Below are 56,937 nucleotides of genomic sequence, written 5' to 3'. Positions count from 1 at the left end.
ATACAGGCGCCGGGAATAAGGTAGAGCAGCTGATAGCCGGTGATCATGCAGAAGCGCTGCTTGAGGTGCTTTCACAGCGCCGGATGCATTCCGGTGAGAGTCTGCTGGAGCAGCGGCGCCAGCTGGCGGCCTGGAGGAATGGCATATGACGCTTACCAGCATTATTATTCCGACTTATAACGGGCGGCATCTGCTGCAGGCCTGTGTCGAATCGATCAGGCAGTACACGGATACTCCCTATGAAATTATTGTTGTCGACAATGCTTCGACCGACGGCACGGATGCCTACTGCCGCAATCAGCAGCTGATGTTTATTTCTCTTCCGGAGAACCGCGGCTTTCCGCTTGCCTGCAATATGGGGCTGCAGCTGGCCTCAGGCGATGAGCTCCTGCTGCTGAACAACGACGTGATCGTCTCGCATAACTGGCTCTCCAATCTGAAAGCCGCCCTGTATAGTTCATCGGATATCGGTATCGTTGGCCCTGTGACGAATTATGCCAGCGGGCGGCAGCAGGTAAGGACTGCTTATACAGATATGCCCGGTTTTCATAGTGAGGCGCTCGCGGCGAATATCCGGAATCCTCTGAAATGGATGGAAACGGTGCGGCTTGTAGGACTGTGCTTCTTGTTCAAACGAACAGTGCTTGATACGGTAGGCCTGCTCGATGAGCGGTATTCACCGGGCCATTATGAGGATGATGACTATTGCTATCGTGCCCGGCTGAAGGGTTTCAAGCTGCTGATTGCCGGCGATTGTCTGGTGCATCATGAAGGAAGCGCCAGCTTCAAGCAAGTTTATCCCACTGAGCTTCAGGAGCTGGTGGAGCGTAACCGTAAGCTTTTTATGAGTAAATGGCATTTGGATCCGGCACATTTCATCTAAAATGCTGACTCGAAGGCTAAAGACACAGATAAAAGGGAGGAAAGTAAGTGAAAGGAGTCATACTGGCGGGCGGAAAAGGAACCAGGCTATATCCGCTGACCCGGCTTATGAACAAACATTTGCTTCCGGTCGGCAAATATCCTATGGTGTGTTACGGTATAGACCGGTTGCGCCGGGGCGGGATCACCGATATTCTCCTGGTTATCAGCAAGCAGTCTGCGGGGCAGTATACGGATTTTTTGGGCAGCGGTGCAGAATTCGGCGTATCTCTGACCTATAAAATCCAGGAAGAGGCAGGAGGGATTGCGGAAGCGCTGGAACTGGCAGAAGGGTTCATTCTCCCTGGAGAACGGTTTGTTGTCCTGCTGGGTGACAATCTGTTCATGGATGATCTGGGCGCCTATATGGAGAAATATCAGGAGCAGCCACAGGGGACGGCAAAAGTATTGCTCAAGCCGGTGGAAGATGCACGGAGATACGGGGTTCCCGTATTCGACAGTGAGGATGCTTCCTTGATCGCCTACATCGAAGAAAAGCCGGAGCAGCCGAAGACCGGGTTCTGTGTAACCGGTATTTATATGTATGATGAAGCCGTGTTTGATATCATCCGCCGCATTGCCCCTTCGCGAAGAGGAGAGCTGGAAATTACCGATGTGAACAACATTTATGCCGGAGAGCGCAAGCTTACCTATGATGTGCTTAAGGAATGGTGGAGCGATGCCGGCACCTTCCAGTCGCTGCAGGAGGCCGGAGAGAAGCTGAAGAACACGCTGCCGTAAGGCGGCGTGTTTTTTGGCTGTAGCCCCATTCCACGTCTAGTGACCCTTATCCAAAGTTTAGGTGCACTGCATATGATAGGAGTCGGAAAATAAGCGGCTCGTGGAAGATGAAGGGCGTCTGCATTTTGATCTTTTTTTTGAATTGTGGACTGGAGAATGATTTGCACGGCATGGCTTCCGGATTGGCCGGAAGTCATTTTTGCGTTTGTGGCCGGGCAATCCGCCACCAGAGAAGCTCTTCCGTTTCACGGTATTGCTCGGCGCCTAGATGTTTAAGCACTTTGTGGGATGCAAAATTATCCGGCTCCGTATCGGCGATGACCCAGCAGGCTTCAGGATGGCTGAAGATCCATTCGTTCACACACCCCACCGCTTCTGTCGCATATCCTTGGCCCCAGTGATCCTCGTCTATGATGTAGCCGATGATTACCTCGCCCCGTTCATTGGGCTGTCCTTTCAGGATAAGGAATCCAATCACCTGCTGCTCCGCGCGATGGATCACCGCCCAGCAAGTAAACCACAAATAATTGTCTTCATTCTGCAGCACTTTGGAATAGCGGACCTTCATCGCATATAGCATTTCTTCATCAAGTATAGAAGCTGCAAGCTTTAGCCCGAGCGACTGCTCCAGTGCGGCCGCAGTATAGCGACCTACGCTTGCGGACAGCTCTAAGGCGGTTAAAGGCTGCAAATCCAAACGTTTGCCGGATAGTTTCATATCTCTCACAATTCCCCCAATCCAGGTAACTCTTACCGCCGGATGTCCGGCTGGAAAAAAGTTCAATTTCAGCATCCAGCATATTCCTGACTGCTATAACCTGTCAATATCTGCGCTGTATGATCCGGTCTGCAAGCATAGCGGTTCCCGGCACCGTCAGGGCTTCTGCCGCATATGCTGTAGCAGGGCGTTTGAGCAAAGGAGACATGAAGGTGCAGAATAAATTAACCAAGGTGCTGCAGCACATGGCCCATACGCACGAACAAATGGCGCGGATTCTTGACGCCGAACGCCACGTAGCCGTCCGTATGTCACAAATAGTCCATGATCTGCCGGATGCGGAGCCTGATTTCGGCGGATTCAGCGGACTGGTCGAAAGCCACGGTCAGGTCAACAAGAATATCATTGCCTATTTAAATGCTATTGCCGATCTGGAAGAAGCAATGGCTGAAGGGGTAGGCCGGGTAATCAAAGAATTAAGCGGTCAGGAAGAAGAGTAGCGCTTAAGCAGGCAGGAGGCGGAAAATGAGCAGAGAAAAGGCTTTTCTGCAAATGCTGGAGTCAACCGCTACGATCCAGTGGAACATCGCGATGATTCTCGAGGCCAAAGCGGTGGAAGCGGAAAAGGTAAAGCAGTGGACACAGCATCATATCCATGCTAGATCGTTCGACAGCCATGAAGAGCAGCTGAAGGAATCCCTCTCCATCCATGAGGTGATTGTGGAAATGGTAGAGGGGCTGACCAAGCTGGAAAACGGGCTGTACAGCAACTTAAAAGCGGTACTGGGCAGTGGTGAAGAGGAAAGCGGCGAAGGCTTCGGCGGAATGTCCGGTGACGGCTTCGATTTCGGGGACGACAGCAAATGAGCGGCGGGCTTCTCTCCGAACACGCCGTCAAGCTGGAGATGATCCGCTCCATCGCCCGCAGCCAGGCCGCACTCGCTGCGATTCTGGAGAGTATCGCCGAAATTACGGGGCAATCGGAGCTGACGGCCCGCAAGCTGAGTGACAATATCAGAATCCTAAGCCAATATCAAAGCGCCATGTGCCGGATGATGTCCGGTATTTCGCTGCATCAGCCCAAACGGGGAATTCCTGCTGCGCCATGGCTAAGCACGGCATGCGCAAACGGAACCTCCAAAGTACATGGAGTACAGGAGGAGTAGAAGGATGAAGAGAAAGAAAGCGATCAAGCGTTCAGGCAAGGCAGCCCGCAGACGAGTCCTGCTGTTGACCAGGAAGACCAAAATCCGCAGAGGTGCCGGCCGTAAAACCCGTAAGCTCCGTTATGGCAAGACTACGAAGAGAGGGCTTCTGCTGCGCAAGAAAAGAAGACTCCGCCGCCGGCTTGCCCGGAGGGTGCAGGTGGTGGTGCAGCCGCCGGTACAGGTCGTGCCGGTCATCGAGGCTCCACCGGTACCGCAGGTAGTTCCGCTCCCCCCGGACCTGGGCGTCCCTCCGGAAACGCCGCCGGGAGACGCCTTTCAGCAGGGCTACACCGAAGCATACAACGTGGGATTCGACGCCGGTTTCGCCAAGGGCTTCGAGGACGGGCATAAGCTGGAGCTGGGCTGATCAGCACGAGGGTCAACAGGTAAGGGGTATATAAAGCAGGTCTATAGAGGGGGCGTTTCAGGTGATATGTCCTGGCTTCCTTTGTAGGCCGCTTATCCCCGCTCTTTCCTTTGTGCCTGCTAAACAAACCGGGGGCTTGCGATGCTAAGATAGCAGGCCCTCTATTGAATCTGCTCCCAGATATGATAGACTTCTCTAAAGAATCTTTGACGGGTTCAAATCTTAGGGCAGGAAAGCAGGGATACCATGAACAGTAACGAGATTCGCAAGGCACTGGCAGAGGAAACCGGGGAGATTATGGAGCTGATTGCCAAATGCGTACAAGCCATGCAGGCTGGCGGAAGCGACCAATGGGATGACAGCTATCCTAACCGGGAAGTCATCGGACAGGACATTGAACGGGGGACATTATACGCCTACATAGATAATGAAGCTATTGCCGGCATTATCGTATTGGACGAGCATCCGAGTGAGCTCTATCAGAGCATTCATTGGTCACAGGAGCAGGGGCGGCATCTGATCATGCACCGGCTGGCGGTTCATCCCGAGGTGCAGGGCAAGGGCATTGCACGCAAGCTGATCGCTTTTTCCGAAGAGCATGCACGCAGGGAAGGCTACAGCAGCATCCGGCTGGATACCTATTCGAAGAATACCCGGGCGCTGGCCTTATATCCGAGTCTCGGCTATGAACGCAGGGGCGAACTGTTTTTTCCTCACCGGGCAGTGAGTTTTCCGGTGTTTGAGAAGGTGCTTAATGTGTAAAAGATATAGTGTTGTTCAAAATGTTAATCACCAGATGAAAGTTTTAGACGAAAAACAGGGCTGGTTCTTACTAGGAAACCATTCGCGTGTCGCTGAGTTTGTTAGCGAAAGCGTGTATGACTTCTTTGTAGAACCGGCCTAGTTTTTTTGTGGCATTTTTTTGGATTTATCCTTCCGTGTACAGCTCAAATAATTAAATTCTCTGATTTCAAAGTGGATAATAATCCCATAATTACTTTTATGAGAGATAATAGATCCATTATATGACAAATTTAATAGAAGGATGATGTTTAGTTGTGTAAATTAGGTTAAGAAATTACTTAATAAGGATATTTATAGTATTGAAAGGCATTAATGTTAAAAAAATATTTTTATATCAGTGATTTGCTTACAAAAAATGAATAAAGGAGTGGCTAATGAGATATATAATTCTTCCTTTGAACCATAATCAATATTCATATTGTTATTGCATTAACTGTAATAAATGTGGAGACAGATGTAGCTCAAGGTGTGATTCCTTTAGTTAAAGAGAATGGATTTATTCAGAAAGGAGGTGATCGGTTTTGAGGTATGTAGTCAAACCCACAAAAAAAGATACTCTGGGATACTGTCTTTGTTCACAATGTGATCATTGTGATCAGTGTAGCAGTAAGTGTGGCAGCTACAAGAATAATTGCCTTGGATATACGGTATTCGTCTAGGAGGATGTGCAGAGTGGATTATATAGTGAAGCCTTTAGTGAAAAATTTCACTTCTTACTGTTACTGTACAAATTGTAACAAATGTACACCTAACTGCAACGAATGTAGAACGAATTATCCATGTCAAGGTAATTGTCCAAACATGTGTGGAGCAGTAACATAATCATTTCAATTAAGGAGGTAAACACTATGAAGTTTGTGGTAAAGCCTGGTCAGAGATGGGTAGAGGGATATTGCTTAGGATGCAAAAACCAATGCCAAAACGATTGCATAAAACAATGTTTGGATAAAAAGGTATAAATAGGTATTTATAATGTGGGAGGTACTATGAAATATATCATAGATCCAAAAGTTGGTTATGAACTGACTTATTGCTTTGCCTGTTCTAAACAATGTAACAACAAATGTAATGATCAAGTAGGATGTAGCACATTATGCATTAGTAAATAATGAAAAGGTGGAATGAGATATGAAATATTTAATCACTCCAAGTAAGATAAATGTTGGTGCTTATTGTTATGGCTGTGCAAAGCAATGCAACAATAGATGTGATGACCAAGTAGGATGCACCACATTATGTATTAGCAAATAGTATATCTAATCACCTTATAAATAATACGAAGTCATTATGATGCGACTCAGTAACTCTGTCACATCATAATGACATTTAATTATGAAAAGACAGACAATAGAGGAGAGACTTAAGTATGAAAGTATCGAAGTATAATAGAATTTTGACAATGCAAGATGAAACTAAAATTGCTTTTAATGCTATGACATGCGGTTTGGCAGCTGTTGATGATAGCTTTTTTGATATTCTTAACCATATTTCTGAAATTGATTATGAAAATCTTACAGGGGAAAAAAAAGAATTGGTAGATATGATGCTTGAAGGCAATTACATCATTAATGATGATTTTGACGAATTAAAGTCAATCAAATTCAGACACTTTAATGGTAAATATAACGGTGGTTCTTTAGGTGAGTCTGTAAAATATATTGTGTAAACTCTCAAACCCATTAAAATGGAAGTAAGAGAAAGGTTGGGGAGAACACATGGGACTTTGGACAAAACAACAGTTACGGGAATTTATTAAGGAAAACAACTTGGTAAGCGCACAGGATGCGCAGAATGCTCTAAAAGAGCTATTTGCGGAGACGATTCAGGAGATGCTGGAAGCCGAAATGGACACTCATTTAGGCTACGGAAAGCATGAAGTGAAGGCGAAGCTCACGCCAAACAGCCGTAACGGAAAGAGCCGTAAAACGGTTGTCAGTGAGTACGGGGAACAGGAAATCGCTATCCCTCGTGACCGTCTGGGTGAGTTTGAGCCACTTGTCGTCAAGAAGCATCAGTCGAACGTAACCGGCATCGAAGAGCAAATCATCGCTCTGTACGCCAAAGGGATTAGTACCCGAGAAATTCAGGATCACCTGGGGCAGATGTATGGCATTGAGGTGTCGCCTACGCTCATTTCCAATGTCACAAATAAGATTGTTCCTCTCATTAAAGAATGGCAGAATCGGCCTCTGCAAGGCGTTTACGCTGTTGTCTATCTGGATGCGATCCACTTCAAAGTCAAGCAAGACGGGGCCATTATCAACAAGGCTGCCTACATGGTCATTGGCATTGATCTGGACGGAAACAAAGACGTGCTGGGCATGTGGATTGGTGAGAACGAGTCCTCCAAGTTCTGGCTCAGCGTGCTGAATGAACTCAAGAATCGTGGAGTGGGGGACATTCTCATTATCTGTGTGGATAACCTGTCCGGGTTCTCTCAAGCGATTGCGGCCTGCTATCCCCAAACTGAAATCCAGAAGTGTATTATTCACCAAATCCGCAGCTCTACACGGTACGTGTCTTACAAGGATATTAAGAAGGTGACCGCCGACTTAAAGCCTATATACAAGGCAGCTACCGAGGAAGGTGCCTTGCTTGAACTCGACCGTTTTGAGGAAGTCTGGGGGGCGAAATATCCCCTCATTATCCGTTCGTGGCGGACGAATTGGGACGAACTTGCTACTTTTTTCAAGTACCCGCCTGAGATACGTAAACTGATTTACACCACCAATATGATTGAGAGTTACCACCGTCAGCTTCGTAAAGTAACCAAAGGAAAGAGCATCTTTCCTACCGATGAAGCTCTGCTAAAAATGCTCTATCTGGCCACCGTCGATGTCACTCGAAAATGGACTGGACGTGTCCAAAACTGGGGCCAAATGCTGCTCCAGCTTTCGGTATTTTTCCCAGACCGGGTCGGTCAACACTTGCGTTAGATTCGCGACTTCCCCCTCGGGGGAATCTGTGCTTAAAAGAGTTTACACAAAATTATTGACAGACCCCTTTAGGTTTAACAATTGCTCCAACACTAAGCTGTAACTTTGCTTGCCCCTACTGTTATGAAGATCCGAAACAAGGGGTAATGGATCAATCAACTATGGATGCGGTTATAAATCTCGTGAATGATGCTGCGAAAAAAGGAAATGATATTCATATTACCTGGTACGGTGGCGAACCTTTGACAGCTAAGAAAGTGATTTACTCTTTATCGGAACGCATTATTTCAATTTGTGAGAAATACAGTGTATCATACAATTCTTATATTGTTACCAATGGATATCTTATCAATGATGAGGTTATCGAGCACTTCAAAAAATATAAAATAGACGGAGCCCAAATTACAATGGATGGCCCGCCAGAGATCCATAATTCTAGAAGAAGACTTAAAGGAAGTGACAAAGACACCTTTTTTGTCATTCTTAATAATATAAAAAAATTATTAGAAAACGATATAAATGTTTCTATTAGAATTAATGTCGATAAAACTAATGTCGCTAATGTAGAAGAGCTACTTGATATTTTAGTCGCTCATAATTTGCAGGGGTTATCTATTAATTTAGGACAAGTAACTGCCTATACAGAAGCTTGTATGTCGATTGCAGAATCCTGTCTAAATACAGAAGAATATGCCAAAGAGAATGTTGTTCAGCAGGCGATATTATTTGCAAAAGGATTTAATGTGGGGAACTATCCATACTATCCAGGTGTTAAGGCTAATTATTGTTGTGCTGATGCAGTTGATTCGTATGTTCTTGATCCTAATGGATTTATGTATAAATGTTGGAACGATGTGGGGAATAAGGAGCGCGCAGTGGGGAATGTGAACACAATTCATGAGCCAACAAATGAGAAAATGTTTATGAGAAATGCTGATTATTTACTGTGGTCACCGTTCAACTTTGATAAATGTACCAATTGTGACGTTTTACCGATTTGTATGGGAGGGTGTCCGTATAACGGAGAAATGCTAGGTAATGAACCAGATTGTGAAAAATGGAGATACAATCTTGACGATGTTTTAAAATTAACGTACCTCCAAAGAAGGAATGATTTACATAGTGTGTCCGAATATGTTGTGGCGAAATAATTTAAACATTTTAACGGATAATTTAATCTTCATAAATCAATTACAGAACTTTGATGTTTTAAACGAGAGTATATTATACATTCGTTTCTTATTCGGATTTAGGAGTAAGGTTTGGATAAAATGGTTTGATTCTGTAGAGGAGCTCCAGCGATATGTTGGAGTTCCCATACCATCATGGGTTATAGGTACTATTTATGGTAAAGATATACTTATTGTTAACTACGAAAGATGGAAACATAAAAACATTGGTACTTTAGAAGAACTAATTATTCATGAATTCTCTCATATAGTTCTTCATAGTAAGTTGAGGTCTAGTTGTCCTTTATGGTTAGATGAAGGGTTGGCAGTGTATCTATCTGGCCAGATCAATAACTTTGCTTTAGATGCATTCAATCATGTTAAAACTGATGTATACAATTTAAATTACGATGATGAGGTATTCTATATTAGTAGCGCAAAAGCAGTCAAAAAATTAGTGGACTCTTTCGGAGTAAACTCAATTATCGATAGAATGCTAATTTTAGAGTCATTTGAAAACGATGCTATTTTTGGGCGACAACAGGTGAAGGCGCTGCTAGAGAGATAATGTTTTCAGGGAGGACTATAATGAAAATATTTTTCAAGAGAATTATATGGTTAACTAAGCCATACGTTTTTTCCCAAATAGCGGGATTCTGTCTGACTCTAATATATACATTGGCTGTTTTTTCTTCTCCCTTAGTTTCTCAATACTTGGTCGACGAAGTTATACCTACTGAATCTATGCATAAATTATACTTTGGGATTTTTTTATTTACATTAGTTTGTGTAATGCAACCTGTTTTTGGATATTTTAAAGACATTATTTTTTTACATATCTCTGAATCTATTACCTTAGGGATAAGAAACACTATGTTTGAAAAAGTCATTTATGCACCTATTTCTTTCTTCGAACAGGCGAAAAAAGGAGAAATTATTTCTAGAATTCTATCGGATGGGCGTGCGGCAAGTGATTTTATTACCAATTTTTTTGTTTTAATAATAAAAAATCTATTACTGATTATTTTAGTAATTGGAGGTATGTTTTACATATCTCCTGTAATAACTTTAATTATACTTCTAATGGTAGTATGTTTTCTTTTTTTGAATTGGAAAATAGGCAGACGCTTTATTGCTCTTTCCCAACGTTCTCAAATAAACTCGGATGCCATTTGCACTACTGTGAACCAAATGGCAGATTCCGTTGTTACAATCAAAGCTTTTTCAGCGGAAAAAGCTACTATTAACAAATATAATGAAGTGATAAAAAAAACATTTAAGGATAATAAGAGTATCGGATATTTAAGTACATTATTAAACAACCTGTCCACAGTTGTCGTTGTCTTATCATTGGGAATTATATATGGGATGGGAAGTATAGGTGTTATGAGGGGTGAATTGACATTAGGAGAGGTGGTTGCATTAGGCCTATATTTCCAATTATTGGTACAGCCTTTATATGAATTAGTTGGAAGCCAGACCAGTTTGCGCAAAACGATACCTGTATTTGATCGTATTTATGAGTACTTCGATATGGAGGCAGAAACATTAGTAAATTTAGCTTTTCCGGAAGTTTTTGATGGAATGACAATTAAGGATATAAGTTTTTCCTATAGCGATGGAACAAAGGCACTATCTGGTGTAAATATGCAATTTCCGAGCAAAGGCTTAATCGCATTTATTGGACAATCAGGCTCAGGTAAAAGTACGTTGGTAAAAATAATACTTGGTTTCTATAGGCCAGAGCAGGGGGAAATCTTTTTAAACAACTCCGACATGTTGGGAATAGGCGTGGAGACTCTTCGCCAAAATATTAGTTATGTCTCTCAGGATATTAACTTATTCAATATGAGCATAATAGAAAATCTACATTGTGGCAACGAACTAGCTACAACGGATGAAATTACAGATGTTTGTAAAAAACTTGGACTTCATGAAAAAATCATTTCTTTAGCGGATTCTTATGACACTTTAATAACTGAAAGAGTGAATTTATCAGGTGGAGAAATGCAACGATTAGCTATTGCTAGAGCGCTACTAAAGAGACCGAAAATTTTTATTTTGGATGAACCAACTTCGTTTTTAGATATAGATAATGAAATCCGCATCAAAGATATTATTGAAGAGATATCAAGGGAATGCTTGGTGATCGTAATTGCTCATCGGTTAACAACTATTGCTGATGCGAATAAAATTTATAGCTTTCACAATGGTCAAGTACAAGAAGTTGTAGAAACGGAAAAAGATAAATTATTCACAGAGAAGATACTTAATAATGGAATGTTAATGGAGTATGTATAATTAACTCTATTGAGAAGAAGGTGAAGTTATGGATCCAATTAAAAATATTGTTAGAAGAGCTGAGTTTAAGGATGTTTCAGATATCGCCTTAATGTGGATTAAATTATCCGCTGATCAGCTTCAAAAAGATAAGTTTTATACCGGAGAAATACCTGACAGTGTCAATGAATCAATAGAACACTATACTGAGTTATTAGAAAATGAGAATTGTGGAATATTTATACTTGAGAATGAAAATTCTGTTTATGGTTATATCGAGGTATGGAGAAGTGCAAAGGATTTCCATTTCTTTATAGATGACCATGCTTATATCCTCCATTATTACATTGAAGAAAGCTTTCGGAATTCACCACAATCCCTATATTATTTCCATCAACTGTATAATTGCGTCGAGAAATGGGCAAGCGAAAAAAAATTGTTGTACATCGTGGCAGATGTCTTTGAGCATAACAACAAAGTAGCCAAATTATTAGGACATTTATGCAAAATGGAGTTATATCGTCATAAACTAGTTAAAAAGTTAGACGAGGGGGCTAATTATTGAAGCGTACTCTAAATTTAGTTCTTATAATGTGCACAGTTTTATGGATTGGGGGATGTGGTGTGTTTGTGAATAAACAAGAGAAACTTTTTAATAATGAGAATCGTCTATTGGAATCGGGGGACAGCTTTACGTTTGAGAACAAGGTGGGTGAAATTAGCAGTAAGGAGGCGGATTTTAAATTTAGCGGATTCTCAGGTGTTTTTACGGTTTGGAAAATAAACAGCCAAAATAATGAAACAATAACAATTAAGATAGAAGGTTCTATTAACCGGGGCAAATTTAAATTGATTCAAACAACAGAAGATCATCAATTAAGCACGATTTGGATTGGAGACAAGGAAGGAAATATTACACTGGAAATCCCTAAAGGGAAAAGTGCGCTGAAATGGGTCGGCAAAAAAGCAGCTGGGAAGATAAAACTTCAGTTTGACCCACCGCAAGGATTAGTAGCAGATCCTCAAACGGACTTATTTGAAGGCGGATTTTTTGAAGATGAATAAAGCAAATTTCATGTAGTGTAATATAACATTAATATTGGTTTTCATTAGAGTAAGTGCTTTGTTTTTCATTAATATAAATATTTAATGTTAATTATATTGACATTGATTTTGTCTTTCGTTTATCATGAGGTTATTCAAGGCAATTGAATAATCCTTTTTTTCGTATATCCTTAATAATTGGTTTAAGGGTCTCTACCGGGAACCGTAAATTTCTGGCTACGAAAATATGCTGAGGCATATTTTTGTAGCCTTTTTGTGTTATCTGCATAAAGCAAACTGTGAATTGAACGAGGGGGAATCGGGTTATGGCGAACATTCTGATCAAAAATGCGGAGATTATTACGATGAATAAACAGGAAGAAATCTTTCATGGTGATATCCGGATTAAAGACAGCCTGATTGTTGAAATCGGCAGCGGCCTTACGGCACAGGGGGATGAACGGGTAATCGACGCGACGAACCGTACAGTCATTCCCGGCTTTGTACAGACGCACATCCATCTCTGCCAGACGCTGTTCCGCGGCAAAGGGGATGACTTAGAGCTGATGGACTGGCTGCGTAAACGGATCTGGCCGCTGGAGGCGGCGCATGATGAGGATTCGCTGTACTATTCCGCCATGCTGGGGATTGGAGAGCTGATCTCCAGCGGCACGACGACGATTGTTGATATGGAGACGGTCAACCATACGGATTTTGCGTTTCAGGCGATAGCCAAAAGCGGCATCCGCGCCCTCTCCGGCAAGGTGATGATGGATCAGAAGGGCGGCGATGTTCCTGAAGCGCTGCAGGAGGATACGGCGGCATCCCTCCAGGAGAGTGTGGATCTGCTGGAGAAATGGAACGGCTATGACAACGGGCGTATTCAGTACGCGTTCTCGCCGCGTTTTGTCATCTCCTGCACCGAGCCGCTGCTGAAGGAGGTCCGCGACCTGTCGGCGCGGTATAACGTCAAAGTACACACCCACGCCTCCGAGAACCAGGGTGAAATCGAAATCGTCCAGGCGATGACCGGCATGCGCAACGTTGTGTATCTGGATCACTTGGGGCTGGCGAATGAACGCCTGATTCTGGCGCACTGCGTGTGGCTGGATGCGGAGGAGAAGCGGATTTTGCGGGACCGCGGAGTGCATGTCAGCCACTGTCCGGGCTCCAATCTGAAGCTGGCTTCAGGTATTGCGGATACGCCGGGTATGCTGCATGACCACGTTCACCTCAGTCTGGGAGCTGACGGCGCACCGTGCAACAATAACCTGGATATGTTCAACGAAATGCGGCTGGCGGCGATCATCCAGAAACCGCATCATGGCCCGACGACCATGGATGCGCGCAGCGTGTTCCGTATGGCAACCATCGGCGGTGCCAAGGCAGTGGGTATGGAAGACAAGATCGGCAGCATCGAAGTCGGCAAAAAAGCCGACCTGGCCATCTTGAACCTCTACAACTTCCACACCTTCCCTTCCTATGATATCGACCCGATCTCCCGCATCGTCTATTCCGCCACCCGCGCGGATGTGGAAACGACGATTGTCGATGGTAAAATCCTGATGGATAAAGGACTGCTGAAGACCGTGGATAAAGACACCGTGCTGCAGGAGGCCAACCGCTCGATCAAACGCCTGCTGGTTCATTCGAAGATTAGCTGAAACATTACTGTTTATACGAATATATAAATATACGAATTAAGCCCACGACTAACTATTGTGTGGGCTTTTTTTCTGTGTTGACATAAAGATGGAATAACCTCACAATCGGAAAGATATGATTTTTGGGGTGGGAGTGTTCACTATAATAAGCTTTTACGAGAGTCTTCCGTTGCCGGTATATTTATTTGTATCTATTGGAATAGCGATCCCTTTTATTTTTCATATCGTAAAGAACCGGCACAAATATGATCTGTTTCTGTCTCTGGGTATGAGTTTAATTGCATCAATGTCTATTATGCTTGGTTTGGTTAAATTTTTTGAAAGATATTCTTTATATAGTCAGCAAAGAGAAAACATTGGAAATTGGGCTATGCTTGGTTTAATAGGGTTACCACTAATAATTATCAGTGCCTATAAGAATACAGCCGATGACCCGGAAAAGAGAAAATCAGTGGTGATTGCGGGCGGTGGACTGATTATTATCGCCTTGTTGGTGGGAGGAATAGGGATTTTAGCGTTTTTATATTGAATAGAGATCAAGGGTGCGAGTTATCGCAGCCCTTATTTTTTTGGAATTGACACGTCCTCATATAATGTATATATTTAATATATACACTAAATACAATTAACGTAAGGATGATGGTGCCGCAGGATGAACATATTGATATCAAGTACTTCCGGAGAGCCAATATATGCCCAGATTGTGGCCCAGATCCGCCAGCTGATCCTGCAGGGGGAGCTTGTATCGGGAACGCCCCTGCCATCCATCCGCCAGCTGGCCAAGGAGCTGCAGATCAGTGTGATCACGACGAAGCGGGCTTACGAGGAACTGGAGCGGGAAGGTCTTATCAACTCGATCGTGGGCAAGGGTTCCTTTGTGTCCGGGGCGGATCAGGAATTTATCAAAGAGCAGCGTCTGCGGATGCTGGAGCTGAAGCTGAAGGAGATCATTGACGAGAGCAGAATGCTGGGTCTCAATTATGCTGAGCTTACAGATATGCTGAAGCTGCTATACGAGGAGGAACAGGAATGAGTGATTGCATCAGGCTGGATCATCTGTATAAGAGCTACGGTCATTTTCAGCTGCAGGATATTTCACTGGGGGTGAAGGAAGGGTATATTACCGGACTGATCGGCCCGAACGGGGCAGGCAAAACGACGCTGATCAAGATGATCATGGGCATGGTTCATCCCGACCAGGGGGAGATTCAGCTGTTCGGGCTGGACCACAAGGAGCATCTGCCGGCGAATAAAGACCGGATCGGCTACGTGTCCGACGAGAATATATACTATGAGCAGCTTACGGTTAAGCAGATGAAAAAGGTGATCGCCCCCTTCTATAGCCGCTGGGATGAGGATACATACGGGAAATACCAGGAGCTGTTCAAGCTGCCCCCAGGCAAGAAGATCAAGGATCTGTCCAAGGGGATGAAAATAAAGTTCTCGCTGGCGGTAGCCTTGTCGCATGGTGCTGATCTGCTTATTATGGACGAACCTACGTCTGGACTTGATCCGGTGTTCCGCAGAGAGCTGCTGGATTTGCTTACGGAGCATATTCAGGATGAGCGGAAGTCGATTATTTTCTCAACGCATAACACAACGGATCTGGACCGGATTGCCGATTATATTGTGTTCATTAACGACGGACGAATCGTGTTCCATGAGATGAAGGAGGCGCTGGCGGAAAAATATCTGTTGGTCAAAGGCGGCAAAGAACTGCTCGACCGTGACGTCCGCCGCTTGTTTCTCGGTATCCGGGAGAGCGCGCACGGCTTCGAGGGGCTGACCGGGAACCGGGCAGAGGGGGAGCGTTATTTCAAGGAAACGGCCATTTGCGAGACGCCGAGCTTAGAGGAAATAATGTATTTTTCCGTAAAAGGAAGTGATATACGTGTATAATTCGCTGCATCTGATCCGTAAAGACATCATCCTAGTGCAAAAGTTTATGCTGCTCCTTATCCCTTATTATCTGGTTATGGGCTATACGAATTTCGAAGGCTACACCGTGTTCGCCCTGTTCCCTGCCATGATTCTGCTGATCAATTCCTGCACACTCGATGTGCAGCATAATAATCAGAAATTTCTGATCAGCCTTCCGGTTCCCAGACAGCAGCTGGTGCTGGCCAAATATTTGGCAATCCTGCCTTACGGCCTGCTCAGCTTCGTATGCACACTGCTGCTGTACCTGATCGTCAACCTGTCTGGGCGGACAACCGGCCCTGTAGCCTGGAGAGAGCTGGCTCTGTGCCTTGCCGCTTTTCCGCTGCTTGCATCCTTCTATCTTCCCCTCCACTACTGGCTGGGCCGGAAGGGGACGCAGGTGGTCAATTTTATCTTCATCATGCTGATCATGCTAAGTTTTAACGCGGCGTCTAAGCTGATAGAATGGATGCCTGGACTGTCGGGCTGGATCAGCACAGGCAAGACGGACAGCATTCTGCTTCCGGTTATTGCGGGAATTGGCTATGTTCTGGTTCTATTCAGCTCCTATCTGATTTCGCTGCGTGTGTTTACTGCCAAGGATATCTAGTAATCTTGAAATGATCTCCGGAGATACGGAGGTCATTTTTTTCTGTTATATTGGCTCTAACTGGCTCTAAATGTATTTAATACAACTGGAGAGGCCGGTTTGTGCGCTGAAACTGATGTAGCTGTACTCTGTACAATTAAATCGGCAGTAAGGAAGCGAAAGTGGGGTTTGACCTAATTCTAACTGTACAGAATACCATTAAAGCCACATATATGGGCGCTTTCTTTGTTTTAACTGCAGGGAATACACTTAAAGCCGAAAGTGTGAAGGTTGTTAAAAGGGTTGCTTTTCCTGCAATCAATCTGTGGCAGTTTTACCAAACCATAAAATAGAAAATAAAGGGAACCTTTTATCTGATAACGGGGTCGTATGAAGTGAGGTGAGTGCAATTGGAGCTGGAGTGGAAGCTAAAGCTGGAGCTGGATGAGCTGAAGGATGCTGAAACCATGGATGAAGATCAGCTGCGGCAGGTAATGAGTCTGTACGGAAATGATATCTGGAACTATATCTACTATCTGACCAAAAATGCCGGGCAGGCGGATGATCTCACGCAGGAAGTGTTCGTGAAATGTTTTTACCGGATTGGTACGTATAAGGGAACATCCAACCTGAAGGCCTGGCTGTTTACGATCGCGCGCAACACGGTTTTCTCTTACCGGAAATCACGTTTTTTCCGCACAGGCCTGTGGGGCGGAGGGGTTCAGAGTCTTTCGCCTGTGTACGCGGAGCGGCAAGGGGCAGATCATGGACAGCATGGCACCTTGGTGGAGCAGCTTGGCACTTCGCGTTCCGCAGAGATGGAATATCTAGGGAACCAACAGACGAGGGATATCTGGGACATCATCATGAAGCTGCCGGAGAAGCTGCGCGAGGTGCTGGTACTGGACCTGAAGGCAGAGCTGTCAGTTAATGAAATCGCCGGCCTGACCGGGCTGCCTCCGGGAACCGTCAAGTCAAGGCTGCACCGTGCGCGGCATAAAGTCCAGGACAAACTAAGGGGGATGAAGTGATGGAGGAGCATGAGCCGCAGTGGTATGAACAGGCACGCAAAGGGCCGTTCCAGGAGCCGAAATTTACAGATTCCTCTGCTGAAAAGGTGATCCGGCGTGTACAGCAGGGCAGGCCGGGCCAAGCCAGAGCCGGATACAGGTTCCGGGGCTTGCTGGCAGCGGCTGCCGTTGTCCTGGTGCTGGCAGGAGCAGGGGCGTTGTACTTGAACAGTATACCTGCAAAAGAAGGCAATTCGGCAGGCATCACCCTTCCTGTGGAGAGTGACCCTGTGCTTACCGATGAAGCGCTAAAAAAGATTGCGGAACAGCTGATGCGGGAGCAGCTTGGCAAGACGCTTCCTTTTGAAAAGCTGCTGCGGCAGGAAAATACGGGCCAGGCAAATCTCGTTTACAGAGAAAATGAACAGTCGGAATCCTTCGCATTCTTCCAGATCAGTATGGAGACGGGGGAAGTCACTCTGTTCAGCATGAGCGCTTCGTATGGGCCGGAAGAAATCGGCAGCAAGCTGATCGATGAGGCCCGGCAAAAATTGCGGGAACTTGGCTATACGCGGGACTTTCAGGCTACAGGCTTAACGCGTTACGCCGTATATGGGCGTACGGCAGATAAGACTGTTGAGATTCAGAATGTTGTACATGCGGAAGATGCGGACATTAACTTTACGAACGGAGTTTATATACGGGCGAACTTCGCTGTGGACCAGAACGAGGTCAGCCAGGAATTGAAGCAAGCCGGAGTACAGGCGATCAGGCTGCTCAGAAGCGGAGGGGAAGAGGCTTTGACTAAAATCCTCCGTTCCACCATAGAAGGCGCAGGCGATGAAATCACTCTGATTTATGGCCCGGCTGCAGGTTCTCCCAGATCTGTTACTTTGGATTATGCTACACATGCCGTCCTGGACGTGTCCGATTATTCGCTGAATGTGATTCCGTCAGTTGATCCTAAGAGACAAGCCGAATTTGATCAGCAGCTGCTGGAGATGGATAACGCCGAGCTGCAGAGCGCAGCCGCTGCCATTGCCGATAAGCTGTATGGTATCCGGCTGGAGGATTATATGCTGGACAAGAACGGGCCAAGGCCGGGTGTCATTACCTTTGAGAGCAGCTGGGGGGCACCAGCCATTGAGGCCTCCTATAATCTGGACGGTGTAATGTACAGCTTCAGAGTGAAGCGGGAGAGTAATACGCTGCTATATTAATGAAGCAATGAAGCAGGCAGGATAGAGACGTACACCCATACCGGGCGGCGTCTCTTTTTGATTAACAAAACAAGTATTGCTATACTAGAGAAATCTGATATTTTACAGAAAAGTGGAAGTTATTTTACAGAAAAATACGGAATAGAAGTAAGAGGGGATAAGATGAACGAGAATAAAGCCAAGCTGCTGCCGGTGCAGTTCTATATTGTAGCCGGACTCATCTGGCTGAAGCTGCTGCTGTTGAGAGGACTATTTTTTGACCGGATCGCCTGGGAGTGGATTGCTGCCGATCTGGCGCCGGTGTTGCTGATTATGGGCGTTCTGAGCATTATTCTTCCGCGGCGTATGAAGACGGCTGCCTATTGGATCTTCAACACCATTCTATCGCTGCTGCTGTTCTCAGCCAGTGTGTATTTCAATCATTTCGGCTCGGTTCCGACCTATCTGGCCTTCTATGAATTGAATCAGGTCTTTCAGGTCAAAGAGAGTGTGGAATCGACGATTCAATCTATTGATTACCTGTTCTTCGCCGATCTTGTGGTGATGATGCTGTATGCACTGATCCGCAGATGGCAGCGGGGCCCGGCCCACCCGGTCCGCAGCTACACCGCCGGCCGGGCGACAAGAGCCCAGCTGGTTGTCATTCTGGTGGCGATTCTCGGCGGCGGCTCGCTGTCAGCCTACTCCGTTCACGCGGCTCGCAGCATTACGAATGAGCTGGTACAGGCAGAGAGCGCCGGGTTCCTGAATTATGAGGTGGTTGCAGCGATTAAGGCACAGGAGGATAACGGCTTAATCGGCACGGGCGATATTAAGGAGACAATTGCCAAGGTAGAGCAGCTGGAGGCTGGCTACCCGTACAGTAATAAGCCTGCCGGTACATTGCCGGAGTATTTCGGTTCGCAAAAGGGCAAGAATGTAATCGTGATTCAAATGGAGGCCTTTCAGAACTTTCCGCTGCATCAATCGCTTGACGGGCAGGAGCTGACACCGGTGCTGAATAGCCTGGCCGGAGAAGGCTTTTATTTTCCCCATGTTTACCAGCAGATTGGCCCGGGTAATACTTCCGATGCCGAATTTATGAGCAATACGTCGATCTATCCGATCGGCACGCTGGCGATGTCCACCGGCTTTGGAGACCGGGAGCTGCCGAGCCTGCCGCGGCTGTTGCGGGATAAAGGCTATGAGGCCTACACGTTTCATGTGAATAAGGTTGGCTTCTGGAACCGCAATGAGCTGTATCCCGCCCTGGGTTTTAACGGCTATTATGATAAAGGTTCCTTCAAAAATGATCATTTCAACGCCTTCGGCGCCTCGGACGAGCAGCTATATATCACCGCTGTAGAGAAGCTCGCAGAGCTGAAGCAAAAAGGTACGCCATTCTATGCCCAGCTGGTGACGGCCTCCAGCCATCACCCGTTCAAGATTCCGGATGACTACAAAAGAATTACATTGCCGGATAATCTGAAGGGTACGATGCTTGGAGATTATCTGACGGCGATTAACTATACGGACTATGCTATCGGCACTCTGATTGACGGGCTTAAGCAGCAGGGACTATGGGATAATACGGTGCTTGTGTTGTACGGCGACCATTTCGGGTTACAGCCGCAGGATGTGCCGCCGGAGCAGGTGGAGGAAGCACTCGGTACGCCGTATGATTCCCGGATCAGCCGCTTCAATATCCCGCTGATCGTGCATGTACCGGGCATGACCCAGGGGCAGACGGTGGAACGCACCGGGGGCCAGCTGGACATTCTTCCGACTGTGGCTAATCTGCTGGGGGTCTCGCTCAAGGACGAAGGGTTTACAGCATTCGGGCATGATCTGCTGAATATCGGCCGCAATGTCGTGGGCATGCGTTATTATCTGCCTACAGGATCCTTTTTTAATGATGAGATTATGTTCGTTCCGGGCAAAGGATTCGCTGACGGTACTGCCGTTTCACTGGATACGCTCCAGCCGGTGGCAGATTTCAGCCCATATGAGGGCGACTACAACTATATTCTGCAGCTGATGGGCCTGTCTGATGAATACGTGAAGCTGCTGCCGCAGCGCTAGGAGGAGCTATGAAAAAAAGAATATTGAAACCCGAGTATCTGGTAGCTTTTGCCGGCTGCGGCCTAATTCTCTACCTGTTGTTCCTGCAGCCTTTTATCGGGGTAGCTGACAACGGGGATTTCAAGCGGATGATGGATACCGTCGGGCTGAATTACTATAATGCTGCAGAGAGTTATGCTGACCGTTTTTTCAGCTTCAGCCATGCAAGGTTTTCCTATGAAAATCTGTTTCAAGGCTTCTATCCTTCCTCACAGATTCTGCTGGTACTGGTCCCGAGACTCCTCTCCGGAGTATTTCATGGCAGTTATTTTGATATCCGCCTGCTGGGAGCGGTGTATGCGCTGCTGCTGCTTGCCGCGACCTGGCTGATTGTGAAGCTCGGAGCTAAGTACTCTGTGGTGACAGGATTGCTGCTGGGGGCCGGGATGTTATTTGTCTTTTATGATATCGGATATTTGGCTTATTTCAATTCGCTCTTCGGCGAACCGGTGTCCATGGTATCGATGCTGCTTACGTTTGCGCTTGGTCTGAGGCTGACGGTACAGGAAAGGCCCACCCGGAAAGGGCTCACGCTGTTCTTTATAGCTGTACTGTTCCTGATCTGCTCCAAAATCCAGAATGCTCCGGTCGGGCTTGTCTTCTCGTTGATTTTTTTGCGGCTTGGAGCACTTCCCGGGGAGGGGAACTTCCGGAGGCTGGCCCGCCGGTTCGCGGTGGCAGTGGCTCTGGTCTCGGTAGTGCTGTATATGGCAGCCCCCAAGGAACTCAAGCATATCAATCTGTATCAGACTGTGTTTTTCGGGATTCTGAATGAATCACCGGATGTACGCGGAGATCTGCGCGATCTGGGACTGCCGGAACACCTTGAGGTGCTGGCGGGAACGAATTATTTCCAGAAGGACACCGCCATCAAACAGGATGATCCGTCGCTTACGCCGGATTTCTATGACCGGGTCTCCCACAAGGATGTGCTCTTCTTCTATATTAAGCATCCCGGACGGCTGATAGAGCATATGAAATATGCAGCCAAGAACAGTATGGACATCCGCCCGCAGTATCTGGGAAACTATGAGAAGGCGGAGGGGAAACCGGCTGGAGCGCTGAGCCATACCTACAGTGTCTGGAGCCAGTTTAAAGACAAGCATATTCCTCACACCCTCGGCTTCCTCATTCTATTCTACCTGGTGTATTACGCGGGAGTGCTGTTCCATTATTTCCGTACAAAAGAGCTGGCGGGGCGGATCGCGGGAGAACTGCTGCTGCTGATCGGGCTGATCGGACTGTTCTCATTCCTGGTCCCGGTCCTTGGCGACGGCAGGGCGGATATCGGCAAGCATCTGTTTCTGTTCAATGTGAGTTTTGATCTGATGGCCGTGATCATGTTCGGCGGGCTTGTGCACATGGCCGTAAGTATGGGAAGACGCATCTTTGGAATATCTAGGAATTGACCCACGGTTCATTTTCGAATACAATGTGTTTGGAACTTTAGTAAAAGTTTAACAAATGGCTGTACAGCCTCATCTGAGTTAGGAGGCCGCTATGGGGAATGATGATCATAGGGACAGAATTGAGCAGGCAAGGCAGGAGCTGAACAGACTAGCCCTGGAATTTGGAATGCAGGATATAAGAGTACTCCGCCAATCCGTGAAGCTGGATGCACTGTTGAATGAATATACCGACTGCCTCACGGACAAAGACGATGTGCCTTATTAGGAAATAATAGAATAGAGAGCTGTATATCTTAGACATCTGGACGGTTATCCCGCCCGGATGTCTTTTTTGTGTGTTTGGTGGCGGGATGGTCACGGCAAGAAGGGTGGAAAAGGTGGAAAAGGTGGAAACAAAGGTATTTTTCCCTTTGATTTCTCGCTGGCGGGCGGGAGGGGTAGAAATAAAGGTATTTTTCCCTTTGATTTCTCGCTGGCGGGCGGGAAGGGTGGAAACAAAGGTATTTTTCCCTTTGAATTCCCGCTGGCGGGCGGGAGTGGTAGAAATAAAGGTATTTTTCCCTTTGATTTCCCGCTGGTGGGCGGGAAGGGTGGAAACAAAGGTATTTTTGGACCTCCGTCAAGAAAGTGGACACCAAAAGACAAAATTAAGCTGCTTTTCGCTTGAATTTCGCGGCGAACTGGACCGGAGATATGTAGCCCAGAGCGCCGTGGATTCGTTTGCGGTTATAGAAAAATTCAATGTACTGGTAGATTTCTTCATAGGCCTGTTTCTTTGTTTTAAATCGAGTACAGTACACAAACTCTTTTTTCAACAGGCTATGAAAAGATTCAATACAGGCATTGTCGTAACAGTTGCCTTTGCGGCTCATACTTGCCTTCATGCGGTATTTCTTCAACTGTTTTCGGTAGTCGGCAGAGGCATATTGTGATCCGCGGTCCGAATGGTGGATGAGGTCTTTCTTGGGGCGTTTAGCCTTGTAAGCATCGTCCAGGGCACCTAAAACAAGATCGGTGGTCATACGGTCGCCCAGCCTCCAACCTACGATTTCCCGGGTGCAGAGGTCAAGCACGCTGGCGAGATACATCCGCCCTTCCCGGCAGGGGATATAGGTGATGTCTGCGACCCAAGTCTGATTCGGTTTTTCGGTGAAAAATTGCTGGTTCAGTAAATTAGGTGCAACAGGCAAATCGTGGTTGGAGTCGGTCGTATTCACGCGGAATTTCTTTGCTACACAGGACCGGAAACCCAGCTCTCTCATGTACTTCCCTACGGTGCGCTCGCTGACTACATGGCCTTCACGCTGCAGGAGAATCGTGATTTTGGGACTGCCATAGCGGCCCTTTGTATCGTGAAAATAATAGGTAATCCGCTGGCACAGCAGCGCTTTCCGGGCTGCTTGTAGACTTGGCTTTGCGGTTCTCCACTTGTAATACCCGCTCCTTGATACCTCGAGGGTGCTGCACATCTTCTCCACAGAATACCGGGAGCGGTGATCTTCGATAAACTGAAATCTCAGTTCTTTGGATTGCTGAAGATGTGCACTGCTTTTTTTAAAATTTCCATTTCCTCGGCCAAGTCGGCCAGTTGCCGATCTCGTTCTTTCAGCTGGCGCTCGAGCTCTTTAACCTTTTCCGGACTGGACACAGGCTCACTCTGAAACTGCCGGTATTTTCCTAGCCATTGATGTAGGGTTTTTGCAGGGATATCGAGCTCCTGGGCCAGTTCCGCCACCGTCTTGGTCTGCTCTTGGATATACTTTACCGTCTGCTTTTTAAACTCGTCGTTATAGCTTTTTCGTGTTCCACTCATGTGGACACCTCCTCGTTAATCTCATTATCTCTGGGCTTTTAACGGGTGTCCACTTTTAAGACTAACAGCATTTTCCCTTTGATTTCCCGCTGGCTGGTGGAAAAGGCGGAAACAAAGGTATTTTTCCCTTTGATTTCGAGCTGGCGGGCGGAAAGGGCAGGAACAAAGGTATTTTTACAACTTTTCAGAGGGGCATTGTGACAGGGTACAAGTGTATCCCAGTGGAAGGGATCGGCAAAGGTTCGGGCAACCCGGGTGATCGACAGGGGGCATCTGCCAATTTATGTTCAGTCGTGGCAGATGTCCATGAGGCGGATGCTGACTCCGCATATAGTACTACTGTCTTGAGAATATGACGGGGCAGGGTGAAAGCCGTGAAAGCAAAAAAGAGAAGAACGCGTCCGCGGGATTATCGGGACGGCTATCAGGAAGGATACCGTCTCGGCTTATGTGAAGCTGTGAAACGCCTGAATTCTCCAGAGGTGGCAGCATGCCGGCCGTTCAAGCTGATGTATGTGCCCCAAGGCTTTGAGGCGATAGACACAGGGATCACAGAAGCACTCAGGCTGCTGGTAAGTGAGCTGGTGCTCAGCACACCTGAGACGATGCTGGAGGTTGCGGCGCGGGAAATGCCGGGAGCAGTCCTCGTCATGAACGGGCTGCATGTGTTTCCGGAGAACCACCTGGAACAAATTGATGAAATCAAAAAGCTCGGGATTCCTACAGCAATCTGGTTTGCAGATGACCCTTATTTTACCGAAGATACCTCCGTCATCTGCCTGCATTATGATCACGTGTTTACGCATGAGCTGGGATGTGTGGAGTTTTACCGCTCGCTCGGGGCGGGCTCCGTTCATTACCTTCCACTCTGCGTGAATCCCCAAATGTTCTATCCGCGCAGGACAGGACCGCAGCATAAGTTTGATATTGTGTTCATCGGCAACGCCTTCCGCAACCGTACTGCACTGTTCGACGAGCTGGCGCCCTATCTTAAGGGCAAGAAAGTGCTGATCGCCGGCGGCTTCTGGGAGCGGCTGAGCCAGTTCGAAGAGCTGTCTCCTTTCATTAAAAGCGGCTTTATCCCGCCGGAGGAAACGGCAAATTATTACAGCGGTGCTAAGCTGGTCATTAATATCCACCGGCCGTGGGAAGGCGGGCAGGATAACCGCAACACCTTTCAGCTGCCGTCACGCTCTATTAATCCCCGAACCTATGAAATCAGTGCCTGCGGAACCATGCAGCTGACAGATATCCGTGAGGATTTAGGAAGCTATTACCGCCCGGGCCATGACTTAGAGACCTTCGCCTCCACCGAAGAGCTGAAACGCAAAATCGACTATTACCTGAAGCATGAGAAAGAGCGCCGGAAGTTTGCCCTCCGGGGGCTGCAGACAACACTGCGTCATCATACATTCACCGCAAGGCTGCCTCAATTGTTGAATGTGATTACTTCACAACTGTGAAATCAGAATGGGATGAAGGAGCGATTACTCATGAACAATGAATTTATAATGCCCGCACCTCCGCTGCCGCGGACACCGGCGGAAGAAGAAAAGCTGCGCGGACGCCTGACCGGCTTCAAGATAGGCTACGATGAGGGATATTTACGGGGAAGGCTCGCCATTCTGGACGGCCGTCCGGAGGAGCCGATTCCGGTGCGGAACCTTCATGTGATGTATGTAGCTTCGGGCAAAGGCTATCCTTATTCTCCGCTGGATGAAGCCGTTCTTTATGCGCTGCAAAAACTGACGACTCAAGTCACAATTACCGATGTCCGCCAGAATCTGGTGGGGCTCGCAGACGCGCAGCGGCCGGATCTGGTACTGGTGCTGGACGGCCTTGAATTGCCGCTTGATCAGGTTGCCCAGCTGCGGGGCAGGGGCATTAAGACCGCGATCTGGCTGACGGATGATCCGTATTATACAGATTTCACGGTTAATATCGTAGCCCATTATGACTATGTGTTCACACTGGAGCGCAATTGCGTGGAAATTTACCGCGGCCTTGGCTGCACTGAGGTACATTACCTGCCTTTTGCCGCCCACCGGGAGCATTATCGCCCGACGACAGGGCGTTCACCGGTACAACGGGATGTCAGCTTCATCGGCTCTGCCTACTGGAACCGGATCAATTTCTTCCGTGACATTATGCCGGAGCTGATGAGCTACAACACGGTCATTAACGGCATTTGGTGGGACCGTCTGCCTGAGGCTCCGCTATACGGGGAGCGTATTGAAATCGGCAAGTGGATGACTCCCCAGGAGACTGCGGTCACCTATAGCGGCTCCAAGATTGTTATTAATCTTCACCGTGCCCATGTGGATGAAATGGACAATAACAATAAGCTGTATATTCCGGCTGCCTCACCCAATCCCCGCACCTTCGAAATCGCAGCCAGCGGTACGCTGCAGCTGAGCGATGCCAGAGATGATATGGGCACCTTCTACAAGGTCGGTGAAGAAATTGATACCTTCTCAAGCCCGCAGGAGATGATGGATAAAATCCGTTATTACCTGACCCATGAGGAGCAGCGGCGGGATATGGCGCTGCGCGCCTTTGAACGGACGTTGAAGGATCATACCTACACTAAACGCCTGAACCAGCTGTTAACCATAATCTACGGCTAACCGGCAGCGGAGGCAAAACGTGAAAATGTGCGCTTACCAGGGGACAGGTGTCGTGCCGGCATCTGTTCCCCCTCAATATACTGTGTACTGGACCTTGGCGTTCGCCCCCTTGCCAGACGCAGTCAGGGCCAGCTTCAACTGAAACAAGAGTCAAGTAAAACAAAGGGAATGCTTCCGAAGCGGGTTTTACTGCGAAGAATTATCCTGTAGCTGATGCTTCATAAAACAAAGGGAATGCTTCCGAAGCGAGTTTTACTGCGGAGAAGTGCTTCGTAGCCTGAGCTTCGTAAAACTTTGAAGGAGGTGAATGGTCGCTCGAGGCCCTTTGCCAGGGAGCGCCGAAACACCATGGCCGACAAAGCTACAATTGTCCTCTTTTCCCACGTTTCCAATACACGCAGTATAACGGGTGCAGAGAAGCTGCTGCTGTTCTTCGCCCGGGAGCTGTCTTCCTATTTCAACTGTATTCTCGTAGCCCCCCAGGATGGGAAGCTTACCCGTAAGGCGCGCAGCTCCGGGCTGAGTGTACAGGTGATCCCGATTCCTCTGGTCTACGGAATGTATACCCCTTATGCGGGACTTGAGGCGGATATCCGCAAGCTTCAGGAGAGCCGGGAATACCACGAGCTGACAGACTGGCTTGCCGCGCTCCGGCCGGCATTCATTATTTCAAGCACCTGTGTGCATGCTTTGCCGGCGATGGCGGCGAAGTCACTGGGCATTCCAGTCGTATGGAAGATCTCCGAGACGATCACCGACAACGATTACACCGGAATCAGCGTGGAGCTGATCCACAGGAACAGCGATGAGATACTGGCCATTTCCCATACGGCAGCGGCTTGTTTTCCCGAGGATATCCGTGAGGGCAAGGTGACACAGATTCCGCCGTCCTGGAATGACCAAGAAATGATGGTGGAAGCCTGGAGTACGCTCCGAAGCGAACGGCGGCGGGAACTGCGGGTAGCGCCCGGAGAACCGCTCATCGGCTATATTTCTTCTTTCATTAATAAAGAAAAAGGACTTGAGCATTTCGTCAAAATGGCGGTCCTGGTGAGCGCGCAGCATCCGGACGCTAAGTTTCTCGTCATCGGCACTCCGGGAGACAAAAGCTATTATGAACGCTGCGTCCGCAAGGTAAAGCTCGAGGGGCTGACCTCCCGGTTTAAATTCTACGGGTATGAAGAATCCCTTCCTTCCGCCTATTGTGCGATGGATCTGCTGGTTGTTCCCAGCCTGATCCGCGAAGGCTTCGGCATGACGGCGCTGGAAGGAATGGCCTTCGGCAAGCCGGTTGTCGCCTATGACTCCGGCGGACTGTATGAAGTGCTGCACGCCGCCGGCTGCGGCGGGCTGCTCGCCCCGGCGGCGGACATCGGCGCACTGGCCGAGCGCGTGAACAGCCTGCTGGCGGAGCCGCATCTGGCCGCCGCCATCGGCAGCCAGGCGCGCGAGCGCATCGACGCCGTCTACGGACCGGCGGCTTACCGCACGCGCCTGCAGGGGCTTGCGGAGCGCTGGCAGCTCCGCTACTACCCCGCGCCGCCTGAGTCCGGCGGCGCCGAACCCGCCCCGCCCGTGCCGCCGGCACCGGGGGGCGTCGAACCGGCGGCGGCTGCGCAGCCGCCGCGCGGTAAGGCACGCCGCGCTGCACGGCTGCGGCGCGCGAAGCTCCGGCGCGGCAAGCTGAGCCGCGCCAAGGCCCGGGCGCGCCGCAGCAAGCGCCGGGGGACGGGGCGGCGCGCCGTAGGCAAGGCGCGCCGCAAGAGCAGCCACGGGCGGAAGCACCGCGGCAGACGGACCGGGCGGCGCGCGAAGAGCCGCCGGTAGCCGCGCCGCAGGTAAGGCGCGGCCGCCAGCCAGGCTGCTGAAGCTGCAACAGACATCAATCCACCCTGCCCTATTCATAAGGCGGGTTAACCACAAAGGGGAGTGAACCCATGAAGATCATGACGATTTTGGGCACACGGCCCGAGATCATCCGCCTCAGCGTAATCATTCCGCTGCTCGACGAGCATGCGGAGCGGCATGTGCTGGTGCATACGGGCCAGAACTTCACGGCCAGTCTCAGCGGGATTTTCTTCGCGGAGCTGGGGCTGCGGGCACCGGATTATGTGCTGCAGGATAAGCAGGCGGGACTGGGCGGGCAGCTGGCCGCCATGTTCGGAAGCCTGGAGGGCATCCTGCTGCAGGAGCAGCCGGACCGCATTCTGCTCCTCGGGGATACGAACAGTGCGCTGTGTGCCATTCTCGCAGAGCGGATGGGCATTCCGGTAGTGCATATGGAGGCGGGCAACCGCTGCTACGATTTAAAAGTGCCGGAAGAGAAAAACCGCCGTGTCATAGATGCCGTTTCCACCATTAATATGCCATATACGCAGCAGAGCAAGCGGCATCTGGTCAGTGAAGGCTTTCCCAGCCAGCGTATCGTGCTCACCGGCAACCCGATCCATGAAGTCATTACGCATTATCAGGCGCAAATAAACAGCAGTGATATTCTATCCCGCCTGAATCTGACGGCAGGCCAGTATTTTCTCGTGACCGCACACCGGGCGGAGAATGTGGATGATCCTGAGGCACTGCTGCAGATCATGTCAGGCCTCAATCTGGTGGCTGAGCATTTTGGAATCCGCCTGATCTGCAGTATCCATCCCCGCACCCGCTCCAAGCTGACGGAGCAATTCCCGCTGACCATGAACCCGCTGGTGGAATTCCATGAGCCTTTCGGATTTTTTGATTTTGTCCATCTGGAACAGTATGCCCTCTGTGCGATTACCGACAGCGGAACTGTCCAGGAGGAATGCTGCCTGATGGGCGTGCCAACCGTAACGATCCGCAGGACGACTGAACGTCCGGAGACGGTGGATTGCGGAAGTAATGTAGTGTCAGGTGTGGAGCAGAACAGCATTCTGCGCTGTACCCGGCTGATGACGTCACTGAGTCCAGAATGGGAGGCACCGGAAGGATATTTGACACCGGATGTCTCGGCTAAAGTAGTTAAATTTTTGCTTGGAGGGAACCTGCATGTTTAATAATAAACGGATTATGGTCACCGGCGGAACGGGTTCCTGGGGGCATGAACTTATCCGGCAGCTTCTGCCGCAAAATCCTAAAGAGATCATTATCTTCTCCCGCAGCGAGTCTGCCCAGGTAGCGATGAGCAGGGAATACGAAGATAACCGGCTAAGCTTCATTATCGGAGATATCCGAGACAAGGATGCGCTGGTGGCTGCGTGCCGCGGTGTGGACTATGTGTTCCATCTGGCTGCACTGAAGCATGTTCCGGTGTGCGAAGATCAGCCGTATGAAGCCCTCAAAACGAATGTGGTCGGCACCCAGAATGTCATTGAAGCAGCCATTGCCAACAACGTAGAGAAAGCGATCTACATCTCCACCGATAAAGCTGCGAATCCGTCTAACTTCTACGGCATGACCAAAGCCATCGGCGAAAAGCTGTTCGTGTATGCCAATCTGCTCGGCTCAGGCACCCGGTTCGTAACCGTACGCGGCGGCAATGTGCTGGGCACCAACGGCAGTGTGGTGCATCTGTTCATGAAGCAGATCAAGGATAAGGGACAGGTGCGCATTACCGATATGAAAATGACCCGCTTCTTCTTCACGCTCCGTGATGCGATTACCCTGCTGTTCAAAGCTTCCGAGGTCAGCATCGGCGGGGAAATCTTCGTCATGACGATGCCGACCTGCCGGATCGTCGATCTGGCCGAGGTGCTGATCGAAGCCTCCGGAAAAAGCGATGTCAGCATTATTGAAGCCGGCATCCGTCCCGGGGAGAAAATTCATGAAATTCTGATGAGCGATTTCGAGAGTCTGACTACTGTTGTCTACGATGAGCAGTACCTGGTCATTCTCCCGACGCTGGATATGCCGGAGCTGAAAGAGCATTACCGGAATTATCCGCATGTGTCCTTCAACAGCTTCAGCTCGGAGAATAATCTGATGGATCAGGAGGAGATCAAGAGCATCCTGATCCGGGGAGGGTTCCTAGAGTGAAACTCCTTATCCTCGGCGGAAACGGTATGGCGGGTCATATGCTGGCGGCGTATTTTCGCCGCCAGGGCAAACATCACGTCTTCCATACAACCCGGGATAAAAGCGATCTTGGCGGGCTGTATGTGGATGCCGACGATATTGCCGGCGTAGAGAAACTGGTCGAAATGGTCTCCCCCCATTGCATTATCAATGCACTCGGGGTCCTTAATCAATTTGCCGAGCGTGACCGGATCGGTGCATATCATGTGAACGGTTTTCTGCCCCACCGGCTGCGCCGGGTTGCGGACGCCGTGCATGCCCGGCTGATTCATATCAGCACCGACTGCGTGTTCGAAGGAACACGCGGCGGTTATACGGAAGAGGATACGCCCGACGGCACTTCCGTCTATGCCATTACCAAAAGTCTGGGTGAAGTCAGAGCACCCGGCCATCTGACGATCCGCACCTCTATCATCGGTCCGGAAATCCGGAGCGGCGGAATCGGGCTGATGGAATGGTTCTTGGCCCAGAAGGGCCTGGTCTCCGGTTATGAACGGGTCATGTGGAATGGAGTGACCACGCTTGAGCTGGCCAAAGCGGTTGACAAGATGCTGGATTCGGAGGTGTCCGGCCTGATCCATCTGGCCCACCCCGAGCCGCTTAGCAAATACGAGCTGCTGCTTCATATGCAGCATGCATTTCACAAACAGGATGTCGAGATCATGCCGGATTCTGTTCATGTTCAGAATCGTACTCTTGTTAGTACGAGAACCGATGTTCATTTCGAGCTTCCTTCCTATCCGGTAATGCTCTCAGAGCTGGCGGAGTGGATGAACCAGTCAGCGATGTCCACATGAAGGGGCGGAGGCTGCTGATTACTGGAGCCGGCGGCTTTACCGGACGGCATGCTGTAGCTTATTTCCATGCTGCAGGAGCGGAGGTTACAGCGGTGGTACGCCGTCCGGCCGCCTTATCCGCAGGCTTCCCGGAGGGTGTAAGGGTGCAGGAATGCGACCTCAGCGACCGGAAGGCTGTTGCTGCTATGATTGCAGAAGCAGCGCCGGACGAGGTGCTGCACCTGGCGGGCAAGAATTCCGTTCCGGAATCCTGGCGGGATCCGCTGCTCTACATGGAGACCAATGTAATGGCTACCCTGTATTTGCTTGAAGCGCTGCGTGCCCGGCCGGCAGGCCGGATTCTGGTGGCCGGCTCCAGGCTCAAATACAGACCTGGAACGGCCGACGGGCCGCCCCACCCGTACAGCTTCAGCAAAACGCTGGAGGAGCTGGTGTCACTGGCCTGGGGGACGCTGTTCAAACAGCCCGTGCTGCTGGCTGAGCCCTGCAACCTGATCGGCCCCGGCCCTTCGACCGGCTTCTGTTCGCTCTTGGCGCAGCATATTGTGCGCAGTGAAGAAGCTGCGGCAGGAAGGACTACAGAGCCGCAGACGTTCAGGCTCTCTTCAAGGCATGTGCTGCGGGACTTTTTGGATGTGCGTGATGCCGTGCGGGCCTACGACTACATTCTGCGCCAGGGCAAGGCCGGAGCTGTCTACCGCATTGATTCGGGAACTCAGCGGAGTCTGGGGGATATTGCCGGGAAGCTGCTGGCTCATGCGAAGGCACCGGTCTTCATGGACTGGGGGACGGATACTGCGGAAGTGCAGCCGGTGAAGCCGGCAGACTCCGGTGAGCCGGATGCTGCTGACGGGCCGGAAAAGAATGCCGCTATCCTTGGCTGGAAACCGGAAATCAGCCTTGAGCATTCCATACAGGATATTGTCGACTATTACCGTTCCGGCAGGGGAGGAAGTTTGTCATGAACATGAATTATCCGAAGGTCTCGGTTATTATTCCTTTTTATAATTGCCCGTATATCGAACAGGCGCTGCAAAGCGCCTTATCCCAATCCTGGCAGCCTTATGAGATCATCGTAGTCGATGACGGATCTACGGTTCATGCAGACCGGATTGCTCCGTATCTGAACCATATCCATTACCTTGGCAAAGCCAACGGGGGAACAGCTTCTGCACTGAATCACGGGGTTATCCATGCTACGGGGGACTATGTTGCCTGGCTCAGTTCAGATGATATGTTCTACCATGATAAGATCAACAATCAGGTAAAGTTTATGGAACAAAACGGACTCCTGATTTCGTATACGAACTTCAATTATATTAACGGGGAATCGCAATTGACCGATATGAACGCTTCACTTGTATTTCCGGACCAGCTGGAATTTTTACGCTGCTTCCTGCAAGGCAATCCCATCAACGGCTGTACGGTAATGTTCAAGCGTGAGCTGTTTGGAGCTATCGGCTTATTCAATGAGTCACTGCCTTACACGCATGATTATGATTTGTGGTTCCGGGCGATTCTTAATGGTTACCCGCCGGTTATGCTGAACCAGTCCTTAACGGCCTACCGTCGGCATAGCGGAATGGGCACACTCAAGCATTATGACGTCATTATGGCGGAAGCCGCCGCGACGAACAGCCGCTATCAGGGAATGCTGCGCGAGCTTATCGCCTCTATGGGCGGATGAGTACATGTATATCATTTGGGGGAGGAGAGCCTATGTACCGGGAAATTCAAGTGTATGACTTCCTGCCGGTTCTGCTGGAGCAGTTGAAATTCTCCGAGAGCATTCTGGATATCGGCAGCGGCACAGGTACACTGCTTGAACGTTATGAGGCTGCTCTGGTGATTGGCCTGGACATTCACAGACCTTATCTGCTGCACCGCAAATACAAAGCACCGCATATTATTCCGCTTCACGCCGATGCCGGCCATATTGATAAGCTGTTTCTGCCGGGAACCTTTTCGGCGGTTACACTGATAGATTCCCTGGAGCATTTCACCATGGCGGAAGGAATGGAGCTTCTGAGAAAAGCTGAGATTATTGCTTCTAACCGTGTAGTCGTGTTTACACCGCGCGGCTTTTTTCCGCAGGAAGGAACGGATCATTTTCATTTGCAGGGCGAGAATTATCAGAGGCACAGGAGCGGCTGGGTTATTCGGTTACGGTGCTTAAAGGGTTTCATCATGCCGAGAATCCGGCCTTCCGGGAAGCGTTCGGGCCAGACCACCAGCCGCTGGATGCTTTACTCGCCTGCAAAACAGTCTAGCCTACGAACTCGGGAAGGAGGTGAGCGCATGAATCTGCAATCCAAGGTTTCGGTGGTCATCCCGTTTTATAATTGCCCTTATGTTCATCTTGCGGTGGAAAGCGTGCTTGCCCAGACTTATCCGGATATTGAGCTCATAGTGGTGGATGACGGTTCCACCCTGCATACCGAGAAGCTCACTCCGTTCATGGACAAAATTGTATATATACGTAAGACTAACGGCGGCACGGCCTCGGCGCTCAACCGGGGAATACAGGCTGCCAGCGGAGCTTATTTTGCCTGGTTAAGCGCGGATGACCTGTTTCACCCGGATAAAATAGAGCGGCAGATGATCACCCTCACGCAGACGGGCACCTCTTTTAATCATACGGCTTATTACTACATTAATGAACACGGGGAACGGGTCTCCGAGGTGGTTCGTGTTCTGTTAACCGGCCGGACCGAAATGATCGAGACCATGATGAAGGGCTGTCCGGTTAACGGCAGCTCTGTTCTGCTCAATATGGATATTTTCCGCAAAGTAGGGTTGTTTAATGAGAGGTTCCTGTATACCCAGGATTACGACCTGTGGCTGCGTATTCTGCCGCACTACGAATGGTCCTATATCGGAGAGCCGCTGCTGGATTACCGTGTCCACAAGGAGATGGGATCTGTCATTCACAATGAAGCGCAATTCCGGGAGATTGAAGTCGTACAGGCAAGGCACAACGGGGTTCTCGCCAAGCTGCTGAGAAAGGAGAGAGGGCAATGAGGCTGACATTCCCGATTCTGACATTGTCCAGGGGAGGCGCGCAGCGGATGCTGGCGGAATTAGCCAACCGGCTGAGCGACATCGGCCATGAAGTGGTGATCCTGATGCCCAGCGGAGGCAATGTGGAGTATGAGATGAAATGCAGGATAGAATTCGGCCGGGAGATCGAAAAACTGTCAGAGGATGATTTTCCCTGTGGTGATGTCATCATCTCGAATTACTATACCACTGTACCTGTAGCCCAGAGGGCGAGCGAGCAGGGGAAGGGGCTGCATATAAGGCTTGCACTTTGCTATGAACCAACCTTTCTGCCACATAACAACCAGTCGTTTGCTTCCTATAGTATTACCCGCAATCTGATGGTGCTGTCACGCTGGCAGCAGGAAATCGTCCGGCTTAACCATGGCATCAAAGGGCGAATTGTGCCGGTTGGCGTAAACGCTGACTTCACGAATATGCATATGCGCGAGGCAGCGGGCAAAAGTCTTGTCGTATCCGCAATCCTGCGTAAGCCGGAAGGCGGATTCTCGGGTCACCGGGAGCAGGAGTATCTTCTGGAGCAGCTAAACAGGGTCAAGGAACTGCACCCCGAGGTGGAAATTTATCTGATTACACCTCCGGGTGAATATGCTGAGTCGGCTGCATTAAAGATGATGCTGAATGATCACCGTTACCATTTACGCACGCCTTCTAATGATACGGAATTGAGCTATCACTATAATGAAAGCGACATTTTTGTCAGCTCCAGCACCTTCGATTCCGGCTCCCTGCCCGGTCTTGAGGCGATGCGCTGCGGCGCAGCGCTGGTTACGGTCTATTCAGGAGGCAATATGGAGTACTGCAGGCACGGCCATAACTGTCTGATGTCCTACCGGTACGAGAACAGGCTTGGCCAGGATATTATTTCATTAATCCGTGACAAGGCGCTGCGCGAACGTCTTGCCCGCAAAGGGGAGAGTGACTCATTACAGTTCACTTGGGACAGAAGCGCGCAGATTTTTCAGTCTGAGCTGTTTGAGATGGTCTCGAAGCAAGGCTGAACCCGGCCTGCCGCGTGCAAAAAAAGAACCTTCAACCCCGGTATTGTGTGAACCGGCAGGCTTGAAGACTTTTTTGCTGATAAGGATTAGAAAATACCGAAGGAATTCATCATTTCGCGGAACGACTGGGCGTAACGCTCTGAGCCGAAACGTGAAACCATATGCGTTCTGCCCTGGCTCCGGATGCTGCTGCGCAGCTCCAGATTATTCATGAGCTCCAGACCTTCTGCAACAGCCGCCTCAACATTGCCCAGCGGATAAAATTTGCCGGAATAGTTATGGACGATAAAAGACCGGACACCGTCGGAATCGGTGCTAAGGACAGGGCAGGTACAGCAGACAGCTTCTGCAACCGCATAACCAAATCCTTCTGTAATCGACGTTGACAGCAGGAAACCGCCGGAGCTGGCGATAGAAGAATAATAGAGGGGCATAATGTGGTTGGGAATATTGGTGAACACCACAAGCCGGTCGTTCAATCCCAGGGCATGCAATTCTTCATGAAACAGCTGTTTCTGTTCCTCACTGGCCAGCTCGGGATCATGGAACATCCAGAGATGAAGGTCAGGTTTGCAGCGGCGGATCTGATGAGCAATCTTCAGATATTCACTCCAGTTTTTATTGGTCTCCAGACGCCCTACCCAGGCGATAACCGGGTCACGGGGCGGTTCCCCGGGACGGAACCGGAAGGACTGGACATCGACGATGTTCGGAATGACATAACGGTGCAGCCAGGGGCAGATCGAGATGAATAGTTCCAGCAGATGTTCAGTAGGCGGAATCAGCACGGCATTGCAATAGGAACGCAGATAAGGAACGGCATCTATAATCATATCCTTCGCATCACTGCGTCTTCCGAGCCCCTGGGATTCATATATCAGAATGCCGCCATAGCCCAGCTGGCGCAGGCGTTCCATCAATAAGTAATCGGAGGTTACAATAATGGCGTCAAAACGCTCTTTTTCAAGCAGTATGCGGATTTCTTCATCCCCTGAAGCGATATATACGGGGTAGTTCGGCTGGTTTTGGTTTGAGGAACCCGGCATGAGATACAGCACGTGGCACTCAATGCCCTCGCGCTGCAGACTCTCACACCGCAGCGTGTTCAGAGTCTCCACCCCGCCGCTGGGTACATAAAACGTAAATAGAACCTTCATGCTCACCCCTCCTGAGTTCACCTTGCGGAGCCCTACTGTCTATAGGATACGCGAATCTTTCTCCGCGCGTGACAGTGAACCGGAGCATGTGCCAAATCCTTTCAGGATAGCCCGGCCAGCTGCAGGCTATGCTAAGCCTTGTTATGCTGCACATCACAGTCAAGAGATGGAGGATGAATTCATGTTGCGATCAAAGCTTAGCACGTCAGTCACAGCCGCGCTGCTCCTGGGGATGGTCAGCCTTACTGGCTGCGGAACTAACAATTCGGCAAACAGCACGGATGTGCAACCGAACAGTGTCCGGGGAACGCATGACGGACGGATTCAGGTGAATTCGGCCCGGAATAATAATTCCTATGACAAAATGGAGATGAGCCAGGAGCTTGCTGACCGTGTGGCTGCTATGCCTGAGGTAAGCACCGCAAATGTTATGGTGGTCGGAACAAGCGCTTATGTTGCCGTAAAGCTTGACGAAACAAACGGGAAGCCGAATACTTTGGGCACTAATAACCGTACCTATAACAATGGCAACGGCCTCCAAAACAATACCTCCGGCACCGGCGGACCGATGACTAACGGAATGAATGCAGGGAATGGAACTGGCGGAAGAGGAACGGTTAACGGCACTCCCGGCATGACCGGCATGGGCGGATCCATGAATGGCATACCGCAGAGTAATACCGGGACAGGGACGGTAGGTGGAGCCGGTACCGCGAATCCGGGAGCCTATCCGGGCAACGGCGGAAATGGTATACTATCCGGCAGCAATTATACCGATGGAACCCGTATGAAGCGGGATATCGATGATAGTATGGGAACCGGGATCGGCACGCGCAGTGTCGCTCCAAATAACAGCTATCAGATGAATGATAACAATGACCTGACTACGGATATGAAGGATAGAATCGCTTCCGTAGTAAGAAAGCAAAACACGGGCATCAGGAATGTCTACGTTTCGGCTAATCCTGACTTTGTGGAACGGGCAGATTATTATGCTCAAGAGTTCCGTGCAGGCCATCCGTTAAAAGGCTTTGCTAAGGAATTCGGCACCATGGTTGAACGTATTTTCCCTACACGCAGCGGGTATTAAAGCCAGCAGCCACGCCGCAAGAATGGATTAGGCTAGTATGCCTGGAAATGGTTTGGGCTATTCTTTACGTACCGGCCCTACGTCACAATAAAAAGCAGCCATCCTGTGATGGCTGCTTCCTTAGGTTATAGCGGTTGTTAGCGGTTATAAGCGGCATTGTTACCGGACAACTTTGCGGCCGTTTATCCATACACCGCTCAGGTTCAGCGATTCATCCAGCAGCAGAATATCGCCGCGTTTACCAGCCTCCAGGGATCCTATGGTCCGCTGCAGGCCAAGGGAAACGGCAGGTGTAAAGCTAGCCGCTCTTGAAGCTTCTTCGAGGCTGAGGCCCACTTCCTGAATAAGAAAGCGGAAGCCGCGGATCATCGTGAGCGTGCTTCCGGCCAATGCCTCGGGATTATCCTTCAGGGTGGCAACACCGCCATTAACAAGCACGGGCAGATCGCCAATCGTATATTCTCCGTCGTCCAGTCCGGTTGCGGACATCGCGTCCGTAATCAGCAGCAGATTAGCACTCTTCTTAAGCCGGGCGACAATGCCGATTGCCGCCGGATGCACATGAATGCCGTCAGCAATGACCTCTGCGCGGATCCGCTCGTCGAACATTACGGCACCGGCAGCTCCCGGTTTGCGGTGATGGAGCGGGGTCATGGCGTTGAACATATGCACAGCCTGATTCAGTCCGGCATCCGCCGCAGCGGTAACTTCCTCGAAGGTAGCGTTGGTATGTCCCAGAGCGGCTGTAATTCCGTGCTTCCGCAGCCAGGAGACCGCTTCCAGTGCGCCTTCGCGTTCCGGTGCCAGAGTAACCTGGCGGATCAATCCCGGGTACTGCTGCTCCCAGGCTTCCAGCCATTCAATGCTGGCAGGCACAATATGCCCGGGATTCTGTGCACCCGGCCATTTCGGACTGATAAACGGTCCTTCCAGATGCACACCGGCCAGCTGGGCATAAGGCATCTCAGCTGCCCGGTAGGCATTCACCTCGGCAAGCACCCGGTCAATATCCGCTTTGGCAGCAGTCATGGTCGTAGCCAGCATCGTAGTGGTTCCATGTGATGCGTGAAACCGGGTAATGGTCTCCAGGGAGTCGCTGTCGCTGTACATGAAATCGTAACCGGCTCCGCCATGCACATGCACGTCGACAAAGCCGGGAATCAGCAGGCCGCTGTTCTCTTTACATCCCATCGGCCAGTGGGAATAAGCCGCGGGCAGCCAGGCCGCTTCTCCTGCATACTGGATGACCCCGCTGGAGACAGCGAGCACCCCCTGTTCTACCAGCCCTGAAGGGGTCAGCACTTTTCCGTAGAGCAGCTCACCGGAAGGGGTTATTTCAGCCATTTTGCAGCTCCTTTATCCAGCAGCACGACAACATTGGGGTGGCTCTGCAGGAGCGAGGCGGGGCATTGGGTGGTAATAGGACCTTCCAGCGCATTTTTAACTGCTTCGGCCTTCTCTTCACCACGCACCAGCAGGACAATCTGCCGCGCTTTGAGGATACCGCCGATGCCCATTGTCACCGCCTGGCGGGGCACGTCCTCCAGCTTGTCGAAGAAGCGGGCATTGGCTTCCCGGGTTTCTTCCAGCAGGTCGACTACATGAGTTCCGCTGCTAAGACTGGCGTCCGGTTCATTGAAGCCAATATGGCCGTTGCTGCCGATGCCGAGAATTTGCAGATCCACCGGACCGTTCTCCTCCAGCATCTGGTCATAGGCCAGACACTCGGCAGTAAGATCGGGTGCATTGCCGTTAGGAACATGGGTACGGGCAAGGTCGATGTCCACATGATTGAACAGATGCTCGTTCATGAAGCTGCGGTAGCTCTGGGGATGATCTTCCGGCAAGCCAACGTATTCATCCAGGTTATAAGATGAGGCTTTGGCAAAGCTGACGATGCCTTTGCGGTGCATTTCCACGAGCCTTGCATATACGCCGACCGGAGAGCTTCCGGTAGCCAGGCCGAGCACGGCTTTGGGATTGCTCTGCAGCAGGCTGACAATCAGGTTCGCACCGGTTTCTGTGAAATCTTCTTCATTGTTGAATTTAAGAATGTTCATTAGGATTGGCCTCCCCGTTTATGACGGTAATGTTGGACATTCAGATAAGACTGCTCAAGCTTAGGGATGAAATCCCCGAACCGGGTACTGACCATCCCGGTAAACAGGATATCAATGATATGCAGCTGTGCGATCCGCGAAGCCATATCCCCACGGCGCATTCCCTGTTCCAATGAGGAGGAGAATAAGGGAATGCCGGCCAGCGTAGCCAGTGTGCTGCTGCCGTACGACGTAAGCGAAATGGTGGATGCGCCGCTGGCTCCGGCACAGGCTAACGCATCGATGGTTTCCGGGGTTTCGCCCGAATAAGAGATTGCAAAGGCTACATCACCCTTGGAGAGTGAGGAAGCGGAAGTGATCTGCATATGGGAGTCAGCAAAAGCCGTGCAGTTCACCCCAATGCGGATCAGCTTCTGGTAGAAGTCCTGAGCGACGATCGACGAGGTAGCCATCCCGTACAGATCGACCCGGCGGGCGTGGCACAACAAATCAATGGCACTCTGCAGCCGCTCCAGGTCAAGCAGCGAGGTGGTATCCCGGATGGAGGTCAGGTGATTGGCTTGCATTGCTTCAACAATGACCGATAACGGATTTCCGGCGACAATGTCCTGATAGGAGGATCCGCCCTCCTGGGGAGAGGCGTCGCTATGTGCAAGCTCTGCTGCCAGCTTGACCTTGAAATCAGGGAAGCCTTTGAAATGCAGTACTTTGCAAAAACGTGTGATTGTAGCCGGGCTGATCCCGCACTGCTCGGCCAGCTCTGTGATCCCCATATGAACAACTTCTCCGGGGGAGGACAGGATGCGCTCCGCCAGCTTGCGCTCCATCTGGGAGAAGCTTGCCTGCTCATGCTCCAGGGCATGTAGGATAGGAGACATTTCTCCACCTTCTTTTCTTCATAATACGGACAACAACTTCATAACTGAAATTATTTTAATTATTATGTGTATATTTGAGAAAATTATTTTCATAATCAGAATAAAACATATTCCTGCCGGATGCAAGCAAGAGTTTTTGCGGATACGAGCGGATATTAAAAGGATATAAAGTAAATATAAAGTAGATATAAAATAGATATAAAGTGGATTTAGATGTGTTGATCAGCAAACTAAGTGTATAGAAACGAATGATCAACGGATGAGATAATAGTGGGAAAACCTCCAACTAATCTCCATTATTACACCTAACAACGTAATTTAGGTGGAAAAACTCCCGCTAACACTCCAAAAAATGCTGATTTTGAGCCATACGTAAGATATTAGATGGAGAAAATCCGACTAGCGTCTGTTATCGTCCAGTGGAGAGGAACTAGATGGAGAAAATCCCATTACTGTGCCTTCATCCAGTTAAAGCGAGCGTTACGGTTAGTGGGAAATGCACGGATGGATGTAAGAGACGCTGGATGGGAGAATGGGGGACAGATAGGTGAATGTGGGACAGATAGTATGCAGCCTAAAAAAGCGGAGAACCTCCCAAGCCTTCGGGTAATGGTTCTCCGCTCTTATAGCTAGTGATGATATTAGTTGGCTGTACGTGTTTTCCTGTTAGTTCTGCCGCGCAGCATCTCCCTGAGGATAAATACCAGCACCACAAGCTGCGGCAGCAGCGTTTCCCAGGTCGGAAACAGCCCAAGCCAGCTTACAGCAGGTAATGCGTTCTCCACATGCGCCGGCAGCTTACCGGCCACCTGGAGTGAATGAAGGCTCTCGCCAAGGAAGCGGAAGACCAGATAATAGATCAGCAGAGTGGCTACGCGGAAGAACGCAGCGATCGGCAGCTTGGCGCTCAGAGCAATAATGGCATACCCCACGATTATCAGCACGGCCAGCGCAGCCCCAATCCCGAGCAGCAGCTGCGGGGTTGTAATGGAGGAAGCCATCCCGGCATAAAAAATCGTTGTCTCGGCGCCTTCCCGCAGAACGGCCAGGGCCGCCACGAAAAATAGAGACCACAGACTGCCTTTGGCCAGTGCGCCATCCACCTGCCGTCCCACATACCGGTTCCAGGCGGCAGTGTTCGATTTGTTGTGCATCCAGCGTCCGATGGTGAGCATCATTACTACGGCAACAAGTCCGGTAATTCCTTCTATGAGCTCCCGGGCTCCTCCGGAAGCCGCTTGCGATATCGTAAGTGTAAGCAGGAAGGCAAGACCTATACTGAGGATAAGACCGGAAGCAGCACCTGACCAGACCCAGCGCTGGGTTCCCTTACCGCCTTCTCTTTTGAGATAGGACAGCAGGGCAGACAGCACCAGAATCGCTTCAAGCCCTTCACGGAGCAGAATCAGGGCAGCATCCCAGGCGGTATAGGTTGTCTCACCGGCAAGCGGCGTCAGCTCTGCCAGCATGTTATCGATCACTTTCTGTGCTTCTGCAAGCTTTGGCGGATCGGAGAGCAGCTTGCCGGTGACGTCTGCACTTTCATTCTCGATATTCGTGTACGTTTTAGGCGAGGCGATTTGTACCTGCCCTTCAGCCGATGGCCAGGCGACGATGAACTGCTCCATGATCCCGGCTGCACCCGAGCTATCCCCCGCAGTAGCGGCAGCGGATGCTTGCTTCAGGTAGCTGATCAGCCCCTCAATGGAAGTAGGCTCCGCTGACGAATCACCCGCAGCGATGGCCTTGCCTTCGCTGTAATCGGAGAGCAGCGTATAAAGCGCCTCTGCTTCGGCTCTGGCCGCTTCTTCGCGGAGCGGCTCGGCCTGCAGCGCAATCCGCAGCAGGCTGATCTTCGTCTCAAGCTGGGCGTAAACCGCCGGATTGTCGACACGTATGCCGCGCTCCGCCGGCGCCCAGCTGTTCACGACGGTACGGTAGGCCTCAGCCGCCGCCGTCCAGTCGGCGCGCAGCGCCGCATCCCGCGTGGCCTTCGCCGCGGGCAGCAGCTTCACCGCCGCGCTGCGCCCGGCGGCGCTGGCGTCACTGCCGCCTGACGCGGCAGTGATGTACGCGTCCACGCTTCTGGCGAGCGTGGACAGCGCCTTAGATGCGGGCGTATCTTCGCCCGCATCTAAGGCCGACGCCGCAGCTGCGAGTGCGGCGTCCACTTCGGCAGCCGGACCGGCGAGTGCCGGGTCCGGCGTGCCTTCGTTCGCGGTGCGCCACAGCGCTGCGAACGATTCCACATCGGCGGCGGCCGCGTCCCAGCGGCCCTGGCCGGCTTCGACGAGCGCGCTGCCGACCGGCGGCAGCAGCTCGCTAAGCGCCGGCTCCGCCGCCGCGGCGAAGGCTGCCGGCCTGCCCGGCAGCAGCAGGAGCAGGCCGCCTAAGAGCGCGGCGGCCAGCATGCGGCGCCAATTGTTATGTAACAACCATCCCATAGGGGTTACCCCTTCCGTTCCATGATATTCGTGATCATATGCTTTAGCCAAGCAGCGTCTCCCCGATATATCCGCCCTCGCGGACACCCGGGAAGCAGGCGAAGACGGCACTGCCGGTATGGAGAATATATTCATTCAGCATGTCGCTTTTGGCGAGGCGCTGCTGGATGCTGACGAACTGCTTCACCAGGTCCTTTTGGAAGCTGATGAACAGCAGACCGGCATCGAGCTGGCCTGTTTTGAGATTCATTCCGCTGGAGTATGAGTAGGAGCGGCGGAGAATCTTGACCGATCCGTCCCCATGCGACAGCGCACTGTGGGAATTCGGGGGAACCACCGGTCGCCCGGCCGCGTCCTTCGCCTCCAGATTAAGGTCGGCGAATTCGTCCTTGGCACCGATCGGTGCACCGCTCTGCCGGTACCGCCCGAAAGTATTTTCCTGATCGCTCAGCGGGGAGCGGTCCCATACCTCAACGCGCAGCTGTACGCGCCGTACGGCCATGTAGGTCCCGCCGTTCATCCAGGCGGGACCGTCGCCGCTGCCGCTCCAGACGATTTCCTGCATTGCGGCTGCATCCGTCACATCCGGATTGCCGGTACCGTCCTTGAAGCCCAGCAGATTGCGCGGCGTGCCGCCTTTGGGATCGGCGCCGCCGGTCCGCTGGAAGCCCTCCTGCGTCCAGCGCAGCACTGCTGTACCGCGGGCAATACGCGCCAGATTGCGGATGGCGTGGAACGCCACCTGCAGATCGTCGGCGCAGGCCTGCACGCAGAGATCGCCGCCGCACCACTGCGGCTCCAGCGCATCTCCCGCAAAAGCCGGAAGATCCGCAAACGTAGACGGACGCTTCGAAGCCAGCCCGAAACGTCCGTCAAAAAAGGCAGGCCCAACCCCAAAGGTAAGTGTACATTTGGAGGGGGAGAGCCCGTCGGCTTCTCCGGTATCGGACGGAGGCAGGTTGGGGTTGTCATTGACGTTGCCGATCAGGCTGCCTGAAGTGAGCGCGGCGGCGGCGGTGGTCCATGCTTCCAGCAGCTGCTTCACCTCGGCGAGCTTGGTTGTCGTCAGATCAAAGGACGCAAAAACGATGAAATTCTGCGCAGGTGTCAGAATTCCGCTCTGATGGCTCCCGTAGAACGGGATGGTGTCAGCATTCGCAGCCAGTGCTGCGGGGGCAGGCTCGGACGCCTTACGGGCAGCGATGAGGCTGCCTGCCCCGGTCCCGCCCAGCAGCAGCCCCAGGCCGCCGACGCCGGTAAGCCGCAGGATATCGCGGCGGCTTAATTTTTGATCCATTACACCTTCAATCGGCTTCGTCACGGGTTTTGCGGATTTATCCTTTTTCATACCGGTCACACTCCCAGAATAGTACCCATATTGGACAACGGTTCAGCCAAAGCGTCCAGATTCTGGCTCAGCTTGCGGACCTCGTCTTCCTTCAGGGTTTCATAGGAGACATAGCCGTCACCGGATTTGAAAGGAGCCAGTTCGTTCAGCAGCGCGGTGAACCGTTCGCCGATCGTCTGGTCCAGTGCAGGATCTTTTTTCGCCAGCTCTGGTTTCAGCAGCTCGTAGATTTTCTGTGCTCCCTCAACATTGGCTACAAAATCATACAGATCCGTATGGGAGTAACGTTCTTCCTCACCGGTAACTTTGGAGGAGGAGACCTCGTTCAGCAGGCCGACGGCTCCGGTAACGAGCAGCGTGGCATCGATGTCGGTGGTTTCTACCTTGGCGCGCAGCAGCTGCGCATCCTTTAACAGCTGGTCCGCGACTTCGGACATCCCGTCAGTCGTCCCTTTTTGCCAGAGGGCCTGTTCAATCTTATGGAAGCCGCGCCAGTCAGCGGGATCTACATCATTTTCCCGGGCATCGATATTCGGATCCAGATCCCCCAGCGCTTCGGCAATCGGTTCGATCCGTTCATAGTGCATGCGTGAAGGTGCGTACAGCGCTTTGGCTTCCTCAAGCTGCCCGGCTTTTACAGCCGTGGTGAAGCTTTCGGTCATCTTGACGAACTCATCGCATTGCTCGATTACATAATTGCGGTATTGTTCAATAGCTGAGGTTAAATCGGCAGCAGCGGGTGCGGTTGTTGAAGCGGGCGCATTGGCTGCATTACTGCTGCTTGCAGCAGCGGCCTCATTACCTGAATTGTTGTTATTGTTGTTGTCATTGCTAGCACACCCGGTGAACAGAATGGAGGCAACGAGCAGCCCGGCGGGAACAGCGTAATTAAATTTCATTTAGAACACCCCTTGTTTATGTGAAAAATAGTAGAGCAACGTCCTCACGTGTGAATGATAATCGTTATCATTTATGCTGGATTTATCATAAATCCCTGCATAGGGGCTGTCAATAAAAAAATGTGACGTATATCACAAATACAATCCTGTCCTCTCCAAAAAATGGAGATATCAGGGAGTTTGGTTGCGGTAGATTTGCGGACATAGGGTCGAAATCAATACTTGCGCAAAGTGTCTCCTCTATAAATACAATGTTCCTCTGTAAGAATACAAAACCCTTAAAGAATATGAGGTTATCATACAATAGTCACAAAATATTGTCTTTTTACTGTGGACACCTCTTTCAAAATTTGTTGGTTATGTTATAATGAAAGCGTAAACAAAACAGCTGTTGACTATAGATTTCATCGCTCAAGGAGGATGAACGTAATGCTGGAAGGACTTAAGGAACTTAAAAATTGGGTAGTAGGAATTTGGCAGCCGGGGATGGCTTCCGGAGAGGAAGACTATCTGAATATGGAATACACCGTACAGCGGCATCTCCACACGCCACAATCCCCAAGCCCGCTCACTTATGAGGAACAGGCCCGGATTAAGACGGTTAAATACCATTAATCTTAGCTGCTTCAGATATAGAAGTATTGAATTACTTAATATGTACCAAAGGCCGCAGGCCCGGAGGATTATCCGGAGCTGCGGCCTTTTATTTGCTTAGATTCAGATCATTCACTGCTATCAATCGTTTTTGTATTCCAGAATATCTCCGGGCTGACAATCTAAAGCCTTGCATATCGCCTCCAAAGTGGATAACCGGACCGCCTTGGCCTTGCCGTTTTTCAGAATAGAGAGGTTAGCCATCGTGATTCCAACCCGCTCCGAGAGCTCGGTTACGCTCATTTTCCGCTTTGCCAGCATCACATCAATATTAATTATTATCGCCATAATCTTCACCTCAGACCGTCAGATCAATTTCGGATTTTAGTTCGATGGCCTCTTTTAAAAGCCTTTGAAGCACTGCCGCAAACACGGCGATGACCATGGAGGCAAAAATCAGAATCAGTCCGATGACGATGATCCCCGGCGCATCGTCTTTCTCTGCCATTAGGTAGAAGAGCGGCAGGCCCAGTACAAACAGGCTGCTGACGGCTATCGCAGAGTATTTGATACGCTTAAGAGCCTGCACCGATAATTCCGAGAACGCCTTGTGCTTGTCAATGTAGTCTAACAGCTTAAAGGCCTGATACAGGGCGAAGTAAAAGGGCAGCACCGTTGCGTACAAATCGATCCATACGAGCACCTTCAAAAACCGGTAATCCGGATACAATTCGGCAGCAAACTCCCCAATCTCCGGCACCAGAAAAATGCATATCGCAAGTACCGGAATGCCAATCAGAATCACAGCCGCCTTCAAAAAAAGTGTTGTACCACGTTCCATACGTTCCATAATAAATCCCCCGCTTGTTCTTGTGATTACATTGAATTTAACACATTATTTATCGTTTTACAATAAAAAAGTACTGATATTAAATATATTATTGTTGTTAAATTAAAATATGCCTGTGCCAGTAATTTTCCGCACAAAAAACCTCCCCTTATCCCGGAGGATAAAGGAAGGCATAGATGTGTCACTTCTGAATCACCTGAGGGCCGCTATTCCCGTTTCTTCCCGACCGCGCCCATATAGATCACAAATTCTTCATCACCGTCTAATGCCAAAATTTCATCAATCAGCTTTTGATCATAGATTCCAATTGCACAAGCACCTGCACCGATGGATTCACTGGATAAATAAAGGTTTTGGCATACATGTCCAACATCGATGAGGATTTTTTTGTGGGCTGAAATATCATACTTCCATTCGGACCGGTAGGGTGTGGTACTCCATGCAAACAGTACAGCAGCCTTTTTGGCAAAGTTAGGGACAAAGGGCTGATCCAAAGTAACCGCATCAACCTTTTGTTCAAGCTCATCCAGTTCAAACATAAATAAAAGCTTGTGTTCTACCGGAAGGTATCTGTAGATTCCCTGCTGAATGCCTTCTACCCGCATAATCATTAAATAGGTTTCAAAGGTGTGTGTCGCCCCGCTGCAGGGTACCGTCCGCATCGTTAGCCCAAGCTTATTCATACCCGTGATCCCTTGGGTTGCCCATAATAAATAGGATAACTCCTCAAGACTTAAAGTGTCCGCAGAATAAAACCGGGTACTTCTTCTCTGATCTATACAATTAAAAATGTTGTCGTTACACACAACGTCTTTGCTGACCTTCGGCAAATCGATAAGTACTGCTTCCGAATCAAAGGGCTTAACAATTGGCGGCTGTGTTATTCCCTTGATCTTATCTGTTTTTATATGTTTGAATTCATGGAAATTAGATTTTAGAAACTGCCTTTGTTGCTCGTATCTTGTCATCACAAATCCTCCTGAGTTGCCTTAATAGCTTTAATTTATCATTTCATAAAAATCTGACGGTGATCGAACTCACTTTCCGCTCTTTTGGTGGGCAAACAAAAAACCTCCTCTCACCCCAAAGGATAAAAGAAGGCTTAAACGTGTCACTTCTGAAGCACGGCAGCTATATCTTCAGCTCCCCAAGCTTGATCAGCTCGACAACCGCTTGCGAACGGCCTTTTACGTTTAATTTTTGCATGACGTTGGAGATATGGTTGCGGACGGTTTTTTCACTGATGAATAACAATCCGGCAATATCCCGTGTAGTTTTGTCTTGCACAAGAAGCTCGAATACTTCGCGCTCGCGGTGCGTCAACAGAAATTTGCTGTGATGTTCGTTCCCTTTCAATGGTGTCACCCCTCCTTGCTCGGGTTTGTTTGGTATAACAAGGTAAAGGGATACAGTCAAATCATATTATGTATGCGCAATGTTAATTGTGCGGTCATTGCCCTAAAATGGGCGGGGACGAAGACAAGCTGAAGCCTATTTCTAAGAACGTAAAAAAAACCGCCCTTCCGGCGGCAAAGACACGTACTGTACCGGTCTGTCACGCCCTTTCGGTCACGCCAGTTTAGTCCGGTAAGCTGTTGCAGAACCAGTGTAGTATATGAAATGGATTCCATAGCAAGCTTTTTTTATGAGCAGCTATTAAAGGCCGATGTGGTAAAATAAAACCAGTATCATCCTATTCAGGAGGAAGCTTGCTGATGGCCAACATTAAAGAAATTGCCCGCATCGCCGGTGTTTCTGTAACGACTGTATCCCGTGTTCTGAATAATCATCCTTATGTCAGTGACAACAAAAGAGCCGCCGTGCTTAATACCATAGAGCAATTACACTACACCCGGAATATGAATGCCGTGCATCTGATTACCGGGCGTACCGGAGCCATTGCGGTCATCCTGCCTTATATCAATTTATACTACTTCTCGATTGTGATGGACGGGCTGGCCCATGAAGCGCTGAATGCACAGTACCGGCTGATTCTCTGCCAGAGCAACTATGCTGCCGAGGAGGAGCTGAAAGTACTGGAGATGCTGCGCAACAAGGAAATTGACGGCGTGGTCATCGTGTCTACGGCGCTCCAGCCGGAGGTGATCGAGAAATATACGGATTACGGTCCGATCATTACCTGCCAGGACAGCGGTGAACGGCGTTTCTCCTCAGTCTATATTGAGCATTATGAGGCTTTTTGGGATGGCCTGGAGTATTTGACCAGCAAAGGCTACCGCAAAATCGGGTACTGTGAGGGCAGGCAGAACGGCAGCAGTGCCTCCATCCGGCAGTCCGCCTTCCGCACTTTTCTATCCGAGCGTAACCTTCCCTTCCGGGAGGAGTGGATGGTCTACGACTGTATGACGGAGGAGGATGGGGCGGGAGTTGCGTTATCGCTGCTGGACATGCAGGACCGGCCTGAGGCGCTGATCATTACCGGTGATCATGTCGCAGCGGGGCTCATTATCGAAGCGCGCAAGCACGGGCTGCGCATTCCGGAGGATCTCGCGGTCATGGGCTTCGACAATCAGCCGATCGGCCGGCTGCTCGGCATCACCACCATCGACAACCACCTCTATGACATGGGCGCCGCTGCCTTCCGCATCATCCATGAGCAGATCCGCACCGGCAGCCGCGTGCCCGTACACCGCAAGCTTGATTATGTGATTATTGAGCGGGGGACGGTGTAGGGGGATATTCCGTCTATTCATGCCAGCCTTCGTCTCGGCTTCAACAGGAAGCCGGACGGAGGTTATTTGTATGTTTGTTGAGATTTATATTTTTATAGAGTTTGGTGGAAGAGTTTGTCAAGTTGTTGTAAAGTTATGAGTATACAGGATTATTTTGTAATGCTGTGATGACTTGTGAAAGGGCAGGATTCAATGTCGACAATTTCAACCAATGCGCGAGAGCAGTATAACTTAGGTTTATCGTATCGTGAAAACGGACAACATGAAGAAGCTATAGAGGCTATGAAAAAAGCAGTCGAGCAGGAACCTGAAAATGCAAAATATCAGAACGGTTTGGGTTTTTCGTATCATGCCAACAGACAATATGAGGAAGCTATAGAGGCTAAGAAAAAAGCAGTCAAACTTGAACCAAATCACGCAGGATATCAAGTCAATTTGAGTGTATCCTTTCATGCAAACGGGCGATATGAGGAGGCTATAGAAGCTGCGAAAAAAGCAGTCGAGCTAAAGCCTGACAATGCAGAATATCAATACAGTTTAGGGTTATCCTTTCATGAAAACAGACAATATGAGGAAGCTATAGAGGTCAAAAGAATAGCAGTCAAGCTAAAGCCTGGCAATGCAGGATATCTATTTAGTTTAGGCAAATCGTATCATGCAAACGGACAATATGAGGAAGCCATAGAGGTCAAAAGAAAAGCAGCTGAGCTAGAACCAAACAACGCAGGCTATCAATACAGTTTAGGGTTATCCTTCCATGAAAACGGCCAATATTCAGAAGCGATAACGGCAAAGAAAAGGATCACGGAAATAGAACCAAAAAACGCAAGATATTTAGACAGTTTGGGTGCATCATATCATACAAACGGCCAATATGAGCAAGCCATAGAGGCGAGGAGGAAAGCAGTTCAGTTTGAACCTGATAATGCACAATACCACTTCAATTTGAGTCTATCCTATTATGCCAACAGACAACATCCGGAAACGATAGAAGTACTGAAGAAGGCGGTGGAGTTAGAGCCCGGAAATGCCAATTATCAGTATAGTTTAGGCGTGGAATATTATGCAACTAACCAGTATGATGAGGCTATAAATAAAATTAGAATGGCTATATCCTTACAAAAATCTAATAATAAGTATCGCCAGGGCTTATCTATAATATATCGTAACCTTAAAATGTATACTGATGCACTTAAAGTACTTGATGAAGCCATTGTTATAGACAGCGGGCAGAACGACAATCGCGATGCTCTGCTGTACTATCACTATGCATGGGTACAGTATCTCGAAACCGGTACTGCTGATAACTCAATAAAATATTTTGAGGAAGGCAAACGGGCATATCTGACAAACATGGATAAAAAGAAAATAAACAATTTTCTGAATGTACTTTCTAAAGCGATATTGAATGGCAGTAGTCAAGGTTCGCCGAACCTTCCGGTTCTAAATCAAGAATTGGAGATGTTAAGGTCTTTTGCCGAAATTCATGCGGATGTACTAGGGGATACCCAGTATTATTTCTTAAGTAAGATTATTTCAACCTTCAAAGATTATCCTGAGATACAATCCAATATGATTGGTATCCATCTCAGTATGAAGCAGATTATGAAGCAATGTGCGGTTTCAATTCCGGAGGGTGCTGAGCTTGCCCATTACTCCAGGCTTGAGAATTTGAACTACCTTGTCAAGAAAAGTGATGATCCGGCTTACCTGAGACTGAACAATGCCGCATACATGAATGACCCCTCTGAAGGGCTGATCTTTATTTCAACACTTAAGGATTGCCATGGCTGCGACGCTCCTTTGCTCAACAAGGTATATGAACGCTTTACCAATGAGGATACAAACATGCAGGCAAGTGATGTATATTTGTTCAGCTTAACCCTTCGGGTGGATGATCTGCCGATGTGGGCGCAATACGGTGATAAAGGTCATGGGTGCTGCCTGGTGATCAAGAATGACTTTTTTGATAGGGATAACGATGAAATTCAGCATGATATTATTGGAAACCGTGAGAATGGCAATACATATGTTAATTCCTATATCCCTTACCGGGTTATTTATGTGAAGAGCGTTAATAACACCATGCAGCTCAGTATGACTAAAGTTGACGGTGAAGATGATACAGACAGCATCAATCAAATAGATATGGAGCTTAAAAATATTGTTGGTTATATCCATGCTGCCTCAGAAAGATGCCATGGTGATGCAGGTCTGGAAGAAGCATTGATTGAGCACTTAAGGGAATCCATTGATCAGATCAGGTATTTATTCAAAACAACGGATTATGAATATGAGAAAGAGCTCCGGCTGATCCGTTATGAACCCGTCGATTCCAAGGAAATTCAACTAAACAAAGAAACCTCTCCGGTTCCAACACTTTACGTAAAACGGAGCGGCGAGAGCCTGCGTTATACCAAGATTATACTCGGCCCTAAAGTGGAGGAAGCGAACAGAATCGCGCCTTACCTGAAATATGTCGATCCTTCCTTAAAAGTAGAAAAATCTAATGTTCCGTTTCGGTAATTTTTCTCCTGCTCACGCAATCATACGTTCAAGCCTTCGTTCACCGTCTAGGGTGAACGAAGGCTTTTTGTTAAGCCCTATCTATGCTGCACAATATATTCAATATAATCCGCCGCGCTCTGATCAATCTCTTTATCGCTCACCTGAAAAGAAGCCCCGAAGACAGCAAAATGAGGTAGTGCAGTTGCGCCGACATGGATTGCACTGGCTTTGAAAGGGGCAATAACTTCATCTACCGTAAAAGAAACAGAACCCGCAGGCAGATAATTCTCCTTCTTATCACCGATCGACATCGCTAATCCCAGCTTTTTACCCTGCAGCTTCCTGCCGTTTGAACCGTAGGCCCATCCATGGGTAAATACATCATCCAGCCACTTTTTTAGTAAGGGCGGATAACTATACCAGTACAACGGAAACTGAAAAATGACATGGCTGTAGGCTTCCAGCAGCTTCTGTTCTCTTACTACATCTATGTTCCAGTCCGGATACTGCTTATAGAGCTCATGAATCGAAATCTCGTCCGGATGCTGAAGTAGCTCCTGTTTCCATCTTTTATTCACTCTCGAAGCTTCTATATCCGGATGTGCCAGGATCACTAAAGTCTTCATCGTCATTCACCTTTCCTTTGTATGCTGATTTGCTTGCTGCAGCTGCTTACATTATTTTTCATGTTCAAAAAAATGTAAATACACACAATCAAGTAACCTAGTTACCTCAAAGTGTGCATTGGACGCAGAGTGAATCTATGCGATTATAGAAATAACAGATAATCTATTGATTTCTAGCGTTGATGAGGTGGTGCGATATCATGAAGCAATATAACTTAGGCATTGAAGCAACACTTGAAATTATCGGAGGGAAATGGAAGGCTCTGATTGTATGTTTATTAATTTCCGGCACCAAAAGAACAAGCGAATTGCAGCGCAGTATTCCGGGAATTTCGCAAAAAGTGCTGATCCAGCAGCTGCGTGAGCTTGAACAGGATGGAATCATCGGCAGACATGTATACTCTCAAATGCCTCCCAAAGTGGAGTATTACATAAGCGAGTATGGAATTACAGCGAATGAAATTATTAACCAAATGTGCACCTGGGGCAGAGCTAACATTGAACGGAGACAACAGCAGGGTGAGGAAGTCGAGTTGCTGGAGAATGAATCCTGAAAAAAATTTTAGCGGGAAATCCTCCAACTATTTCATTCGTTTTCGCCTAAAATTAGGATTTAGGTGGAAAACCTCCCTCTAAAATCTCTAGAAATGCTAACTTAGGCCTGCCTGGTAGAAATTAGCAGGAGAAAATCCCGCTAGTGTCCGTCTCCATCCAGTCGGTCCGAAATTAGATGGAGAAATTCCCGCTACTCTGCCTACACCCCCATACATTAAGGGAAAAGTGGCGGAGGGGAATTTTGGAACTGGAGGAGCGTAGCGTCCGCCTTTGTCTGCGGATTTCAACCGTGAAACGGTATAATCAAGAAATCTGCAGGCGGGCAGCGGCCGGAAGTCCAAATATTCCCTGTAGCCACGGCTAATCCCTAAATGTAGCACTCCAAGTTCATTCCCCTGCCACCCAAATCATTAATTTCCATAGGATTTTTTCACTAATTATTGGGTTATTTGCCAAGTGGAAAAGATGTTATATTCTTTTAGGTAAGCGGTTACATGAAATGAATGGAGGTGGCGGGTGTACCAGGCTTGGGGGATTTGAAGAAAATGATCGTTCATTCATAAGGGAGGAATATCATATTCATGCCTAAGAAGAAATCATTTCTATCACTAGCGTTCACTACGCTGCTACTGCTCGCACTGATAACGCCGGGTGTATCGGCAGCATCTGCAGATCAGACGGCCAAAGCAAAACCTGCAACATCCGCGATGCAATCCTATGTTGATGCCATGCAGCCGGGCTGGAACCTCGGCAATACGCTCGACGCTACCGGGGCTGATGAAACGTCATGGGGCAATCCGAAAGTCACTCAGGAGCTGATCAAAAAAATCGCCGACCAGGGGTACAAAAGCATCCGCATACCGGTAACCTGGGATGTTCATATTGGGGCGGCTCCGAACTATACTATAGAAGCTGCTTATCTTGCCAGAGTTCAACAGGTAGTGGACTGGGCACTGAATGAAAAACTGTATGTGATGATCAATCTTCATCATGATTCCTGGCTGTGGATCAGCGGGATGGAGAAGAAGCATGATGAGGTGCTGGCCCGCTACAATGCAGCCTGGACCCAGATTGCGGCGAAGTTTAAGAACTACCCCGATAAGCTGATGTTCGAGAGCGTCAACGAGCCGCGTTTCACCGATGGGGGAACTACAGACGAAGCTAAAGCGACTCAAATGCTGACAGAGCTGAATAAGTCCTTCCACAGCATCGTAAGAAGCTCGGGCGGGAAGAATGCGGAACGTCCGCTGGTGCTTCCTTCGCTTGAATCCTCTCCGACCCAGGAACGGATGGATGTACTCTACCAGACCATCACCGGACTGAAAGACCCTAATCTGATTGCGACGGTACATTATTACGGCTTCTGGCCGTTCAGCGTCAATATTGCCGGATACACCAAATTTGACGCCGACACGCAAAATGACATTATCCAGACCTTTGATAAGGTGCATGCTACCTTCACCGCCAAAGGCATTCCTGTCATCGTAGGCGAATACGGACTGCTAGGCTTCGACAAGAATACAGGAACGATTGAGCAGGGGGAAAAGCTGAAGTTTTTTGAATTCCTGGCCAACTATCTGAGAGAAAAACGGATTACCTCTATGCTGTGGGATAACGGCCAGCATTTTGGACGCACGACGTATAAATGGTCCGATCCCCAGCTGTTTACGATGATGAAGAACAGCTGGAGCACACGTTCGGCAACTGCTGAAAGCGATCTCATTTATTTGAAAAAAGGTGAAGAAGTTAAGGATGTCACGGTTTCGCTGAACCTGAACGGCAACAAGCTGACCTCGCTCAGCGCGTCAGGCGGCAAGCTGAAGAAAGGGACAGATTATACTCTGAACGGAGATAAGCTGACACTCAAGGCTGCCAAGCTGAAGAGCCTCACGTCTTCCGGCAAGCTGGGCGTAAATGCAGTCCTTACGGCCGGGTTCAACAAAGGTTCCGACTGGACCTTTAATCTCATTGTTTCCAGTACACCTGTCCTTAGCAGCACCCAGGGAACAACAGCTTCCTTTAAAATCCCTACAAATTTCAACGGTGATATATTAGCGACCATGGAAGCCGTATATGTCTCCGGCGGCAATGCAGGACCGCAGAACTGGACCTCCTACAAGGAATTTGCTTATACGTTTAGTCCTTCCTACAATACGGGAGAGATCAGCCTGCAAGAGAACTTCTTCAAAGAAGCGAACGATGGTGAAATCATTCTTAAATTCCATTTCTGGAGCGGTGAGATTGTGAGCTACAAGATTACCAAAAGCGGAACAACCGTTACCGGTGCGGCTCAATAACTCCTGACAGAACCTTCGTTACCCTTACCGGGTAACGGAGGTTTTTTGCTATAAATATCCATGCGGTTTTTGGGAATACTACCACAAAATAGTAGTTGCAGGGAGGGTATTCAATGAGTTTGATGGCGCAGAATCCGCTTTCGCTTGGACATATTCTTGAAGAGTTCGATCAATGCGCCGATTTGAACCACCGTTCTTATCCGGAAGTGGAGATTGATGTTTTATATTTTTCGCATTCTGTGGACAGTGTCTTATTTATGAGAGAAATACAGGAGCCCTTTTCCAAAACTCGGCTGGATGAGGTTGACCGGCTGCTTCAGCAGTCGCAATTTACGCCAGCGAAAGATCCCAAACAGGTTGTAATCGGCATCCTGGAAGGCAATGTAGGTGTTTTTCATCGTGGGATGGTTTATTTACTGGATGTCTTTAGCCCGGAGACGCGTGGTGTGCAGCAATCCGAGACGGAAACGATTATTGCAGGTCCACATGATGCTTTTGTCGAGTCGGCGCTTACGAACATATCCTTAGTCCGCGGCAGACTCAAAAGCCCGCATCTCAAAATCAGAAAGTATGCTGTAGGTGAAGTATCCAAAACAGCTGTTTATTTGCTCTATATCAAGGATATTGCCAATCCAAAGTTTGTTGACGATATGGAGCGGCGGATTCAAACCATTGAAACGGATGCACTTAACGACGGGGGGATGCTAACCCAATTTATTGAGGACATGCCGAATTCGGTGTTTCCCCAATTCCTGACTACCGAAAGACCGGATGTGATTGCATCCAAGCTCGCTGCAGGACGGGTTGTTGCCATTGTTGATAACAGCCCGACAGCGGTTAGCGCGCCGGCTGCATTTTTTGAATTTTTCTCTTCGCCAGATGATTACTACCAGCGTTGGGCACTCGGTACAGCCCTGCGGCTGCTAAGATATATGGCATTGCTCATCACCATTACCTTTACGGCGTTATATGTCTCTGTGACTACCTTTCATTACGAGATGATTCCAGAAGCACTGCTGAGAACGCTGGCCGAATCACGCAACAGAGTCCCTTTCCCTCCGGTCTATGAGGCGCTGCTGATGGAGATCATGATTGAGCTGCTGCGTGAGGCGGGTGCACGACTGCCTACCAAGATCGGCCAGACCATCGGGATCGTAGGCGGTATTGTAATCGGACAGGCGGCGGTACAGGCCGGTCTGACCAGTAATGTGCTGATTATTGCCGTAGCTTCCTCCGCCATCGCGTCTTTTGTCATTCCCAGCTATATGATGAGCGCTTCGATCCGGCTGATCCGTTTCGGAATTATTATTCTGACCGGCGTTTGGGGCAATATGGGGCTGGTGATGGGGATCGCAGCCGTTGTGATTCATTTATCCGGCCTTACCAGTCTTGGCACGTCCTATGTTATTCCCGTTGCACCGATGAAGTCTGGGGATTGGAAGGATGTATTCATCCGAGCGCCCTTTTCCATGCTCAGAACCCGGCCTTCACAG

60 protein-coding genes, 1 pseudogene and 1 riboswitch (2 of these 62 only partly in view) are annotated in these 56,937 nt (G+C 49.4%); of the genes and pseudogenes, 46 read left to right on the top strand and 15 right to left on the bottom strand.

Annotated features, from left to right (window positions below):
* The 3 genes in view from JRJ22_RS24005 to JRJ22_RS23995 are tightly spaced (at most 47 nt apart) and all read left to right on the top strand, a layout consistent with a single transcriptional unit that may run on beyond the window.
* On the top strand, positions 1-149 hold the final stretch of the coding sequence (locus JRJ22_RS24005; protein ID WP_232380940.1) for a glycosyltransferase family 2 protein. Its footprint begins 754 nt before the window's first position; the window shows 149 of its 903 coding nt (coding positions 755-903); the start codon falls outside the window, past its left edge; its stop codon occupies positions 147-149.
* Complete coding sequence (locus tag JRJ22_RS24000) at positions 146-883, top strand: glycosyltransferase family 2 protein (RefSeq protein ID WP_206101836.1); 738 nt, start codon at positions 146-148, stop codon at positions 881-883. Before JRJ22_RS24005 ends, JRJ22_RS24000 begins: the two co-directional genes overlap by 4 nt.
* Before the next feature lie 47 nt (positions 884-930).
* Positions 931-1,662, top strand: coding sequence for a sugar phosphate nucleotidyltransferase (locus JRJ22_RS23995; protein WP_206101835.1), 732 nt, complete (start codon positions 931-933; stop codon positions 1,660-1,662).
* Positions 1,663-1,855: 193 nt separating this feature from the next.
* On the opposite strand, the gene JRJ22_RS23990 is transcribed toward JRJ22_RS23995, so the two are convergent.
* Positions 1,856-2,455 carry a GNAT family N-acetyltransferase gene (locus JRJ22_RS23990; protein ID WP_206101834.1) on the bottom strand — a complete coding sequence of 200 codons (600 nt, stop codon included), beginning with the start codon at positions 2,453-2,455 and terminating at the stop codon, positions 1,856-1,858.
* A 137-nt stretch (positions 2,456-2,592) separates the two neighbouring features.
* On the opposite strand from JRJ22_RS23990, the gene JRJ22_RS23985 reads away from it, so the two are divergent.
* The 26 genes from JRJ22_RS23985 (at position 2,593) to JRJ22_RS23860 (ending at position 22,767) form a co-directional block, all read left to right on the top strand.
* Complete coding sequence (locus JRJ22_RS23985) at positions 2,593-2,880, top strand: nucleoside-diphosphate sugar epimerase (protein ID WP_206101833.1); 288 nt, start codon at positions 2,593-2,595, stop codon at positions 2,878-2,880.
* Between the two features lie 25 nt (positions 2,881-2,905).
* Positions 2,906-3,247: an alpha-helical endospore appendage domain-containing protein gene (locus JRJ22_RS23980; protein WP_206101832.1), complete on the top strand. Its 342-nt coding sequence runs from the start codon at positions 2,906-2,908 to the stop codon at positions 3,245-3,247.
* Complete coding sequence (locus tag JRJ22_RS23975; RefSeq protein WP_054942851.1) at positions 3,244-3,546, top strand: hypothetical protein; 303 nt, start codon at positions 3,244-3,246, stop codon at positions 3,544-3,546. The genes JRJ22_RS23980 and JRJ22_RS23975 overlap by 4 nt, the downstream gene beginning before the upstream one ends.
* 4 nt (positions 3,547-3,550) lie before the next feature.
* Positions 3,551-3,955 carry a hypothetical protein gene (locus JRJ22_RS23970; RefSeq protein WP_206101831.1) on the top strand — a complete coding sequence of 135 codons (405 nt, stop codon included), beginning with the start codon at positions 3,551-3,553 and terminating at the stop codon, positions 3,953-3,955.
* 246 nt (positions 3,956-4,201) lie between these two features.
* A complete protein-coding gene (locus JRJ22_RS23965) occupies positions 4,202-4,717 on the top strand; it encodes a GNAT family N-acetyltransferase (protein WP_206101830.1) in 516 nt (171 codons plus the stop codon).
* Between the two features lie 563 nt (positions 4,718-5,280).
* A complete protein-coding gene (locus JRJ22_RS29830; RefSeq protein ID WP_206101829.1) occupies positions 5,281-5,418 on the top strand; it encodes a Clo7bot family Cys-rich peptide in 138 nt (45 codons plus the stop codon).
* Positions 5,419-5,607: 189 nt separating this feature from the next.
* Entirely contained in the window at positions 5,608-5,718 is a 111-nt protein-coding gene (locus tag JRJ22_RS29825) for a Clo7bot family Cys-rich peptide (RefSeq protein ID WP_206101828.1), read from the top strand.
* 27 nt (positions 5,719-5,745) lie between these two features.
* Positions 5,746-5,868 (top strand): Clo7bot family Cys-rich peptide, encoded by a 123-nt coding sequence (locus JRJ22_RS29820; RefSeq protein WP_206101827.1) that lies wholly within the window; start codon positions 5,746-5,748, stop codon positions 5,866-5,868.
* A gap of 257 nt (positions 5,869-6,125) precedes the next feature.
* Entirely contained in the window at positions 6,126-6,425 is a 300-nt protein-coding gene (locus tag JRJ22_RS23945) for a hypothetical protein (RefSeq protein ID WP_206101826.1), read from the top strand.
* Positions 6,426-6,474: 49 nt separating this feature from the next.
* Entirely contained in the window at positions 6,475-7,695 is a 1,221-nt protein-coding gene (locus JRJ22_RS23940; protein ID WP_206100169.1) for an IS256 family transposase, read from the top strand.
* Positions 7,696-7,775: 80 nt separating this feature from the next.
* On the top strand, positions 7,776-8,846 hold the full coding sequence (locus JRJ22_RS23935; protein WP_332461410.1) for a radical SAM/SPASM domain-containing protein: 1,071 nt from the start codon (positions 7,776-7,778) through the stop codon (positions 8,844-8,846).
* The gene (locus JRJ22_RS23930) at positions 8,830-9,432 is read left to right on the top strand and encodes a gluzincin family metallopeptidase (protein WP_206101824.1); all 603 of its coding nucleotides are present in this window, start codon (positions 8,830-8,832) and stop codon (positions 9,430-9,432) included. Before JRJ22_RS23935 ends, JRJ22_RS23930 begins: the two co-directional genes overlap by 17 nt.
* Positions 9,433-9,452: 20 nt before the next feature.
* A complete protein-coding gene (locus JRJ22_RS23925; protein ID WP_206101823.1) occupies positions 9,453-11,165 on the top strand; it encodes an ABC transporter ATP-binding protein in 1,713 nt (570 codons plus the stop codon).
* A 28-nt stretch (positions 11,166-11,193) separates the two neighbouring features.
* Positions 11,194-11,709, top strand: coding sequence for a hypothetical protein (locus tag JRJ22_RS23920; protein WP_206101822.1), 516 nt, complete (start codon positions 11,194-11,196; stop codon positions 11,707-11,709).
* Entirely contained in the window at positions 11,706-12,209 is a 504-nt protein-coding gene (locus JRJ22_RS23915; protein WP_206101821.1) for a hypothetical protein, read from the top strand. The genes JRJ22_RS23920 and JRJ22_RS23915 overlap by 4 nt, the downstream gene beginning before the upstream one ends.
* 140 nt (positions 12,210-12,349) lie before the next feature.
* Positions 12,350-12,448: riboswitch (purine riboswitch) on the top strand.
* Between the two features lie 66 nt (positions 12,449-12,514).
* Entirely contained in the window at positions 12,515-13,852 is a 1,338-nt protein-coding gene (locus tag JRJ22_RS23910) for a 5'-deoxyadenosine deaminase (protein WP_206101820.1), read from the top strand.
* A gap of 268 nt (positions 13,853-14,120) precedes the next feature.
* Positions 14,121-14,381, top strand: a complete 261-nt coding sequence (locus tag JRJ22_RS23905; protein ID WP_206101819.1) for a hypothetical protein — start codon at positions 14,121-14,123, stop codon at positions 14,379-14,381.
* Between the two features lie 123 nt (positions 14,382-14,504).
* Positions 14,505-14,885 carry a GntR family transcriptional regulator gene (locus tag JRJ22_RS23900; RefSeq protein WP_206101818.1) on the top strand — a complete coding sequence of 127 codons (381 nt, stop codon included), beginning with the start codon at positions 14,505-14,507 and terminating at the stop codon, positions 14,883-14,885.
* Positions 14,882-15,751 carry an ABC transporter ATP-binding protein gene (locus JRJ22_RS23895; protein ID WP_206101817.1) on the top strand — a complete coding sequence of 290 codons (870 nt, stop codon included), beginning with the start codon at positions 14,882-14,884 and terminating at the stop codon, positions 15,749-15,751. The genes JRJ22_RS23900 and JRJ22_RS23895 overlap by 4 nt, the downstream gene beginning before the upstream one ends.
* Positions 15,744-16,382, top strand: a complete 639-nt coding sequence (locus JRJ22_RS23890) for an ABC-2 transporter permease (RefSeq protein ID WP_206101816.1) — start codon at positions 15,744-15,746, stop codon at positions 16,380-16,382. Before JRJ22_RS23895 ends, JRJ22_RS23890 begins: the two co-directional genes overlap by 8 nt.
* 389 nt (positions 16,383-16,771) lie before the next feature.
* Positions 16,772-17,392, top strand: a complete 621-nt coding sequence (locus JRJ22_RS23885; RefSeq protein WP_332461343.1) for an RNA polymerase sigma factor — start codon at positions 16,772-16,774, stop codon at positions 17,390-17,392.
* Entirely contained in the window at positions 17,392-18,591 is a 1,200-nt protein-coding gene (locus JRJ22_RS23880) for a hypothetical protein (protein WP_206101815.1), read from the top strand. The genes JRJ22_RS23885 and JRJ22_RS23880 overlap by 1 nt, the downstream gene beginning before the upstream one ends.
* A gap of 162 nt (positions 18,592-18,753) precedes the next feature.
* Positions 18,754-20,652 (top strand): LTA synthase family protein, encoded by a 1,899-nt coding sequence (locus JRJ22_RS23875; protein WP_206101814.1) that lies wholly within the window; start codon positions 18,754-18,756, stop codon positions 20,650-20,652.
* Positions 20,653-20,660: 8 nt separating this feature from the next.
* The gene (wsfD, locus tag JRJ22_RS23870) at positions 20,661-22,100 is read left to right on the top strand and encodes a glycan biosynthesis hexose transferase WsfD (protein ID WP_206101813.1); all 1,440 of its coding nucleotides are present in this window, start codon (positions 20,661-20,663) and stop codon (positions 22,098-22,100) included.
* 91 nt (positions 22,101-22,191) lie between these two features.
* A complete protein-coding gene (locus JRJ22_RS23865) occupies positions 22,192-22,365 on the top strand; it encodes an aspartyl-phosphate phosphatase Spo0E family protein (protein WP_082452049.1) in 174 nt (57 codons plus the stop codon).
* 57 nt (positions 22,366-22,422) lie between these two features.
* Positions 22,423-22,767 carry a hypothetical protein gene (locus tag JRJ22_RS23860; protein WP_206101812.1) on the top strand — a complete coding sequence of 115 codons (345 nt, stop codon included), beginning with the start codon at positions 22,423-22,425 and terminating at the stop codon, positions 22,765-22,767.
* Here the strand turns inward: JRJ22_RS23860 and JRJ22_RS23855 are convergent.
* Positions 22,748-23,623: pseudogene (locus JRJ22_RS23855) on the bottom strand (IS3 family transposase); the annotation flags it as partial. The gene JRJ22_RS23860 and the pseudogene JRJ22_RS23855 sit on opposite strands and share 20 nt — an antisense overlap.
* The gene (locus JRJ22_RS23850) at positions 23,617-23,913 is read right to left on the bottom strand and encodes a transposase (protein WP_206100472.1); all 297 of its coding nucleotides are present in this window, start codon (positions 23,911-23,913) and stop codon (positions 23,617-23,619) included. The gene JRJ22_RS23850 and the pseudogene JRJ22_RS23855, both read right to left, overlap by 7 nt.
* Positions 23,914-24,278: 365 nt before the next feature.
* Here JRJ22_RS23850 and JRJ22_RS23845 point away from each other — a divergent pair, with 365 nt between their 5' ends.
* The 10 genes from JRJ22_RS23845 to JRJ22_RS23800 all read left to right on the top strand — a co-directional run bounded on the left by JRJ22_RS23845 (position 24,279) and on the right by JRJ22_RS23800 (position 35,445).
* The gene (locus JRJ22_RS23845) at positions 24,279-25,376 is read left to right on the top strand and encodes a CgeB family protein (RefSeq protein WP_408637853.1); all 1,098 of its coding nucleotides are present in this window, start codon (positions 24,279-24,281) and stop codon (positions 25,374-25,376) included.
* 30 nt (positions 25,377-25,406) lie between these two features.
* Positions 25,407-26,540, top strand: coding sequence for a CgeB family protein (locus tag JRJ22_RS23840; RefSeq protein ID WP_206101810.1), 1,134 nt, complete (start codon positions 25,407-25,409; stop codon positions 26,538-26,540).
* Positions 26,541-26,888: 348 nt separating this feature from the next.
* The gene (locus tag JRJ22_RS23835) at positions 26,889-28,367 is read left to right on the top strand and encodes a glycosyltransferase (RefSeq protein WP_206101809.1); all 1,479 of its coding nucleotides are present in this window, start codon (positions 26,889-26,891) and stop codon (positions 28,365-28,367) included.
* A gap of 110 nt (positions 28,368-28,477) precedes the next feature.
* Positions 28,478-29,569, top strand: a complete 1,092-nt coding sequence (wecB, locus tag JRJ22_RS23830) for a non-hydrolyzing UDP-N-acetylglucosamine 2-epimerase (protein WP_206101808.1) — start codon at positions 28,478-28,480, stop codon at positions 29,567-29,569.
* A complete protein-coding gene (locus JRJ22_RS23825; RefSeq protein ID WP_206101807.1) occupies positions 29,562-30,548 on the top strand; it encodes a polysaccharide biosynthesis protein in 987 nt (328 codons plus the stop codon). The genes wecB and JRJ22_RS23825 overlap by 8 nt, the downstream gene beginning before the upstream one ends.
* Entirely contained in the window at positions 30,545-31,384 is an 840-nt protein-coding gene (locus tag JRJ22_RS23820) for a dTDP-4-dehydrorhamnose reductase family protein (RefSeq protein WP_206101806.1), read from the top strand. The genes JRJ22_RS23825 and JRJ22_RS23820 overlap by 4 nt, the downstream gene beginning before the upstream one ends.
* On the top strand, positions 31,354-32,349 hold the full coding sequence (locus tag JRJ22_RS23815) for an NAD-dependent epimerase/dehydratase family protein (RefSeq protein WP_232380939.1): 996 nt from the start codon (positions 31,354-31,356) through the stop codon (positions 32,347-32,349). Before JRJ22_RS23820 ends, JRJ22_RS23815 begins: the two co-directional genes overlap by 31 nt.
* A complete protein-coding gene (locus JRJ22_RS23810; RefSeq protein WP_408637852.1) occupies positions 32,346-33,071 on the top strand; it encodes a glycosyltransferase in 726 nt (241 codons plus the stop codon). The genes JRJ22_RS23815 and JRJ22_RS23810 overlap by 4 nt, the downstream gene beginning before the upstream one ends.
* A gap of 32 nt (positions 33,072-33,103) precedes the next feature.
* Entirely contained in the window at positions 33,104-34,405 is a 1,302-nt protein-coding gene (locus JRJ22_RS29355) for a glycosyltransferase (RefSeq protein ID WP_232380938.1), read from the top strand.
* Positions 34,402-35,445 (top strand): glycosyltransferase family 4 protein, encoded by a 1,044-nt coding sequence (locus JRJ22_RS23800; RefSeq protein ID WP_206101805.1) that lies wholly within the window; start codon positions 34,402-34,404, stop codon positions 35,443-35,445. The genes JRJ22_RS29355 and JRJ22_RS23800 overlap by 4 nt, the downstream gene beginning before the upstream one ends.
* 86 nt (positions 35,446-35,531) lie before the next feature.
* Here the strand turns inward: JRJ22_RS23800 and JRJ22_RS23795 are convergent, their stop codons facing one another.
* Complete coding sequence (locus tag JRJ22_RS23795; protein ID WP_206101804.1) at positions 35,532-36,602, bottom strand: glycosyltransferase family 4 protein; 1,071 nt, start codon at positions 36,600-36,602, stop codon at positions 35,532-35,534.
* Positions 36,603-36,783: 181 nt separating this feature from the next.
* Here JRJ22_RS23795 and JRJ22_RS23790 point away from each other — a divergent pair, with 181 nt between their 5' ends.
* Positions 36,784-37,692 carry a YhcN/YlaJ family sporulation lipoprotein gene (locus JRJ22_RS23790; RefSeq protein ID WP_206101803.1) on the top strand — a complete coding sequence of 303 codons (909 nt, stop codon included), beginning with the start codon at positions 36,784-36,786 and terminating at the stop codon, positions 37,690-37,692.
* A 159-nt stretch (positions 37,693-37,851) separates the two neighbouring features.
* Here JRJ22_RS23790 and nagA read toward each other — a convergent pair whose 3' ends face one another.
* The 6 genes from nagA to efeO form a co-directional block, all read right to left on the bottom strand.
* Positions 37,852-39,036 carry an N-acetylglucosamine-6-phosphate deacetylase gene (nagA, locus tag JRJ22_RS23785; RefSeq protein WP_206101802.1) on the bottom strand — a complete coding sequence of 395 codons (1,185 nt, stop codon included), beginning with the start codon at positions 39,034-39,036 and terminating at the stop codon, positions 37,852-37,854.
* Positions 39,024-39,752, bottom strand: a complete 729-nt coding sequence (nagB, locus tag JRJ22_RS23780) for a glucosamine-6-phosphate deaminase (RefSeq protein ID WP_206101801.1) — start codon at positions 39,750-39,752, stop codon at positions 39,024-39,026. Before nagB ends, nagA begins: the two co-directional genes overlap by 13 nt.
* Positions 39,752-40,630: a MurR/RpiR family transcriptional regulator gene (locus JRJ22_RS23775; protein WP_206101800.1), complete on the bottom strand. Its 879-nt coding sequence runs from the start codon at positions 40,628-40,630 to the stop codon at positions 39,752-39,754. The genes nagB and JRJ22_RS23775 overlap by 1 nt, the downstream gene beginning before the upstream one ends.
* 641 nt (positions 40,631-41,271) lie before the next feature.
* The gene (locus JRJ22_RS23770) at positions 41,272-43,074 is read right to left on the bottom strand and encodes an FTR1 family iron permease (protein ID WP_232380937.1); all 1,803 of its coding nucleotides are present in this window, start codon (positions 43,072-43,074) and stop codon (positions 41,272-41,274) included.
* Positions 43,075-43,117: 43 nt separating this feature from the next.
* Positions 43,118-44,422, bottom strand: a complete 1,305-nt coding sequence (gene efeB / locus JRJ22_RS23765) for an iron uptake transporter deferrochelatase/peroxidase subunit (RefSeq protein ID WP_206101798.1) — start codon at positions 44,420-44,422, stop codon at positions 43,118-43,120.
* Positions 44,423-44,427: 5 nt separating this feature from the next.
* Positions 44,428-45,321, bottom strand: coding sequence for an iron uptake system protein EfeO (gene efeO / locus JRJ22_RS23760; protein WP_206101797.1), 894 nt, complete (start codon positions 45,319-45,321; stop codon positions 44,428-44,430).
* 429 nt (positions 45,322-45,750) lie between these two features.
* Here efeO and JRJ22_RS23755 point away from each other — a divergent pair, with 429 nt between their 5' ends.
* Positions 45,751-45,936, top strand: a complete 186-nt coding sequence (locus JRJ22_RS23755) for a hypothetical protein (RefSeq protein WP_206101796.1) — start codon at positions 45,751-45,753, stop codon at positions 45,934-45,936.
* A 120-nt stretch (positions 45,937-46,056) separates the two neighbouring features.
* Here JRJ22_RS23755 and JRJ22_RS23750 read toward each other — a convergent pair whose 3' ends face one another.
* From JRJ22_RS23750 to JRJ22_RS23735, 4 genes are all read right to left on the bottom strand, one after another.
* Complete coding sequence (locus JRJ22_RS23750) at positions 46,057-46,263, bottom strand: helix-turn-helix domain-containing protein (protein ID WP_206101795.1); 207 nt, start codon at positions 46,261-46,263, stop codon at positions 46,057-46,059.
* A gap of 10 nt (positions 46,264-46,273) precedes the next feature.
* Positions 46,274-46,756 (bottom strand): DUF2975 domain-containing protein, encoded by a 483-nt coding sequence (locus tag JRJ22_RS23745; RefSeq protein WP_206105279.1) that lies wholly within the window; start codon positions 46,754-46,756, stop codon positions 46,274-46,276.
* A gap of 215 nt (positions 46,757-46,971) precedes the next feature.
* Positions 46,972-47,733 (bottom strand): SagB/ThcOx family dehydrogenase, encoded by a 762-nt coding sequence (locus tag JRJ22_RS23740; protein ID WP_206101794.1) that lies wholly within the window; start codon positions 47,731-47,733, stop codon positions 46,972-46,974.
* Between the two features lie 163 nt (positions 47,734-47,896).
* Complete coding sequence (locus tag JRJ22_RS23735; protein WP_019908812.1) at positions 47,897-48,121, bottom strand: helix-turn-helix domain-containing protein; 225 nt, start codon at positions 48,119-48,121, stop codon at positions 47,897-47,899.
* 359 nt (positions 48,122-48,480) lie between these two features.
* Between JRJ22_RS23735 and JRJ22_RS23730 the strand changes: the two genes are divergently transcribed.
* Together JRJ22_RS23730 and JRJ22_RS23725 are read left to right on the top strand one after the other, a co-directional pair.
* The gene (locus JRJ22_RS23730) at positions 48,481-49,458 is read left to right on the top strand and encodes a LacI family DNA-binding transcriptional regulator (RefSeq protein ID WP_206101793.1); all 978 of its coding nucleotides are present in this window, start codon (positions 48,481-48,483) and stop codon (positions 49,456-49,458) included.
* 192 nt (positions 49,459-49,650) lie between these two features.
* Positions 49,651-51,984, top strand: a complete 2,334-nt coding sequence (locus JRJ22_RS23725; RefSeq protein WP_206101792.1) for a tetratricopeptide repeat protein — start codon at positions 49,651-49,653, stop codon at positions 51,982-51,984.
* A 77-nt stretch (positions 51,985-52,061) separates the two neighbouring features.
* Here JRJ22_RS23725 and JRJ22_RS23720 read toward each other — a convergent pair whose 3' ends face one another.
* The gene (locus JRJ22_RS23720) at positions 52,062-52,592 is read right to left on the bottom strand and encodes an NAD(P)H-dependent oxidoreductase (protein ID WP_206101791.1); all 531 of its coding nucleotides are present in this window, start codon (positions 52,590-52,592) and stop codon (positions 52,062-52,064) included.
* 200 nt (positions 52,593-52,792) lie between these two features.
* Between JRJ22_RS23720 and JRJ22_RS23715 the strand changes: the two genes are divergently transcribed.
* The 3 genes from JRJ22_RS23715 to JRJ22_RS23705 form a co-directional block, all read left to right on the top strand.
* Entirely contained in the window at positions 52,793-53,146 is a 354-nt protein-coding gene (locus JRJ22_RS23715) for a winged helix-turn-helix transcriptional regulator (RefSeq protein WP_206101790.1), read from the top strand.
* 582 nt (positions 53,147-53,728) lie between these two features.
* Positions 53,729-55,444, top strand: a complete 1,716-nt coding sequence (locus JRJ22_RS23710; RefSeq protein ID WP_206101789.1) for a cellulase family glycosylhydrolase — start codon at positions 53,729-53,731, stop codon at positions 55,442-55,444.
* A 113-nt stretch (positions 55,445-55,557) separates the two neighbouring features.
* Positions 55,558-56,937, top strand: the 5' portion of a protein-coding gene (locus tag JRJ22_RS23705) for a spore germination protein (protein WP_206101788.1). Its footprint extends 42 nt past the window's final position; 1,380 of the gene's 1,422 nt are visible here — the first part of the coding sequence; it begins with the start codon at positions 55,558-55,560; the stop codon falls past the right edge of the window.

The organism is Paenibacillus tianjinensis (genome assembly GCF_017086365.1).
In the GTDB taxonomy this organism is placed as follows: domain Bacteria; phylum Bacillota; class Bacilli; order Paenibacillales; family Paenibacillaceae; genus Paenibacillus_AQ; species Paenibacillus_AQ tianjinensis.
The sequence above is the reverse complement of the archived record's forward strand: the minus strand, read 5'-3'. Positions and strand labels throughout refer to the sequence as shown.

What these genes read in the sequence shown, in the direction of transcription:
- JRJ22_RS23945 (WP_206101826.1), top strand. Translation starts at nt 6,126, where the DNA reads ATGAAAGTATCGAAGTATAATAGAATTTTGACAATGCAAGATGAAACT.
- JRJ22_RS23900 (WP_206101818.1), top strand. Translation starts at nt 14,505, where the DNA reads ATGAACATATTGATATCAAGTACTTCCGGAGAGCCAATATATGCCCAG.
- JRJ22_RS23940 (WP_206100169.1), top strand. Translation starts at nt 6,475, where the DNA reads ATGGGACTTTGGACAAAACAACAGTTACGGGAATTTATTAAGGAAAAC.
- nagA (WP_206101802.1), bottom strand. Translation starts at nt 39,036, where the DNA reads ATGGCTGAAATAACCCCTTCCGGTGAGCTGCTCTACGGAAAAGTGCTG.
- efeO (WP_206101797.1), bottom strand. Translation starts at nt 45,321, where the DNA reads ATGAAATTTAATTACGCTGTTCCCGCCGGGCTGCTCGTTGCCTCCATT.
- nagB (WP_206101801.1), bottom strand. Translation starts at nt 39,752, where the DNA reads ATGAACATTCTTAAATTCAACAATGAAGAAGATTTCACAGAAACCGGT.
- JRJ22_RS23925 (WP_206101823.1), top strand. Translation starts at nt 9,453, where the DNA reads ATGAAAATATTTTTCAAGAGAATTATATGGTTAACTAAGCCATACGTT.
- JRJ22_RS23975 (WP_054942851.1), top strand. Translation starts at nt 3,244, where the DNA reads ATGAGCGGCGGGCTTCTCTCCGAACACGCCGTCAAGCTGGAGATGATC.
- JRJ22_RS23905 (WP_206101819.1), top strand. Translation starts at nt 14,121, where the DNA reads ATGAGTTTAATTGCATCAATGTCTATTATGCTTGGTTTGGTTAAATTT.
- JRJ22_RS23875 (WP_206101814.1), top strand. Translation starts at nt 18,754, where the DNA reads ATGAACGAGAATAAAGCCAAGCTGCTGCCGGTGCAGTTCTATATTGTA.
- JRJ22_RS23970 (WP_206101831.1), top strand. Translation starts at nt 3,551, where the DNA reads ATGAAGAGAAAGAAAGCGATCAAGCGTTCAGGCAAGGCAGCCCGCAGA.
- JRJ22_RS23850 (WP_206100472.1), bottom strand. Translation starts at nt 23,913, where the DNA reads ATGAGTGGAACACGAAAAAGCTATAACGACGAGTTTAAAAAGCAGACG.
- JRJ22_RS23810 (WP_408637852.1), top strand. Translation starts at nt 32,346, where the DNA reads ATGAACATGAATTATCCGAAGGTCTCGGTTATTATTCCTTTTTATAAT.
- JRJ22_RS23910 (WP_206101820.1), top strand. Translation starts at nt 12,515, where the DNA reads ATGGCGAACATTCTGATCAAAAATGCGGAGATTATTACGATGAATAAA.
- JRJ22_RS23860 (WP_206101812.1), top strand. Translation starts at nt 22,423, where the DNA reads ATGTCTTTTTTGTGTGTTTGGTGGCGGGATGGTCACGGCAAGAAGGGT.
- JRJ22_RS23725 (WP_206101792.1), top strand. Translation starts at nt 49,651, where the DNA reads ATGTCGACAATTTCAACCAATGCGCGAGAGCAGTATAACTTAGGTTTA.
- JRJ22_RS23770 (WP_232380937.1), bottom strand. Translation starts at nt 43,074, where the DNA reads ATGGGATGGTTGTTACATAACAATTGGCGCCGCATGCTGGCCGCCGCG.
- JRJ22_RS29820 (WP_206101827.1), top strand. Translation starts at nt 5,746, where the DNA reads ATGAAATATATCATAGATCCAAAAGTTGGTTATGAACTGACTTATTGC.
- JRJ22_RS23755 (WP_206101796.1), top strand. Translation starts at nt 45,751, where the DNA reads ATGCTGGAAGGACTTAAGGAACTTAAAAATTGGGTAGTAGGAATTTGG.
- JRJ22_RS24000 (WP_206101836.1), top strand. Translation starts at nt 146, where the DNA reads ATGACGCTTACCAGCATTATTATTCCGACTTATAACGGGCGGCATCTG.
- JRJ22_RS29355 (WP_232380938.1), top strand. Translation starts at nt 33,104, where the DNA reads ATGTACCGGGAAATTCAAGTGTATGACTTCCTGCCGGTTCTGCTGGAG.
- JRJ22_RS23920 (WP_206101822.1), top strand. Translation starts at nt 11,194, where the DNA reads ATGGATCCAATTAAAAATATTGTTAGAAGAGCTGAGTTTAAGGATGTT.
- JRJ22_RS23795 (WP_206101804.1), bottom strand. Translation starts at nt 36,602, where the DNA reads ATGAAGGTTCTATTTACGTTTTATGTACCCAGCGGCGGGGTGGAGACT.
- JRJ22_RS23930 (WP_206101824.1), top strand. Translation starts at nt 8,830, where the DNA reads ATGTTGTGGCGAAATAATTTAAACATTTTAACGGATAATTTAATCTTC.
- wecB (WP_206101808.1), top strand. Translation starts at nt 28,478, where the DNA reads ATGAAGATCATGACGATTTTGGGCACACGGCCCGAGATCATCCGCCTC.
- JRJ22_RS23895 (WP_206101817.1), top strand. Translation starts at nt 14,882, where the DNA reads ATGAGTGATTGCATCAGGCTGGATCATCTGTATAAGAGCTACGGTCAT.
- JRJ22_RS23740 (WP_206101794.1), bottom strand. Translation starts at nt 47,733, where the DNA reads ATGACAAGATACGAGCAACAAAGGCAGTTTCTAAAATCTAATTTCCAT.
- JRJ22_RS23800 (WP_206101805.1), top strand. Translation starts at nt 34,402, where the DNA reads ATGAGGCTGACATTCCCGATTCTGACATTGTCCAGGGGAGGCGCGCAG.
- JRJ22_RS23965 (WP_206101830.1), top strand. Translation starts at nt 4,202, where the DNA reads ATGAACAGTAACGAGATTCGCAAGGCACTGGCAGAGGAAACCGGGGAG.
- JRJ22_RS23750 (WP_206101795.1), bottom strand. Translation starts at nt 46,263, where the DNA reads ATGGCGATAATAATTAATATTGATGTGATGCTGGCAAAGCGGAAAATG.
- JRJ22_RS23730 (WP_206101793.1), top strand. Translation starts at nt 48,481, where the DNA reads ATGGCCAACATTAAAGAAATTGCCCGCATCGCCGGTGTTTCTGTAACG.
- JRJ22_RS23835 (WP_206101809.1), top strand. Translation starts at nt 26,889, where the DNA reads ATGGCCGACAAAGCTACAATTGTCCTCTTTTCCCACGTTTCCAATACA.
- JRJ22_RS23790 (WP_206101803.1), top strand. Translation starts at nt 36,784, where the DNA reads ATGTTGCGATCAAAGCTTAGCACGTCAGTCACAGCCGCGCTGCTCCTG.
- JRJ22_RS23840 (WP_206101810.1), top strand. Translation starts at nt 25,407, where the DNA reads ATGAACAATGAATTTATAATGCCCGCACCTCCGCTGCCGCGGACACCG.
- JRJ22_RS23745 (WP_206105279.1), bottom strand. Translation starts at nt 46,756, where the DNA reads ATGGAACGTGGTACAACACTTTTTTTGAAGGCGGCTGTGATTCTGATT.
- JRJ22_RS23825 (WP_206101807.1), top strand. Translation starts at nt 29,562, where the DNA reads ATGTTTAATAATAAACGGATTATGGTCACCGGCGGAACGGGTTCCTGG.
- JRJ22_RS23775 (WP_206101800.1), bottom strand. Translation starts at nt 40,630, where the DNA reads ATGTCTCCTATCCTACATGCCCTGGAGCATGAGCAGGCAAGCTTCTCC.
- wsfD (WP_206101813.1), top strand. Translation starts at nt 20,661, where the DNA reads ATGAAAAAAAGAATATTGAAACCCGAGTATCTGGTAGCTTTTGCCGGC.
- JRJ22_RS23880 (WP_206101815.1), top strand. Translation starts at nt 17,392, where the DNA reads ATGGAGGAGCATGAGCCGCAGTGGTATGAACAGGCACGCAAAGGGCCG.
- JRJ22_RS23990 (WP_206101834.1), bottom strand. Translation starts at nt 2,455, where the DNA reads ATGCTGAAATTGAACTTTTTTCCAGCCGGACATCCGGCGGTAAGAGTT.
- JRJ22_RS23715 (WP_206101790.1), top strand. Translation starts at nt 52,793, where the DNA reads ATGAAGCAATATAACTTAGGCATTGAAGCAACACTTGAAATTATCGGA.
- JRJ22_RS23980 (WP_206101832.1), top strand. Translation starts at nt 2,906, where the DNA reads ATGAGCAGAGAAAAGGCTTTTCTGCAAATGCTGGAGTCAACCGCTACG.
- JRJ22_RS23720 (WP_206101791.1), bottom strand. Translation starts at nt 52,592, where the DNA reads ATGAAGACTTTAGTGATCCTGGCACATCCGGATATAGAAGCTTCGAGA.
- JRJ22_RS23865 (WP_082452049.1), top strand. Translation starts at nt 22,192, where the DNA reads ATGGGGAATGATGATCATAGGGACAGAATTGAGCAGGCAAGGCAGGAG.
- JRJ22_RS29825 (WP_206101828.1), top strand. Translation starts at nt 5,608, where the DNA reads ATGAAGTTTGTGGTAAAGCCTGGTCAGAGATGGGTAGAGGGATATTGC.
- efeB (WP_206101798.1), bottom strand. Translation starts at nt 44,422, where the DNA reads ATGAAAAAGGATAAATCCGCAAAACCCGTGACGAAGCCGATTGAAGGT.
- JRJ22_RS23710 (WP_206101789.1), top strand. Translation starts at nt 53,729, where the DNA reads ATGCCTAAGAAGAAATCATTTCTATCACTAGCGTTCACTACGCTGCTA.